Source organism: Pseudarthrobacter sp. TE3704 (assembly GCF_056279405.1).
Genome location: NZ_JBWCCJ010000007.1, coordinates 1 through 57,671 on the forward strand (window position 1 = coordinate 1; position 57,671 = coordinate 57,671).

Annotated in this window: 50 protein-coding genes (1 of these 50 running past the window's edge); 22 read left to right on the forward strand and 28 right to left on the reverse strand. The window is 61.4% G+C overall.

The genetic code is table 11. The features are described 5' to 3' along the window. From ACZ9BC_RS17680 to ACZ9BC_RS17730, 11 genes are all read right to left on the reverse strand, one after another. Positions 1 to 225 (reverse strand): DUF4913 domain-containing protein (locus ACZ9BC_RS17680; RefSeq protein WP_476247055.1); only part of this gene is annotated, 225 nt, incomplete at its 3' end. An 11-nt stretch (positions 226 to 236) separates the two neighbouring features. Continuing rightward, entirely contained in the window at positions 237 to 2,006 is a 1,770-nt protein-coding gene (locus ACZ9BC_RS17685; RefSeq protein WP_476247056.1) for a type IV secretory system conjugative DNA transfer family protein, read from the reverse strand. Then, the gene (locus ACZ9BC_RS17690) at positions 2,003 to 3,460 is read right to left on the reverse strand and encodes a helicase HerA domain-containing protein (RefSeq protein ID WP_476247057.1); all 1,458 of its coding nucleotides are present in this window, start codon (positions 3,458 to 3,460) and stop codon (positions 2,003 to 2,005) included. Before ACZ9BC_RS17690 ends, ACZ9BC_RS17685 begins: the two co-directional genes overlap by 4 nt. Positions 3,461 to 3,597: 137 nt before the next feature. Next, positions 3,598 to 5,106, reverse strand: coding sequence for an SCO6880 family protein (locus ACZ9BC_RS17695; protein WP_476247058.1), 1,509 nt, complete (start codon positions 5,104 to 5,106; stop codon positions 3,598 to 3,600). Next, positions 5,093 to 6,361: a TrbL/VirB6 family protein gene (locus ACZ9BC_RS17700; RefSeq protein ID WP_476247059.1), complete on the reverse strand. Its 1,269-nt coding sequence runs from the start codon at positions 6,359 to 6,361 to the stop codon at positions 5,093 to 5,095. Before ACZ9BC_RS17700 ends, ACZ9BC_RS17695 begins: the two co-directional genes overlap by 14 nt. Position 6,362: 1 nt before the next feature. After that, on the reverse strand, positions 6,363 to 7,118 hold the full coding sequence (locus ACZ9BC_RS17705; RefSeq protein ID WP_476247060.1) for a DUF8175 domain-containg protein: 756 nt from the start codon (positions 7,116 to 7,118) through the stop codon (positions 6,363 to 6,365). Positions 7,119 to 7,145: 27 nt separating this feature from the next. Further along, entirely contained in the window at positions 7,146 to 7,415 is a 270-nt protein-coding gene (locus ACZ9BC_RS17710; RefSeq protein ID WP_012623549.1) for a hypothetical protein, read from the reverse strand. A gap of 11 nt (positions 7,416 to 7,426) precedes the next feature. Beyond that, on the reverse strand, positions 7,427 to 8,026 hold the full coding sequence (locus tag ACZ9BC_RS17715; RefSeq protein WP_476247061.1) for a DUF6668 family protein: 600 nt from the start codon (positions 8,024 to 8,026) through the stop codon (positions 7,427 to 7,429). A 36-nt stretch (positions 8,027 to 8,062) separates the two neighbouring features. After that, positions 8,063 to 9,523 (reverse strand): MinD/ParA family ATP-binding protein, encoded by a 1,461-nt coding sequence (locus tag ACZ9BC_RS17720; protein ID WP_476247062.1) that lies wholly within the window; start codon positions 9,521 to 9,523, stop codon positions 8,063 to 8,065. Positions 9,524 to 9,564: 41 nt separating this feature from the next. Then, a complete protein-coding gene (locus ACZ9BC_RS17725; protein WP_476247063.1) occupies positions 9,565 to 10,074 on the reverse strand; it encodes a hypothetical protein in 510 nt (169 codons plus the stop codon). Beyond that, entirely contained in the window at positions 10,074 to 11,150 is a 1,077-nt protein-coding gene (locus ACZ9BC_RS17730; RefSeq protein ID WP_476247064.1) for a CHAP domain-containing protein, read from the reverse strand. Before ACZ9BC_RS17730 ends, ACZ9BC_RS17725 begins: the two co-directional genes overlap by 1 nt. 247 nt (positions 11,151 to 11,397) lie before the next feature. Between ACZ9BC_RS17730 and ACZ9BC_RS17735 the strand changes: the two genes are divergently transcribed. Beyond that, on the forward strand, positions 11,398 to 12,468 hold the full coding sequence (locus tag ACZ9BC_RS17735) for an alpha/beta hydrolase family protein (protein WP_476247065.1): 1,071 nt from the start codon (positions 11,398 to 11,400) through the stop codon (positions 12,466 to 12,468). On the opposite strand, the gene ACZ9BC_RS17740 is transcribed toward ACZ9BC_RS17735, so the two are convergent. The 3 genes from ACZ9BC_RS17740 to ACZ9BC_RS17750 are packed head-to-tail and all read right to left on the reverse strand — an operon-like array spanning position 12,465 to position 14,282. After that, positions 12,465 to 13,376 carry a hypothetical protein gene (locus ACZ9BC_RS17740; RefSeq protein WP_476247066.1) on the reverse strand — a complete coding sequence of 304 codons (912 nt, stop codon included), beginning with the start codon at positions 13,374 to 13,376 and terminating at the stop codon, positions 12,465 to 12,467. The genes ACZ9BC_RS17735 and ACZ9BC_RS17740 overlap by 4 nt on opposite strands. Positions 13,377 to 13,382: 6 nt before the next feature. After that, positions 13,383 to 13,829, reverse strand: coding sequence for a hypothetical protein (locus ACZ9BC_RS17745; protein ID WP_476247067.1), 447 nt, complete (start codon positions 13,827 to 13,829; stop codon positions 13,383 to 13,385). After that, positions 13,830 to 14,282: a hypothetical protein gene (locus ACZ9BC_RS17750; protein WP_476247068.1), complete on the reverse strand. Its 453-nt coding sequence runs from the start codon at positions 14,280 to 14,282 to the stop codon at positions 13,830 to 13,832. It lies immediately after the preceding gene. 722 nt (positions 14,283 to 15,004) lie between these two features. Here ACZ9BC_RS17750 and ACZ9BC_RS17755 point away from each other — a divergent pair. Both ACZ9BC_RS17755 and ACZ9BC_RS17760 read left to right on the forward strand, forming a co-directional pair. Beyond that, positions 15,005 to 15,241, forward strand: a complete 237-nt coding sequence (locus ACZ9BC_RS17755) for a hypothetical protein (RefSeq protein ID WP_138605593.1) — start codon at positions 15,005 to 15,007, stop codon at positions 15,239 to 15,241. A 300-nt stretch (positions 15,242 to 15,541) separates the two neighbouring features. Further along, on the forward strand, positions 15,542 to 17,284 hold the full coding sequence (locus ACZ9BC_RS17760; protein WP_476247069.1) for a MarR family transcriptional regulator: 1,743 nt from the start codon (positions 15,542 to 15,544) through the stop codon (positions 17,282 to 17,284). A 200-nt stretch (positions 17,285 to 17,484) separates the two neighbouring features. On the opposite strand, the gene ACZ9BC_RS17765 is transcribed toward ACZ9BC_RS17760, so the two are convergent. Together ACZ9BC_RS17765 and ACZ9BC_RS17770 are read right to left on the reverse strand one after the other, a co-directional pair. After that, entirely contained in the window at positions 17,485 to 18,105 is a 621-nt protein-coding gene (locus tag ACZ9BC_RS17765) for a hypothetical protein (protein WP_476247070.1), read from the reverse strand. Positions 18,106 to 18,233: 128 nt separating this feature from the next. After that, a complete protein-coding gene (locus ACZ9BC_RS17770) occupies positions 18,234 to 19,175 on the reverse strand; it encodes a ParA family protein (RefSeq protein WP_476247071.1) in 942 nt (313 codons plus the stop codon). Between the two features lie 1,215 nt (positions 19,176 to 20,390). Between ACZ9BC_RS17770 and ACZ9BC_RS17775 the strand changes: the two genes are divergently transcribed. Both ACZ9BC_RS17775 and ACZ9BC_RS17780 read left to right on the forward strand, forming a co-directional pair. Further along, positions 20,391 to 21,440 (forward strand): hypothetical protein, encoded by a 1,050-nt coding sequence (locus ACZ9BC_RS17775; protein WP_476247072.1) that lies wholly within the window; start codon positions 20,391 to 20,393, stop codon positions 21,438 to 21,440. 306 nt (positions 21,441 to 21,746) lie between these two features. Further along, complete coding sequence (locus tag ACZ9BC_RS17780; RefSeq protein ID WP_476247073.1) at positions 21,747 to 22,691, forward strand: 5'-nucleotidase; 945 nt, start codon at positions 21,747 to 21,749, stop codon at positions 22,689 to 22,691. 93 nt (positions 22,692 to 22,784) lie between these two features. On the opposite strand, the gene ACZ9BC_RS17785 is transcribed toward ACZ9BC_RS17780, so the two are convergent. The 4 genes from ACZ9BC_RS17785 to ACZ9BC_RS17800 all read right to left on the reverse strand — a co-directional run bounded on the left by ACZ9BC_RS17785 (position 22,785) and on the right by ACZ9BC_RS17800 (position 26,097). Continuing rightward, positions 22,785 to 23,819, reverse strand: coding sequence for an ATP-dependent DNA ligase (locus ACZ9BC_RS17785; protein ID WP_476247074.1), 1,035 nt, complete (start codon positions 23,817 to 23,819; stop codon positions 22,785 to 22,787). A gap of 187 nt (positions 23,820 to 24,006) precedes the next feature. Beyond that, positions 24,007 to 24,318, reverse strand: coding sequence for a hypothetical protein (locus ACZ9BC_RS17790; RefSeq protein WP_476247075.1), 312 nt, complete (start codon positions 24,316 to 24,318; stop codon positions 24,007 to 24,009). Positions 24,319 to 24,357: 39 nt separating this feature from the next. Continuing rightward, positions 24,358 to 25,656, reverse strand: a complete 1,299-nt coding sequence (locus tag ACZ9BC_RS17795; protein ID WP_476247076.1) for a Y-family DNA polymerase — start codon at positions 25,654 to 25,656, stop codon at positions 24,358 to 24,360. Between the two features lie 9 nt (positions 25,657 to 25,665). Continuing rightward, positions 25,666 to 26,097 carry a LexA family protein gene (locus tag ACZ9BC_RS17800; protein WP_476247077.1) on the reverse strand — a complete coding sequence of 144 codons (432 nt, stop codon included), beginning with the start codon at positions 26,095 to 26,097 and terminating at the stop codon, positions 25,666 to 25,668. A 443-nt stretch (positions 26,098 to 26,540) separates the two neighbouring features. Between ACZ9BC_RS17800 and ACZ9BC_RS17805 the strand changes: the two genes are divergently transcribed. Continuing rightward, positions 26,541 to 26,693: a hypothetical protein gene (locus ACZ9BC_RS17805; protein ID WP_476247078.1), complete on the forward strand. Its 153-nt coding sequence runs from the start codon at positions 26,541 to 26,543 to the stop codon at positions 26,691 to 26,693. Positions 26,694 to 26,934: 241 nt separating this feature from the next. Here the strand turns inward: ACZ9BC_RS17805 and ACZ9BC_RS17810 are convergent, their stop codons facing one another. Next, positions 26,935 to 27,141, reverse strand: coding sequence for a hypothetical protein (locus ACZ9BC_RS17810; protein ID WP_476247079.1), 207 nt, complete (start codon positions 27,139 to 27,141; stop codon positions 26,935 to 26,937). An 831-nt stretch (positions 27,142 to 27,972) separates the two neighbouring features. Between ACZ9BC_RS17810 and ACZ9BC_RS17815 the strand changes: the two genes are divergently transcribed. From ACZ9BC_RS17815 to ACZ9BC_RS17840, 6 genes are all read left to right on the forward strand, one after another. Next, a complete protein-coding gene (locus tag ACZ9BC_RS17815; protein WP_476247080.1) occupies positions 27,973 to 28,401 on the forward strand; it encodes a hypothetical protein in 429 nt (142 codons plus the stop codon). Between the two features lie 76 nt (positions 28,402 to 28,477). Further along, the gene (locus tag ACZ9BC_RS17820; protein ID WP_476247081.1) at positions 28,478 to 28,753 is read left to right on the forward strand and encodes a hypothetical protein; all 276 of its coding nucleotides are present in this window, start codon (positions 28,478 to 28,480) and stop codon (positions 28,751 to 28,753) included. 649 nt (positions 28,754 to 29,402) lie between these two features. Continuing rightward, entirely contained in the window at positions 29,403 to 30,416 is a 1,014-nt protein-coding gene (locus ACZ9BC_RS17825; protein ID WP_476247082.1) for a DUF4192 domain-containing protein, read from the forward strand. A gap of 195 nt (positions 30,417 to 30,611) precedes the next feature. Next, positions 30,612 to 30,764, forward strand: a complete 153-nt coding sequence (locus tag ACZ9BC_RS17830; protein ID WP_476247083.1) for a hypothetical protein — start codon at positions 30,612 to 30,614, stop codon at positions 30,762 to 30,764. A 772-nt stretch (positions 30,765 to 31,536) separates the two neighbouring features. Then, entirely contained in the window at positions 31,537 to 32,889 is a 1,353-nt protein-coding gene (locus tag ACZ9BC_RS17835; protein WP_476247084.1) for a ParB/RepB/Spo0J family partition protein, read from the forward strand. A 337-nt stretch (positions 32,890 to 33,226) separates the two neighbouring features. Next, on the forward strand, positions 33,227 to 34,975 hold the full coding sequence (locus ACZ9BC_RS17840) for a hypothetical protein (RefSeq protein WP_476247085.1): 1,749 nt from the start codon (positions 33,227 to 33,229) through the stop codon (positions 34,973 to 34,975). 11 nt (positions 34,976 to 34,986) lie between these two features. On the opposite strand, the gene ACZ9BC_RS17845 is transcribed toward ACZ9BC_RS17840, so the two are convergent. From ACZ9BC_RS17845 to ACZ9BC_RS17860, 4 genes are all read right to left on the reverse strand, one after another. Beyond that, a complete protein-coding gene (locus ACZ9BC_RS17845; protein ID WP_476247086.1) occupies positions 34,987 to 38,538 on the reverse strand; it encodes a tetratricopeptide repeat protein in 3,552 nt (1,183 codons plus the stop codon). A 267-nt stretch (positions 38,539 to 38,805) separates the two neighbouring features. Beyond that, positions 38,806 to 41,880 carry a type I restriction endonuclease subunit R gene (locus tag ACZ9BC_RS17850; protein WP_476247087.1) on the reverse strand — a complete coding sequence of 1,025 codons (3,075 nt, stop codon included), beginning with the start codon at positions 41,878 to 41,880 and terminating at the stop codon, positions 38,806 to 38,808. Further along, on the reverse strand, positions 41,864 to 43,225 hold the full coding sequence (locus ACZ9BC_RS17855; RefSeq protein WP_476247088.1) for a restriction endonuclease subunit S: 1,362 nt from the start codon (positions 43,223 to 43,225) through the stop codon (positions 41,864 to 41,866). Before ACZ9BC_RS17855 ends, ACZ9BC_RS17850 begins: the two co-directional genes overlap by 17 nt. After that, positions 43,222 to 45,201, reverse strand: a complete 1,980-nt coding sequence (locus ACZ9BC_RS17860; RefSeq protein ID WP_476247089.1) for a type I restriction-modification system subunit M — start codon at positions 45,199 to 45,201, stop codon at positions 43,222 to 43,224. The genes ACZ9BC_RS17855 and ACZ9BC_RS17860 overlap by 4 nt, the downstream gene beginning before the upstream one ends. 687 nt (positions 45,202 to 45,888) lie before the next feature. Between ACZ9BC_RS17860 and ACZ9BC_RS17865 the strand changes: the two genes are divergently transcribed. The 3 genes from ACZ9BC_RS17865 (at position 45,889) to ACZ9BC_RS17875 (ending at position 52,008) form a co-directional block, all read left to right on the forward strand. Further along, positions 45,889 to 46,461 carry a recombinase family protein gene (locus tag ACZ9BC_RS17865; RefSeq protein WP_476247263.1) on the forward strand — a complete coding sequence of 191 codons (573 nt, stop codon included), beginning with the start codon at positions 45,889 to 45,891 and terminating at the stop codon, positions 46,459 to 46,461. A gap of 181 nt (positions 46,462 to 46,642) precedes the next feature. Further along, entirely contained in the window at positions 46,643 to 46,918 is a 276-nt protein-coding gene (locus ACZ9BC_RS17870; protein ID WP_476247090.1) for a hypothetical protein, read from the forward strand. Between the two features lie 134 nt (positions 46,919 to 47,052). Next, positions 47,053 to 52,008 (forward strand): helicase, encoded by a 4,956-nt coding sequence (locus ACZ9BC_RS17875; RefSeq protein WP_476247091.1) that lies wholly within the window; start codon positions 47,053 to 47,055, stop codon positions 52,006 to 52,008. 116 nt (positions 52,009 to 52,124) lie between these two features. Here ACZ9BC_RS17875 and ACZ9BC_RS17880 read toward each other — a convergent pair whose 3' ends face one another. Next, positions 52,125 to 52,352 carry a DUF2188 domain-containing protein gene (locus ACZ9BC_RS17880; protein WP_476247092.1) on the reverse strand — a complete coding sequence of 76 codons (228 nt, stop codon included), beginning with the start codon at positions 52,350 to 52,352 and terminating at the stop codon, positions 52,125 to 52,127. 229 nt (positions 52,353 to 52,581) lie between these two features. Here ACZ9BC_RS17880 and ACZ9BC_RS17885 point away from each other — a divergent pair, with 229 nt between their 5' ends. The 7 genes from ACZ9BC_RS17885 to ACZ9BC_RS17915 all read left to right on the forward strand — a co-directional run bounded on the left by ACZ9BC_RS17885 (position 52,582) and on the right by ACZ9BC_RS17915 (position 56,256). Beyond that, positions 52,582 to 52,971, forward strand: coding sequence for a hypothetical protein (locus ACZ9BC_RS17885; protein WP_476247093.1), 390 nt, complete (start codon positions 52,582 to 52,584; stop codon positions 52,969 to 52,971). 400 nt (positions 52,972 to 53,371) lie between these two features. Continuing rightward, positions 53,372 to 53,638 (forward strand): glutaredoxin family protein, encoded by a 267-nt coding sequence (locus ACZ9BC_RS17890; protein ID WP_476247094.1) that lies wholly within the window; start codon positions 53,372 to 53,374, stop codon positions 53,636 to 53,638. A 5-nt stretch (positions 53,639 to 53,643) separates the two neighbouring features. Further along, positions 53,644 to 54,546, forward strand: a complete 903-nt coding sequence (locus tag ACZ9BC_RS17895; protein WP_476247264.1) for a single-stranded DNA-binding protein — start codon at positions 53,644 to 53,646, stop codon at positions 54,544 to 54,546. Between the two features lie 77 nt (positions 54,547 to 54,623). Continuing rightward, positions 54,624 to 55,193, forward strand: a complete 570-nt coding sequence (locus ACZ9BC_RS17900) for a hypothetical protein (RefSeq protein ID WP_476247095.1) — start codon at positions 54,624 to 54,626, stop codon at positions 55,191 to 55,193. Between the two features lie 29 nt (positions 55,194 to 55,222). Beyond that, on the forward strand, positions 55,223 to 55,681 hold the full coding sequence (locus ACZ9BC_RS17905) for a hypothetical protein (RefSeq protein WP_476247096.1): 459 nt from the start codon (positions 55,223 to 55,225) through the stop codon (positions 55,679 to 55,681). A gap of 15 nt (positions 55,682 to 55,696) precedes the next feature. Further along, positions 55,697 to 55,966: a ParB family protein gene (locus tag ACZ9BC_RS17910; RefSeq protein ID WP_476247097.1), complete on the forward strand. Its 270-nt coding sequence runs from the start codon at positions 55,697 to 55,699 to the stop codon at positions 55,964 to 55,966. A 2-nt stretch (positions 55,967 to 55,968) separates the two neighbouring features. Beyond that, positions 55,969 to 56,256 (forward strand): helix-turn-helix domain-containing protein, encoded by a 288-nt coding sequence (locus tag ACZ9BC_RS17915; RefSeq protein ID WP_476247098.1) that lies wholly within the window; start codon positions 55,969 to 55,971, stop codon positions 56,254 to 56,256. Positions 56,257 to 56,777: 521 nt separating this feature from the next. Here the strand turns inward: ACZ9BC_RS17915 and ACZ9BC_RS17920 are convergent. Next, a complete protein-coding gene (locus tag ACZ9BC_RS17920) occupies positions 56,778 to 57,101 on the reverse strand; it encodes a hypothetical protein (protein ID WP_476247099.1) in 324 nt (107 codons plus the stop codon). Between the two features lie 27 nt (positions 57,102 to 57,128). Further along, positions 57,129 to 57,671 carry the 3' portion of a hypothetical protein gene (locus ACZ9BC_RS17925; protein ID WP_476247100.1) on the reverse strand. The gene runs 1,233 nt beyond the window's last position, so only the last 543 of its 1,776 coding nucleotides appear in the window; the start codon falls outside the window, past its right edge; it ends in the stop codon at positions 57,129 to 57,131.

Genomic DNA, 57,671 nt, shown 5'->3' on the forward strand with positions numbered 1-57,671 from the left:
TTCTACACGGGAGACAGCTTCCGGGTGGAAGTACCATTCGATGCACCATTTTGCAGCGCGCCCGTCAACATCGCGGACGTATGTGGGGAGCAGCTGCTCGTGCAGGAACTCTTCGGCTGAGCCGTAGACCAGCTGCGGGGGCTTTTGCTGTTCCCCGGCCTGAGCGCCAGTGTCCTCGACGTCCGAGCTGGGAGCTGCACTGAACCGGCCAATCTCGATAGTCATGCCCTACTCCCCTACCCGGTCACCCATGGATTTACGGCCGGCGCCGCTGCTACCGGTACTGGTTCTTCCTCTGGCTGCGGGCTGTACTTCTTGATGGACGCCTCCACGGCTTCCTTATGTGGGCCGATGTACCAGGGCATGGTCCGGACCAGGGTGGCGGGTGCACCGGAGGCGAGGATGACGGCACGGCCGCGGTCCAGCTCGGCCAGGTTGGAGACATCGAAGATGCGTTCCTTGCTCTCCTGCCGGGAGCGGCTGGACCCGGACTTCCCTGATGATACGGAGACGTTGATGTAGCTGTAGTCCCCGATCAGGTCTGAGAGTGCGCGGAGGAACCCTTCTTCGGCGACGCCGCCGCCGTAGACCTTGACGTTCGCGGCTGACCAGATTTTCCTCATGTTCGCTTCGCCCCAGAGTTCGACGCCCTGGGACCAGGACTGCAGGATGCCCATGACGATCAGGCCTTTGGAGCCGTAGTGGCTGAACTGGTCCGGGAGGCCGGCCCAGCGGACCACGTTGGCCAGCTCGTCGAGGGCGAACAAGGCCGGTTTGGGCAGTCGGCCGCCGCTGCGCTCGGCGCGTTCTTCCATCGCCTCGGCGATGGCCACGGTCAGTGCCGTGGTGAGCGGGGCGGCTGAGCCGGCCCCTTCCTTGGAGAGGATGTAGATCGTCTCCTGAGAGGTGGCGAAGGCGTGCGGGTCGAACTGCCGGCGTGCATCACTGGCCACGCTTGCGCCGCCGATCGGGGCGACCCAGCGGAGTGTGTTCCTGCTCTTGAGGCACTGGATCATCTTCTCGGCGGTGCCGAAGATACCGTCGCGCTGCTTGTCAGCCAGCTTCAGCGTGGATTCCAGGCCCTTGTACTGCAGCTCGTAGTCATGCTCCCGGAGGATTTCGATGGGTTCCTGGCTGACCTGCTCGGTCACCCACAGGTAGACCTGCGTGATCGGCAAATCGCCCAGAGCGGCCGCGAGGAAGTACGAAGAGAGAATATCTTCGGCTTTCGGGTCGAAGTAGGCGTCCGGCTTTGACCCCGGCACCCTGGAACCGACCGAGAAGTGCTGGGTGAGCTTGTAGGCCTTCTCTTCGTCGGTGACATAGGACAGGGGGTTCCACCACCAGTCCGGTTCTTCCTGTGCGATCTTCTGCGGGTCGAAGACCCACACCGGGGCCACGTCCTCACGAACGCCGCGGGTTCCGTCCACGACGTCGCGCTTGTTCGAGGTCGAGACCACGGCGCCTGGTGCGTCCAGGATCGCGGGCATCACACGCGAGGTGGACTTACCCGTTCGGGGTCCCCAGATATCGAGGCTGAGGTCTTCCCAGGACTGGACGAACTTCTGGCCGGTGGAGACGACCTTGCCGACGACGATCCCGGGATTGTCCTTGATACCGAGACGTTCGGCCTTGGCCTGTGCGCCCTTCTCGGAGAACGCGGCAAGGGACTGGCCACGACCCAGGTAGCGGGCGGCCTTATCGACACGGGCACGCTTGGACGCTCCTTTCCGCCACGCCACCAGAACGACAATAGCCAGAACCAGGATCAGGCCGGCCATGACACAGACGACGACGGTGGACTGTGTTGGCCACGGCACCCGGCCTTTGATGAGCCCGGCGATGAGGTCGATGGGGTGAGCAGGCGGTGCGGCGATCCCGGCCATCCAGGAACCGAGGTGCGCAGCGGCGTAGGTGCCACCGCCGAAGATGACGATGGCGCCGATGGCCAGCCAGACCAGCAGGGCATCTTCGAGGCCCATTCCTTTGCGGTTCGGTGCACTCACAGCGCGCCTCCTTCTGTCGGCAGCGCTGGCGCTGCCGGGTCCATGAGCGTTTCCGCCGGTGCGTGCCAGCGGGTGTCGGTGTCGTTCAGGCCGTCGTTCTTCTCAATCGAGGTCAGGCCGATCTGGACGGGGATACCGGGACGGCCGCCGACCTTGATGAGGAACTTGCCCCGGCCCGGGGGTTCGACGTCGAGGCCGCGTGAGTCCCAGGCGGGCGGGTCCTGCCAGGAGATGAGCTTCTGCTGCTCCTGCCGGGACAAGGGGATCGCGGAGGTCAGCAGCGGCATTTCTGAGGCCGGCAGGCCGCCGCAGATCACCATGCCGGACCGTTCGACGAAGCCGCGGGCTTTCATCCGGTCCTCTTCTGCCGGCAGTGCCAGCAGGTCGGACATGGTGTGGGAAATCATGATCTGCCCGACGCCGACGGAGCGGTTCAGGCGGGTTAGGGCGTCCACCCGGTCGACCATGCCCTTGCCGGAGCGCAGCGCCCGCCACAGCTCGTCCAGGACCACGAAGTAGTTCCGCCGCGGTTCCAGACCGGCGTCGGCCAGGGCGTTGGCGACGTTCACGGTTCCGAATCCGTAGGACCAGCAGGCCAGCAGCACGGCGGCCTGGAGGTCGGTTTCGGTCTCGTCGATGCTGGAGACGTCGAAGACCACGGCGCGGTCCCGCTTCATCGGGTTGGTGGTTTGCTGGGAGAAGATTTCTCCCAGCTTCCCTCCCCCGGTCAGGCCCAGCAGGGTCGCTTCCAGCGCCCGGGTCTCCTGCAGGTAGACGTTCATGTCGCCACGGTCCAGCGCGACTTGCCGCAGCTCATCAGGGGCGGAGACGACCACGTCCAGGAGGTCTTTCAGGACCGGGATGCCATCGAACCGGTCATCGAGGACCCGCAGGGCCCGGTCCAGGATGGTTTGTTCCTGGTCGGTGGGCGGGTTGTTCCGGCTGATGGTGATGAGGGAGACGACCATGTTCAGCCGGCGGCCGTGCGCGTCGGCGCGGACCCGGGTGGCTGCTTCGTGGTGGCCGTGGTCCTCGAGGAGCTGGGCGACCTCGACGGCTTGGCCCGGATCGAGAATGTTCAGGTACCCGACGCCGCGGCCGAGCTTGATGACCTGCCCGCCGAGAGCTTCGACGGCCTTGACGTGCTCGCCCTTTAGGTCACCGAGAACCAGCGGGTTGACGCCCTGCGCAGCGAGGCCTAGAAACATGCGACGAACCAAGGTGGACTTACCCAGCCCAGGTTTGCCGAGAATGAAAGCCGAAGGATTGGAGAGGAGGCGTGCGCGCTGGAACCAGCTGATCGGGTCACAGCAGACCGTGGCCTGGGTTTCCTCGTGGCGGCCGAGCGGGACGCCGATCATGGGCGAGGACGCGCCGGATGAAAACGGCCACAGGCCGCAGACCTGGACAGTGGTTCCCCGGTACTCCTTCACGGACGGGATGAGCTGGGCCATGCCACCGCCACGTCCAGACCATCCACGGGCACCCGGCCCAACTTCGCGCGGCTGCTTCGCAGTCTTTTTCTTTGGCGCGCCCGTTGCTGGCATTACTGGCTTTACTGTCATTGACGTTAAAAGGTCCTTGAGGGCCATTAGAGCGCGTCCTTGATTTCGGAGGGAACCATGCTGTGCTTGGGCAGGACGAGTCCCAGCGGCAGTGAGGCGGCGAAGGCGGTGTCCTGGGAGCCGTAGGCGCGGCGCAGGAGTACCCGTGCGGTGCCAGAAGTCTGTTCAATGGCGGCCACGGCATCAGGCAGCCGTTCCCTGTCGGTTACTGTGGCGGTGACGACCATGCCGAAGTTCACCAGGCCGGCGCCGCGAGCTTCTTCCTGGGCGGTCTGCACGGCCGAACGGGCATCGACTAAGGCCCGGGCGCTGGGCCGGGTCCCGGAGGTGATGCGGACATTGGCGTTATTCTGGTCCCGCTCGACCACGGCAGCTGCCCGCGCCGAATCCATCGGACGGTAGAGCAGGGATACGCGTTTGCGGTCAATGTCCCCGTGCGGGGCTAGCAGCCGGGACAGGACCGAGGAGTTCACCGAACCCCGGGGGGCACCCGTCATGGTCCAGGAGACCGAGAACGCGGAATCGTGGCGGTAGTCATCCCAGTTCGCCTGCGTCGCGGTGGGGCCGACCTCACCCCACGTCAGGGCAACGGGGGAACCGGCAGCGTGGGCCTCATCAATGATCAGCGCTGCAGGCGGGTCGTAGGCGATACGGACGACCTCGCAGAGCTCCTGCGCCGACATCGGCCGGGCGATACCGGCACCGGTGGACTGCAGCCGGGCCGACAGCCCGGGGATCCGGGAGGCGAGGTCCCGGGCAACATCTTCAGGTGTGCGTTTCTTCGACCCGGACCGCAGGGAGGCGTTGAAGGTCAGGGACACCCAGGCGCGGACCGTGGCCGATCCCTCCGGGTACGTGTCAACGACCTCGCGCAGTATGGCCTGGGCAAATTCCGGTGCGTTCGGGTCAATATTCATCTCGACTTCGTTCCGGAGCCGGTACCCGGAATCGGGTGCGGTCTCGACGGTGACGGCCGCAGCGTCCAGGCCGGCTTCGTCGGCAAGGCCGGCGAGCCAGCCACCCCAGTTGGCGACCCATGCGTCGACCTGCTCAGGGTCCACCAGGGAGGCTCCATCGGGTTCGGTGGAGAAGATCACGGTGAAGTGGCTGGTGGCCGGCACGTGCAGCATGGCGAATGGGCGCTTGTAGGAATCGGCGAACTCGTACAAGGTCGACTTCGCGGCCAGACCGGGCAGCTGGTACATCCCCCACTCCGTCACACCCAGTGGACCCGAGCGGTAGAGGTTCGTCCCGGAAGACCCCGCCATCCGGAAGGTCATTTTGGTAGCGAACCGGTCGATAGTGGACTGACCGTGTTTGTCCTTGAAGGAAAGCGTGAAGGCCAGCGACTCGATCACCACAAAAACAGCCAGGCCAACCCAGAGGCCCCAGATCATGAAACTGATAATGGTCAGCAGCAGACCGCTGAAGGCAATGCCAGTGCTGATGGCACTGAAATTTGCTACACCCGCTGACTTCGGCACCCGCCAGTTGCCGTAGGACGGTTCCTTGTATTCGGTGTTAATTGCTGCCACTGGGGCCCTCCCCGGTTGAATCCTGCGCGGTCTTCTCGATTGCCTGCGACGTCTTGGTAGCCACCTGTGCCCCGGCGGCTAGAGCCATGCCAGCCGGGCCAGCTGCTGCTGCCCCGCCGCTTGCCCCTGCCGCTGCTCCCGCGGAGCCTGCTTTGCCCGCGGTTGCAGCGCCGGCCGCTCCGCCGGGACCCGTAACACCGGGAGTGGGCTGACCTCCCCCGCCCCGAGGACCAGGCGCGCCATCACTGCCCTTGGGAGAGGTCCCGGTGTGCGTGCTTTGCGTGTTGTTTGTGGTCGGAGGTGTTGGCGCGGCGTTGCCTCTTCCGCTGCCGCCACGGCCCAGGGAGACGGCACCGGTTGCTAAGGCACCTACGGCGGCCCCGGCCGCTGCTCCGCTGCCCGAGGCGACGGCTCCGACCATCGGCGTGACGAAGCGCATCAACGCCGGCAAAGCGAACAAAGCAACGATCATCAGCGTGAAGCCCGTGATCGAGCCCACCAAACCGTCCTGGCCCGTGGTGTTTCCCATCAAGAGGAACGCTACGGAGTACACGATGGCTGCCGCGGGCTTGTAAAGAATGAAAGCGATGGTCCAGCCCACCGCTTTCTGGAACCACTGCCTGCCCATCTCCGTGTTTGTGAACGCGGCAGTGGTGGGCAGAATGCCGGCCAGGATAACGAGCATGCCGCTGCGCACCACCATCAGCACGATCTGGACCAGTGAAGCAATCAGCCCGATGAGGCCCAGGATGATAAGGATGAACACGCCGACATCGGTTTGCAGGGGCGTAAGGAAGATGCTCATGGATTCTGCGAATCCCTTGCCGTCCGTGGAACGCTCGATGATCGCGACAGAGAATTCGTCGGCCGCAATCACCAAGATGGAAATGACGCCCAGGCCAAGACCTGAGACTAGGGTGAGCGTGAGCAGCGAGCGGAGCAGGTCTTTTAGCGGTGCCCCGCGCTGTTCCCAGATCATCCGGATTCCGCCGAGGATGACGGCGAGAACCGCCAAGGTCAGGGTCCACGGCATCAATTCACTGTTCACTGCAGCGACCACGGGACTTGGTGTGCTGCCGTCCTGGCTGGCCAGGTTCACCGTGGGCATCGAAATCCAGAAGGTAGACAGAGTCGTCACCATCTGGCTCATGCCCTCCATGATGGCCTTTGCTAAGTTCCCAATAGCGTCGTCAGCAATGCCAGAAATTACATTGCCCAGGCCACATCCGAAGTCCCCAAAGTCGCACTCGGCCATATCAGATCCCAGACCAGAGGATCAGGCCGCTGAGGTCGCTGATCTGGGTTGCTCCCGTGAAGGTGACACCGTCATCTGCTGGCTTCACTCTCCAATCCCCGTCCATCCAGCGCATTGACACTGTGAGTCGGCCTAGTGCGCCTTTATCGGTTTCGAAGGCAAGATCGATATTCGCCTCGCTAGCCGAATAGGACCTCATGAGGAATCCACGCACCTGAATAGGTGTACTTGGGGCCGTCGTCTTGGTATCGGCGGCTACTTCACGCATTGCTGCGTCCCTACCAGTGCCAGGGACAAGCAGTTTGTCAGCGAGCTTCTGCTGCAACTCTGTGGAGCCGGATGAGCCAAGCGCTGCGACATTCATTGCTGCGTACAAGGCGCCGGTGGGGGAATGCGCAAAGCATGACCGAAAACCACTTTCATCGGTCGTCCCCGGTCCGAATGTTTTTGGATCGGAGGGCGTGGCTATGCGTCCTACAAGCTCCCAGTTTGATTTTGGCGCAGTTCCCAGCGTTGTTTCCGAAGAAGCGGGCAGCCCGCAGACGCTCTCGCCAGCTGCAGGTGAAGGGCTGGGGCTGGCTGAAGCTGCAGCGGACTCCACAGGCCCGGGGGCGGGCTGTGCGTTGCCTTGTCCTTTGGGGAGCAGGAAGATCACGATGGTTGCTGCGATCAGCGCGACCACCAGCGCGGCGGCAATGATGAACCCGGGCTTGGTGAACGGATTGCTTTCGGTGGTGCTCTCTGTTGACTGGCTCATGGTGAACCTCCCGTTGTTGGTGGTGGCTTAGACGAAGGCGCGGACGATGCCGGCGGCACCGGTGATGATGATGCAGCCCAGGAGGACCCAGCCGAGTTTGCCGATGGCTTGTGCGCCTTCGCCTCGCTGGAGTTGGATGACCATGCCGATGCCGACGATGATCACGCCAAGGACGCCGAGGACCAGGCCGATGCCGGAGGCCCAGTTCAGGACCAGGAGCAGCCCGTCTGCCTCTGCAGGGATGGTCGGAGTGGGGTTGGGGATGACGCCAGTTGCAAGTGCGGAGAAGTAGTTCATGGTGAGACCTTTCAGTGAGCGGTGTTTGATGTGTCGGCAGCCAGGGTGGCTATGTCAGTAATGAAGCGTTGTAATTCGCGGGTCGGTGCCGTGTCGTTTCCGAGCCGCCATGCCTCGACCCAGGGCAGGGTCCAGAGCCGGGGCGCTCCCCCACCGACGATGGCGGCGAAGTCGCGCAGCGCTTTGGGGGTCTTTCCCGGTGCGTCCGCCAGGATCGCGAGGCCGAGCAGGTCAGCTTTCGGTGTGGCTCCTGATACCCATTGGGTCAGTGTGCTCCTTGCGGCTGTGAGGCCGCGCATGTCGGCGCGGCAGACCAGCAGCACCCGCGGCTCGCTTTCGTCCTGGAGGACGGGCCAGCAGTGATCGGTGGCCCGTGCCCCAAGGAGGTCCGCGACTCTGCTTTCGCCCGCTCCCCCGTGAGCGCCGATGATCCACAATGCGGCGGAACCGCTCATGGTGCGGCGGGCCAGCCGGTCCGCTGCGTCGGGTTCGACCATCCCCTTCAGAGGAGCACTGATGACTGCCGTCGGCGGCATATACGTATTTAGTGTTTCCTCTTCCGAGATGTCCGTAGTGGGGCTGGTGATCCAGGGGTTCAGGGACTGTTGCATGGTTCCTCCTTTCGAAAGTCCGAATGATGGGTGGGTTTAGAAGCCTTTGGCGACGGCGGCCGCGGCCGCAAGCCACGCCCGCTGGGTTGCGGGCTGCAGGGCTTCATAGCGGATGGGGCCATTGACCAGCGCCGGATCGTAGGGAATCCGGACGACAGCCCGGACGAACGGTTCAAAGCCGTCGGCTATCCGCTGGGCCTCGTCTTTGGCCCGCTTCAAGGCATCCCCTGACATGGTCCGCTTGGCATCGGTGGATTCAGAGACGATCACGACGGCGTTGCGGGCCAGCTCGGCGTCATGTCCGCCACGGGATTCGAGGGTCTGCAGCGTCAGCCGTGCGGCTTCTGCGCGGTCCTCGATGGCCGTCACAGGAACGACGAGCTGGTTGGTGTGGTGGATCATCCGTCGCCAGTTCGCCGCCCGGGCGGTGTTGCCCGAGTCCATGACCACCAGCCGGTAGTAGCGGGTGAGGACCTGATGGGCGATGTCGACTTCCTCATCGGTGACTTCGTGGTCGCCTTCTTCGTTCTCGTCCGAGCGCAGGACGTCGAACTTGTCTGCGGTCTGGTGGTGGACGAACTTGGCGATTTCGGCAGCGTTTGTTGATGGTGAGAGCAGTTCGGTCGAGGAATCGATCAGGTCCAGGACGCTGCGGTCATGGGCGCCCTTTTCGGTCCGCCACCCCAGCGTGCCTTGGGACTCGTTGTTGTCCCACGCGACGGTCGCGGCCCCGCTGTAGCGGGCGAGGATGGCCGAGAGCATCACGACCGTGGGGGTCTTGTTCGCACCGCCCTTGCGGTTGACCACGGCGATGGTCCGGGGACCGGGCCAGTGCTGGCTGACCGTGCGGATATCCTCCCGCTCGGAGAGTTCTTCGGCGGATGGGTCCATCCGGAAGCCAAGGCGCGTGAGCGCACCCCGCCAGCCCTGTGTAGCCGGTTCCAGGACCGGGGCGCTGACCAGGAATGAGGTTTCCTTCAAGCTGCGCCGGGTCGGCGGGGCTTCCTCCGTTGCCACTGCCGTCTCCGGCACCGAGGTGGCCGGCATGTCCGTCGTCTCTGACGACACGGGATTGGGCGGCCACGGCTGGCGGTCCACGGCAGCGACGGCGGCAGCAGTGGGCTCTGCCGGAGCGTCCATAGGCTCAGGCGCAGGGGCTTGGACGGTGTCAATGACTGTGGGAGTCGCGGGCGCGGGTTCCGGTGCCCGGCGCCGGGTGGGGCGTGCCTCGTAGGAGACGGATTCAATCCTGTTGTCGGGGTGCACGATGAGTTCACCGTGCCCTTCGGGATCCTCGATCTGAACTCTGACGGGACGGTTCAGCGTCTGTGCTTCGCCCACGACGAGGGCCAGGGCGTTGTTGCGGAGATCCTGCAGGGACTCCCCGGCAGGGACGATGCGGGAGTTACCGGCGACGACGACCTCAGCGGTTCCGTTGTCACGGACGATGGCCCTGATGTTGGGAAAGGCCAGGACCTCGGTTGATGTGGTGCTCATGGGCTTCTTCCTTACGTATGTGAGATGGAGGATTCCGGCGCTTAGGACGAGGGAGGTGTGAAGCGGTTGACCTTCCACGGGGCTTCCTTGCCCGTGCGGAGCAGCTGCACCGTGTAGGTCCCGGCGTCGGTGGGTACCGCTGCCATGACCCCGTAGCCGTTGGCTTCATCGACGTTCAACGTGGCCGGGCCGGTGACACGGTCTGCAGGGATGTTGGCCGGGTCAACGGCCGAGTAGTCGGCGGTGGCCTGTGGCGTCAGCCAGCGGGCAAGATCGTTGGCCCATTGCTTCTCCTCCACGCCGGGGCGGGCAAAGTCCGCCATGGCCTTCTCGGCGACGTCCGCGGCCGCGTCCTTGCTGGCCTGATCCCAGGTGATGCCGATCGTGGCCGGGACCGTGCCCCCGGGAGCCTGTGGACCGCTGCTGGCGCTCAGCGAAACGGGCGCGGACGGCGTGGCGGTCGATTCTGCCGACGCAGGCGTGGTGTTCGCTGCCGGTGCGCACGCGGCGCAAAGCAGGGCTACTGCGATGAGGGTTAGGGGCTTCTTCATTACTTCTCCTCTTGGGTGGGCAGGTACAGAAACGCTGAAGGGACATCGCTGCTGACGGTCCGGGTGTAGTAGTTGTGATCATCCGGAGGCGGGTTTCCGTTGTAGCCCTCTTCGACATAGGTCCCGTCGTCCTTGACCTCCTTGACCACGGCGACGTGACCGTAGGTCGGGTCCGCTCCCCCGGCACCGGGCGCGTACCAGACCACCGCACCAACACGGGGAACGGAACCAGTGGGCCAGCCTTTGGCGTCCCAGCCGACCTTCCACGTCAGGGCCGAGCCCAAGGCCTGCCCGTCCGGGCGGAACGTGCCGTTGAGGAACTTGAACGGCTCATCGGTGGACCCCATCTGCTGGTTCACCCGCCACAGGGCGAAGTCCACGCACTCGCGGTAGAACATGCCCAACGGTGATGCGGCTGCAGCTCCTGCCCCTACCTGCATCCACGTGGGAGAGTCTTTCCACGGATAGTCATCCCCGGCACCGGACTTCCCCGGAATGGCGCAGTCGCTGCCTTCCAGCGAGAACTTTCCGTCCGAGAGTCCCTGGACGAGCTTGACGGCCTCGGGCCAGTACTTCTGGTAGTGGTACGGGTCGGCGTTGCGTTGGACCTTGTTGCCGGCGATCGTCGGCTCCAGCAGCTCCCAGCCTTCGACCTTCTGCAGGGCCTTAATGAAGTTCGTGGCGCTGATGGTCGGGTCCATGCGGTCTGCGTAGGAGCCCCACGCGCCGTTGTCGCGCTGCTGGAACAGCCCCCGGGAGTCCGGCCCGCCGGCGTCGCCGTAGTCCAATGCACGCAGCCCCGATTCGCCCAAGGCGACCATGACGCTAATCATCTGGCCCTTCACAGGAAGGTTCAGCGCCTTGCCCGCTCCCAGGATCGCCGCAGCGTTCTTCAATTGCTCTTGAGAGTAGCCATCGACTTTCGTGTCGCCGTTGATAACCACTGACACGGCCGGGCCGCAGTCGGCAGCAGCAGGCTTTGCTGGGGCGAGGAGTAAGAGGATGGAAAAGACCAGCCCTATCAAGATGCCGGGGACCACGATCAGCGCCACGAGACCAAGCGACTTCCGCTGCATGCAAATCCCCCTTTGAGCCCCCAACTGGCCCCTACCAAGGGTACCTGCCTGTAGTGGACATGTGCAACGCCTGTAGTGGGTGTGCTTCATACATATACAAGGTTAGAGGAGCGTTTACGATGATTGGGCTTCGATACTTTTCCCGGATCGGCGCTGGAGGGCGGGACATATGCTGACGACAAGGCGTGGCCTCGCCTGCCTGGCGTTCCTCGTACCCGTGGGCTCACTATTCGGATTCGCGGTCATCATGGCCCGCAAGATCGTTAAACGGGGACCAAAGGATTACCGTCGCGCCGAGCTGACAGCTGATGGCCGCAGAGTCCGCATCGACTTGGATGACTACACCAAAGCCCACGGCGACTTCGCCGTGTTCGACCCTGCGGCCGAGCGTTACACCAGGGTCGGCGAGGTCACCCTGATCGACGAGGATCAAAAGTTCGTGGAGCGTCGAATTCATCCGACGGGGTCCGGGCCGGTGACTTTGGGACCCCTAGTCGACTGGACGCCCGATGTGTTCTTCGAACCCTCCGCCGTGGGCGGGCGTTTTGAAGAGGTACACATCCCCACCGCCTACGGTGCGGCGCCGGCATGGCTATTCGAAGGTAGGAACGCGGACACATGGGTGATCCACATCCATGGCAGCTGGACCGACCGCTCGATCATGTTCCGTGACGTCCACGCCTTCAGCCCCTTGGGATTCACCTCCTTGGTGCCCTCATTCCGCAGCGACTTGGAGGTCAGCCCGCCACAGGCCGAGTCGAGCCACCTTGGTCAAACAGAATGGCGGGACGTGGAAAGCGCTGTGGCTTACGCCGTGGCTCACGGCGCGCAGCGAATCATCCTCTCGGGCTGGTCAATGGGTGGGACGATCGCCCTGCTCACAGCGGAGCGCAGCGCCTACCAGGACCGGATCGCCGGGATCGTCCTGGTAGGACCGGTTACGAGCTGGCGTAAAACCATCACGGCAGGAGCGGAAGCCGCAGGCGTGCCTGCGGTAGGTGCCGACCTTGTCATGTCCTTGCTGCAGGCTCCCCCATTCGCGAAGATGATCGGGCTGGACGAACCGATCAATTTCGATGCCCTTGAATGGGTCGACGTACCTAACCGGGTGTCAATCCCGACCTTGGTTCTGCACTCGAGCGCGGATCAGGAGGTTCCCTGGGAAATTTCGGCGGCGTTCCAACGTGCGAACCCCGACACCGTTACCCTGATTCCTTTACCTGAGGCGCACCACACTCAGGAGTGGAATGTGTCACCTCACACCTTCACCAACGAACTCACGAGTTGGATCAACAAAACGATCCTGACCGACGGCTAGACCCGCGCGTCCAGCTTTGCCTCGATCTGGCTGATCCTGCCCTGAAGAGACTCCGGGAACGGGCACATGTTCCCCCGCTGGTAGTTGTGCAGAACAATGAGGCTTTTGTAGACCCCATTTTCCAGCGTTTCATTGAACAGATCCAATGCCGGACTAACCCGAGACTGATCTGCATTTACCCGGATCCTCAGCGCAGTAAGCCAAAGCGCATCGATCATCCAAAGCCGCAACCTCGGCAGCTGCTTGGACAGGAAAAGAATCAGCCACCCCGCAGCCGTCACCGAAAGGCCGGCATAGAAAAGACGGTCAAACCAGGCTCCGACCGACTCTGCGAAGTCATCCCAGGGCGTGAAGTGGAACAGCAGCACATATGCAATGTGGCACGCGACGGCCGCCGCAACCACGACTAGGCCCGCTGAGAATGTTGCGTACAGGCCCCTGGCCTTGTGCCGAAGCATGTAGATGATCCTAAGCACGGTGAATAGCAACGCGAACATGTACGTGCCGCTGTACGTGACGGTCGCGAGTTGGTCCATTCGGTAAGCGATGAAGTCTGCAGAGGTTGGACCTTTGTCATCAATGAGGGCGAAGCTGACAATCATGATGGGAATGCTCAGCAACGGAGCATAGTAAGTCCACCTGACTGGTACGTTTGCTAACCGCCGCACACTGTCGTTGAAGAAGAAGATCGCCAACAGCGCGAAGATGGCTTGAAGAAGGTTCGTCACGTTGACGCCACCGAGGTAGCTGTCGATGGACACCAGCGGCGTAACCGTTCCCAGGAAATAAAGCGCCGCCAGGCCGAACATCGATGCCACCCACGATGCCCGGGCCTCCGCCACCTTGACTACCGAGGGGATCCGAAGGAGACATAGGGCACTGAGCAGCGTAAAGAGCAACTGTTTCATGGTCTATCAGAGGAAAGGATCAGTCTCGGAGGAGCTGCGCGCGCGGGTCTTCTTTGACATCTCGAATGCAAAATCCTCCACCCAGCGTTCTACGGGATGATTCTGAATAGAACAGCAGCTCATGCTTTTCGCGCCGGCAGCCTCCTTCAGCATCTCTTCAGAGAAATTGGGCAGAACCAAGTGGCCTTGGAAGCTCTCCAGATATATGTGTCCGAGCTCGTGATAGATGCAGTGAAGCTTGTACTGCGTCGAGTTTTGCGGCGGGACATAGATTTTGAAGTGATCTTCAAAGTCCAATTTGAAGGCTGTCAGAGTTCCCCAAGACCCCTCCTGCTCGATCAGCTTGATCGGCTTTTCGCAGATGACGGCCAGACGTTCGAGGACTTCCGCCATCGACGTCGTGCCGTCTCCGCATAACTCTCGGACCTTTTCTGCGACCGGCGGGAGGCCCATTCAGTCTTCCTCTTCGCCGTTCATCGACGCATCGATGATCCTGGTAATCGTCCGCAGCATTTCGGGCGAGGTGGCCCCCAGGTTTCTCGCCGCAAAGTTCTTCACCTTGAGCTTACGCATCTGCACAAGGAACTCCATGCGCGCTTCCACCTCCGGGGGAGTCTCACTATTGAGGTCACACAGATAACTGGCGGGTACCGCAAAAACGTACTCTGCTATGCCCTTTAGCAGTTCCTGATCGGTCACCAGGCTGCCGGTGCCGTTGATCAAGTAGGACCACCGCGTCCGTGACAGGTGGATTCCGCGGGCCGAAAGTGCCTCTTCCACATGAGGGTAAGTCAGGGCAGTGTTGTTATCTGCCTCCCAGATATCCACCAGGATGCCCATGCGATCCGCCAGCCGTTCTTTCTTCTGCTGCTGCGTAAGAAACACGCTGCGGCCCCCATTTGCCATCTATACAGCTCCTTAGCCAAGCTCCGCGACTTGTGTAGACCGCCGCAAAGTAGGCGGGCAGCTGACAAAAATGTTACCCGATGCCTACCAGAGGGTACAGGCAGTGAGTTGTGCATGTGCGGAGCATGTATGTAGTCTGTCGCTTGCGTGGTCTTTTTGAAGGAGCAACCGCGACAGGACCTGTAGATCTACCGGTTCTCTTCAACCGAAGTGAGGGTGATGACATGGAGGAATACCGCCCACCCAAGCCGATCGGTAAGAAGGCGCCACTGAACTGCCTTGTGCTCCCAGATCAGCATTACACCGCCTGGAAGGCGACGCAGCGGTACAACATGTCCTTCGGTGAGTACGTCGGCGCTCTAATCGACCGCGCGGAAGGACGTCCCAACAAGCTTGACGGGATGCAACCGCGGGCATCGCCTATCGAAGCGTCCTAAGACGTCAAGAGGCCACGCATGCTGAAAAGAAGTGAAAGGCAGGTTGCATTTCGACTCGTACTATCCGATATGGGCCCAACACGAGCTCACCCCTTTCATGCTTGCCCACTACGTCACATACGCGACACGCTTTCGTTTTCTGAAAACAAATCCCATGGGGTTCAGTTGCCCGGTGATAGCTTCGGAGCAGTCGCAGGGGCTTTCAGGTAGTCCTGGCGACAGGCAGTACAACGATGAAGCTGTAACCGACCGTTTAGGCGGCTACAAAATCAAAGGACACAGCAAATGACGGCAGTAGCAGTAAATCGAGGCGGCGGGCGCCCCAGCAAAGGCCTGCGTAAGTTCATTGGTTTTCGCTCACCCGAACCCACCGCTGACGGTATCGCCAAAGTGGCAGCTCACAAGGGACTGACCGTCACTGAGTACCTTCTGTCCGTTGTCGAGCCCCAACTGAAGGAAGACCTGGCCGCACTCGACCAGGACGATTACCAGCAGGAGCTGCCCATTCGCATCGCCTCATAACAAAAGAAGGCCCGCACTAGGCGGGCCTTCGAAGCTTGAGACTTACCCTCTGGATTGCTTGCCGGCGGATCAGATTGTAAGTCGTGGAGAGCCTTAACAGGCAATCCTTTGTGTTGCTATGAAACCGATCTGGCAGGATCGGCCCTTTTTCATACCTCAATCCCCGAAAGGATTACTCACATCGTACATCAGCACATCTCCGTGCTTCCAGCATGCCCAGCTCTAGGCGTGTCAAACCAACGGGACAGCCCGGCTACTGTTTGGGCAGCTCTGGCACCCCTGCTAGCAGGTCAGCCTAGAATGCGCCTTTCCCGCGATGCAGGTAAAACGTATCCGCAGAAGCACGAACGGAACCTAACGGAAGCACTTCCGTCGCTACCCGCGGCCGTGAGGATCTTCGGCAAGGACGGCACATGCGCGGCGATCTTCCTCGACTTTGACTCCTCCGTAGCAGGTACGGACTGGGTCCAGGCCGACGTCCGCGCCGTCCAGACCTGGCTGCACTCAGTCGGGGCCCGCTGGATCGAGGACTCCTCACCGAACGGCGGCCGCCACGTCTATGTCCCACTGGCACGGCGGGCAACCTTTTCTGAAGCGCGTGATCTTGTCGAGGCGCTCGGCACCCGGTACCGCAGCCTGGACAAGACCCCGCACCAGAACCTGCTCCACGGCTGCATGCGAACTCCCGGCTCACCGCACAAGCGCGGCGGCCACCAGGAACTGGCCATGAGCCTGTCCAGGGCCTACGACATCGCCCGCCGGCCCAATAGCGCCGCCGTCTGGGCGGCCATGACCAACGACCTGGCCGCCGAGATCAAGGCCGTCAGGGCACTGCGACTGGAGGAGACTTTCACTCCCGCAACCTCGGATGCATCCGTGGTTGAACAGCCCGTGGGGCGCATGTCCCGGGCCATGCAAGTGCTCGCTCAGACCGGCATGTACGACACCAGCCGCTACGCCTCTGACTCCGAAGCCCGCCAGGCGGTCATCCTCAGTGCCGCGGCTGCTGGCTTGGAGCTGGTGGATGTGGAGCGGCGGATTCTGCAAGGAACCTGGCCTGGGCTGGCCTCCTTCTACGCCCGCTATGCAGCCCGCCACCGCTTCCCGTCACTGCGTCGCGACTGGATGAGCGCCATCAGCTACCTGAGCAAAAAGACTGCCCAAACCGCCCGGAATGACAATGTCCGCAGATCCCCCACAAGCCAGCCAAATACACAGGCGGCAGAGGTAAAGGGGCTTCACTCAATTTCAAATCCCGATGCGGAGCATCGGTTCATCCGGACATGGCGAAACGCCTTGCGCATCAAGGAGGTGAACTACCAACAATCAAGGACTGGAATGGCGCGGCGGATGGTTCTTAGGGCATTAGGGGAGGCTGCCCACATGACGGGATCTCGGTTCATTGAATTCGGAGTTCGTTCCATTGCCGTGGCCACGGGTCTCGACCACACCACTGTTGGCTTGCATCTGAGGCAGCTGCGTGAGGAGAAGGACCCCCTGGTCACCCTCGTTGAAGAAGCCAGGGGAACCAAAGGCGACCTTTACATGCTGACCGTCCCCGAAGAGCTAAAAAATGTCGCCGAGGACGCTACCTGGCAGAAAGGGAAAATCCACGCGCTGCGGCCGGTCTTCCGGGAACTGGGGCTGCCGGCCGCGTTCGTTTACGAAGCGCTGGAGCACTCCCCCGGGATGCCGATCACCGAGATTGTGCGGATCACCCGGCTGTCTCGTTCCGCCGTCCATGAAGCCCTGCAAGTCCTCGCTGCATGGAACTTGGTTGTCCGCAGTCTCAGCCGGGCTTGGTCAATTGTGGCCGGGACATCACTGAAACAGCTGGCCGAACAATTCGGGGTCCTCGAAGCGGTGGCAGCGCAGTTACAGCGCTATCGCAACGACCGGATCGTCTGGCGGGAATGGCTCGCCAAGAACGTCAATACCGTCCCGGAGCTGCTCTCCCCCGACGAAGACTATCCCTGGGAGATGTTCGAGGGGCCACCCGATGAATGGCTACTGTCCGACATGGCCTTTAGCAGAGCCGGATGAATGTCAGCGCCAAAGGCGTGTCAGTCGTGGGGCATTCCCCCGGCATGTCCACCTTTCGAGTGTCGATGCGGCAGGCGGCCGCATCGACACTCCCCCGGTGTAAATTTCGAACTCTCGTTCTCGCGCCATAAGTCATGCCATAACGCATGCCATAAGCACTACTGGAAGACAAGCCATGCTTGTCCCAAGGAGTTCCTGAATCACTCTCCCGCAGTTGGCTCCGCCTGAATATGAAGCTTGAGAACGGCCGAGACGAGCGCGCTACGCGACGGTGCGTCGAACTCCGTGACCTTCTCATCCAGCCAAGCGACCTGCAGCCCGTCGAGGCGCAGCTGGATTTGAATGCCGGCCTCACCCCGTTTTCGCGGTACACGGCGGGGCATGCCGGAATTGGTTACCGTGGTTTCAGGAGCGAACTCCTTGGCAATCTGAACGTCGTCGACGGCTTCGAAAGCGTCAATCAATAGGTCCGCGTACGTGGTCCGCTCCTGGTAGACGGCATCCTTGACCTGGGCCAGGAGCGCCGGCGGCAGGTACACCCCGATGTTGCGCAGCGCCCCGGGGACCAGCTCGGAGGCTTTGGTTGCGCTAGCTGCCTTCTTGGCAGGAGGTTGATGCCTTGAGGTGGCCTTTGGGGTCTTGACGGCTGCAGGCGGGGGCTCCTCCTGCTCTCCTGCCGCCGTAAGACGCGTCTCCTCAACAGGTACCTGCTCAGCTCGCCGCTTATCCTCCTGTGGCTGCTCATTAGGCGCCTGGGTGTCAGCGGGTTCGGGTGCTGCTGCTGGCTGCACCTGGATAAGTTCCTGGACCGTGGCCTCCACGGGCTCTCCGGTTTCGGGTTCCGGTGCAGGAGCGCCTCTCCCCCGCTTTGGAGCTAGTAACCCTTGGAGAGCTGCACCGCGGGTAGGCGCTACAGGTGCGAATGCCCCCGCAAGGCTCTGGCGGCCGCTCATGCTTCGTTCCCGCTTTCGATCTCGTTCAGTCGGGCGAGAATCTCGCCGGTCAGCTGCTCGTACTCTTCAGCAAGTCCCCCGGCGTTTCGCGAGAAGAAGCCGTCCGCCGGCTTCTCCCCCGCCCGCAGCGCCTTCAGGCGGTTCTTCTGATCGTCGGTAACGGCACCTTCAAGTTCGTGGAAGAGCAGGCCCTTGCGGCGGGCGTCGGCGCTAGCGCTCTCGAGGTTCCTGATGCGGGTTGTGAAGACCGGGGCGACGGTGCCGAGCATTTCTTCCAAGGTGTCTCGGACGCTGCGTTCCAGGCGCATGGAGCGCGGTCCGACACCGAACAGGACGATGCCTGCCAACTGCAGGGACGGGTTCCGGTCACGTACAGCCATGAAGCGGCGTGCAATGCGTTCGACACCGTCGATGCTCGCATCATCGGACCGGGTAGGAATGACGACTGCACTGGAGATGGCAAAGGCGCCCTCTACGAGGATCCGCTCCCCCGGCGGGGTGTCGATCAGGATCAGATCGTACTCCTCTGCCAACGGGGCCAGGACGGCGTAGAGCATGTCTCCGAAGTCGCCGGCGCCGGAGCGGCTGGAGCGGGACACCATGAGGCCCTGAATGTCTTCGAGGTCTTGGCCGCCCGGGATTACGTCAAGGTTTTCCCGAACGTCGCGCAGGATCATCGGCGGCGTACCGGCGATTAGGGCCTGGAAGAATTCCCTCCCTGTCTGCCGCTCGTATCCGAGGTCGCGGGCCAGATCGCCCTGCGGATCAAGGTCGATCAGCAGCACACGTGAGCCAGCCAGCGCCACGTAACCGCCAACGTTGGCTGCAGTGGTCGTCTTACCGACTCCGCCTTTGCCGTTGGCCAGAGAAACGACACGGTCAATGGCCCGTGTTGCTTGGGGTTTGGGGGGTGCGGGGGTTTCCAGTGATCGTGCCATTGGTCGGCGACTCTCCTACTTGCTGGGCTGCATGTTGTCCTGCTGCCAACGCTATGTGCGCTCCTCTAGGAATGTTGGCAGCGACACGCATAAGAGGAATAACAGTGCGTAGAGCAGCGCCCCACATTGCACGCCACGTTGGAGGTAGGGATGTATGTGATGCCCGGGTGCACATTTTTGTCCAAGCATGAAGTCTCATTGCTTTGTCAATGTTCGGTCATACGGGAGTTACCGTGGCTTTTCCCATATCAGTTGCCATTACTTCGCCCATTGTTATTCCTGTTTGGTTCCCTGCCTGATGACGCGCTCGTCGTCAACCGGGAGGCCAAACCTGATGTCGGATTGGGTTACTTATCTGACGTACGGCATGTCGCTAGGCTTGGCGTTTTATAGGGTAAATGGCTGGAATTCCCAGCCTCCTACTAGCAATACGTCTAGCGGCTTATCTAATGGGACTTATGGCATGAGTTATGGCATGAACAGTTGTTGGTCGGGTAATGGACTTCATAGCCTGGGGTGCAACAAGGATTCGGCCTGCGCGTACGGCCTGCAATGATGGTAACTGGGGCTATTGCGTAAGGGCCGTCGTCGCCGCGGCAAATCAACACAGTTGCGCAGTTAACCGGTGGGCCGGGGTTTCGGCTGGCCGCTAGGGGAGAAGGCGGGAAGGCTAACCTCCCTGCCCAAAGGCCCGGCCTGCCGTTCGGTCTGGGGTTGCCTAAGATCTAGCTGGTTCTGTTCTACAGGGGAGGGTCTACCTGGTGGTGTTCCAGTTTCAGGGTTCTGCAACATCCCCTAGGTGGGTCGGATTAGGTCTACGTCGGCGGCATCGAGCAGACCGGCCGTGTCTTTGTTCCTAACCAGGCCCGTGGGGGGCGATGTATCGCGGTGCGCCAGGGCATCAAAGGTCGCTTTCCCTTTTATTGAGAAAGCCCAAGTGAGACACGTTGTTGAGATGGTCCATCGTTTTCTTCAACCGCTGCGAAACAAGGGGCTCCCAAACGGCTGACAGGTCGATTGTTCCGACTCGATAAAGGATCCATAGATGAGACACCGATACAAAAAAGTGTTTGCCACCACTAATCAGTTTCCATGGACATAAACGTCGTTGAGGTTGCTCTGCACCGGCAGCCACATCCTGAGCTAACCAGATGCACCGCAGATCGACCGGGGTAGGCTGTCCTGACGTAAGAAGATCGACAGGACTGGAGCTCGATGGCCGGGAATGACCCCGCACTTCAGGAAATCCGCATGCTTGCAGCTAAGGTCGCTGCCCTGGCGAGCGAACTTTCAGATTTACGCCACCTTGGACGACGCAGCGAAGTGGACTTCGACTTCTTGGAGTTCACTCTGGACACATGGGCCCGGCTGCTGTCAGACACCCACGTTCAAGAGCTATACGCGGACGAGAAGCCCCCGGAGTTTTCATCGAAGGGAACCGTTCAAAACATCTCCCCAGCAGTGTTGTTTGGCGTCGAAAGCTATGTAAACCTTCTCCGCCGCGGCCTGACTGATGGTGAATCTCAGGACGTGATGGGAGTTGCCGTGCAGCTCTTTGACCTGTTCGCTGAAGTAGCCCGTCGCTTGCGGAAACAGGCTAAAGTGCCGGTCTCCGCCAGTCTAGAGCAGCTGTTGGCCCGCTATGACTTCATGGCCGAAATGAGGGCCACCCGAATTCTGCGACAGCAGGCAGAAGAGCTGGTGGCCAGCACCGAGAAGTCGGCTTCCAAGGCCTCAGAAGCTGCCACGTCAGCTTCTGAGGCAGCCGGTACTGCAGGCGAAAGCACCTTGGCCTCATACTTCGAGGCTTTCGCTAAAGATGAGTGGGATTCGGCAACCAAGTATCGCGTGTGGACCATCCGCCTTCTTGCGATCGGTGGTGGCCTCGCCGCATTCTTCCTTTTGCTACCGGCTTTTGGAGTCGAGGCACTCGCCTTGGATGCGGGGGACTACGTCCATCTCGCACAGAGGATCATAGTCACGGCCGCGGTCTTCGCCTTGGCTGCCTACCTGGCTCGGCAATCCCACCAGCACCGAACGTTGGCCAACTGGGCGAAGACGCTTTCCGTCCAGTTGAAGACCTTCGACGCCTTCATGGCCCCGCTCGACTCGAACGACGCAAAGGAGGCACTGCGTGCCCAGTTTGCCGCGCGTGTCTTCGGGGAGCCCCCTGTTCTGCGTGGTGACGCTTCGTCTGATGACTCCTCCTCCGTCCACGAGAAAATGTTCGACATCGTGTCCCGCAACATGGGGAAGCCACAGTAAAGTGTGAGGCCCGAGCAGCAAGGTACTGCTCGGGCCTTTCTTTCATCTCGTATAAAGGGGAATCCCCGACCCTCCAATTCACAGCAAAGCCGCCACGGCCCCCGAATGCCGGGGAGCTGACGGAACCAGGATCCTTTCGACGCGGGTGTTTGTTCGCCGAATGCGTTCTGGCCCAGGCAAGCGTTCGAATCTTTGCGAGCCCGTTGACCGACCGACTTACGGGCAAGCGAAAGGCGGTCAAACCCGTCTATGCCGTTCGCATCCGATAGCGTGACCGGAGGGAATTCAGCGGAAATCGGGAGCAGCGTGGCATACGATCTGGAAAACATGCTCGTCGTAGGAGTGGCCTCGAGTGCGCTCTTCGATTTGTCGGATGCTCATGCTGTGTTTCTTGAGCATGGCGAAGAGCGCTATCGCGAGTACCAGGAAACACATATTGCGAACGCGCTAAAGCCCGGGGTGGCGTTTCCGTTTATCAAGCGTCTCTTATCGCTAAATGACCTTTCCCAGGACGGGGCGCCGCTGGTTGAGGTCATCGTTCTCTCACGCAACGACCCGGAGACGGGCCTTCGAGTCATGCGGTCCATAGCCCACCACGAGCTGGCCATTTCGCGCGCCATTTTCATGCAAGGCCGGTCACCCTTCAAGTTTATGGGCGCTCTTAATATGTCCTTGTTCTTGTCTCAGAATGAGAAGGACGTCCGCATTGCACTTTCCATGGGCTTTGCCGCCGGGCAGGTGCTTGGGCTGCCCGCAGCTGATCCGAAGGGCACCGACCTTCGAATTGCATTCGACTTCGACGGCGTCCTTGCTGACGACTCGTCCGAACGTGTGATGCAGGCTGAAGGCTTGCCGGCCTTTCACGCACACGAAACTGAACACCTCGAAGAGCCGCTACCTGAAGGCAGATTGTTTGAGTTCCTCCGCGGCATCAACCGGATTCAGGACATTGAGGAGAAGCTCGTTGAAGCCGAGCCGGACTACAACCGTCGGGTACACGTGGCCATTGTTACTGCTCGCAACGCCCCGTCCCACGAGCGGGTGGTCAGAACCCTCAAGTCATGGGGTGTCCGTGTGAATGACGCGTTCTTCCTTGGCGGGGTAGAGAAGGCGAAAGTGCTACGCGTGCTCAAGCCGCACGTATTCTTCGACGACCAACTCGGCCATCTTGAAGGTGCGGCCGATGAGATCCCGAGCGTACATGTTCCGTTCGGAGTAGTGAATGAGGCGAGGGGCACGAAGCACGACTGACTGACAATCGGGCACCCAGTAGCTGTCAATGTGATCGGTTCATTACGCGCTGCTGGAAGAGGGCCAAAACCTTATAACCATCCGCACGGATCGCTAACCGGCCTGAAGCCGGTCCGGAAGGACGACATCGGCAGGGGATAGCTCCAGCCGAGCCCTGAGTACCCGTAACGGGTGCCGGAAAGATTTCCCTGACCAGGCAGTGTCGGCGGAGACCTCCACAACCACGGGTTCCACGAGCGTCAGGGCCACGGGTTCCTTATCCCGGTTGAACCTGTCCAGAGCCGTACCTTTCACGATGGCCGGCCAGGGATGCTCACCCACGGGCGGGTGCAGCCATCGCGCCAGTTCCCGGCTTTCCCTCGTCTTCAGTGGCGTGGAGCGCCCGACGATCCACAGCTCGCCGTCCAGGAGAAGACCGGCGACGACCTCCGAGGGTTGAGTGATCGGCCCGATCACAGCGCCGCAGATGATGTCCAGGGTTTCCCTGTGCTTAAGCTTCCACCAGGAACGGACGCCGGGCGTGTATGGCTGGTTCAGGCTTTTAATGACCAGCCCTTCGATCCCGGTATGGGGCAACTCTTCGAGCCACTGTTCGGCTACGCCGCGGTCAGTGGTGGTGGGGGAGAGGGACAGCGGCGGTTCCCAGCCCGTGGCGAGTTCTTCCAGGAGCGCACGCCGGTCGCTCAGCGGCAGGTCCCTTGCGTCGTGACCGGCCACAGCAAGGACATCGAAAGCTACGTAGTTGGCAGGAGCTGCCGCGACCAGCCCTGGCAGGGTCTTTGGTCCTGCGCCCAGGCGCTGCTGCAGGGCGTCGAAGTTCAGCCGGCCCTGGCTCCAGATCACGGCTTCGCCGTCGATCACACATCCCGGGGGAACGGCCGAAGCGACCGCTGAACAAAGTTCAGGGAAGTACCCAGTCAGTTCCTTCCCTTGCCGGCTCCAGAGCCTGGCTGCGTGCTTATCCCTGACCGCAACACACCTATACCCATCCCACTTAGGTTCAAACATTAAAGTTCCGTGCGATGCGTCACCGCGCGGCATCTTGGCGATTGGCCGTGCCAGGGCGACTTTTACTGGAGGTTCAAGGCCTGTCGGTAGTCCTGCCCCCGACCGGATTGTGGGTCCCATAGCCTCACACTACGTACAACGACCGGTGGACATCTGTGATCTGGAAGGTCGGATCCGGTTGTTGGTAGTGTGGTGTTACACCCCCAGTTGGCTTCGGCTGCTGGTTAGAAGGCCCCGGGAGATCGGGGCCTTCGGTATTTAAGACCCGTCCCCTCCCACAGCCGTTGCCCGCTTCGCAGGATGTGCATCAATCTTCGGTGACGGATTCCAGCAACCATTGCTCCGAGAGAGGATCACGGCGCAGTTCAAAGGTCCGCAGCGGCGAGTCTGATGTGCGACGCACTTGGACGCGCCAGTGTTCGATGTCCACGACGTTTCCGACGCCGACGGGGACGCTGCGGCGGGTTTCCCACCAAGAGTCCCTGGTAAACCAGTGCAGCGGCTCGGCTGCCACCGCCCAAATCTTGCCGTCGTAGCGGACGGCCAGGGGAGTCCCGGCAGTGGTGAACCGGACGTCCACAGGGGTGTTGAGGGTAGGGGCTTCAGGGGTGATGGTCATGTGCTTGTTTTCTTCCTGGGTGGTGCAGAGAGCGGCCGTTTAGGCGGCTTTGACGAGGGGGAGTTCGTCCCAGTGGGTGGTGTATCTGGGGGAGAGCATGTCGCGTTTCATGGTCCAGTCCGGCCCGCCCCGGATCCCTCCGTGGCCCAGGCCGATCGAGCCGCGCCCGTACCGGCGCGTGACGTCTTCGAGCAGGGTTCCGATCTGGCGTTCCTCGTGCGGATTCTCGAACAATGACAGCGGTGCCTGGTTGCCGGAGGGGCGCAGGTCAGTGACCATGATCCCTGCCCGGGCGTACCGGACGCCCTCGACAATCCGGGGCAGGAGCGCGTGGCCGGCTTTGGTCAGGATCACCGGGTCCGCCGTGGGCATCGGCAACGGCACACACACCGAAGGGTAGGAGGCGTCGTTTGCGTTGAAGTGCGAGGTTCCGGCGAACGCGGTCAGGACCTTGGCCTGCAGCCCGTGTTTGGCCAGCCGCGCCGATGCCTGCTGCCCGTACACGCTCATGACCTGCCGGATCCCCGCGGCGGTGGTGATGGGTTTGGCGAACGAACGGGAGAAGATCAGCTGGTCCCGCCCGATCCGTTCCTCTTCCATGGGGATGCAGGGGGTGCCCTGCAGTTCCAGGACGGTGCGCATCATGACTACGTTGAACTTGTCCCGGATCGCGACGGGATCTGCCCGGAGCAGGTCGGCGATGGTGAAGATGCCCATCACGTTCAGCCGCCTGGTTAGCCGCCCGGCGATGCCCCACACTTCCTCGACGGACAGTCGGCCCAGCAGGGCCTCCCGCTCCGCGGTGGGGACGGAGTCCCAGTGGCACACCCCCGCGAAGGCCTTGTTGTTCTTCGCCCACTTGTTGGCCAGCTTCGCCAGCGTTTTTGTCGGCGCGATCCCGACACAGACCGGCACACCGACGTTCCGCCGGACCGCCGCCTTCATCGAGCGTCCCATTGCGGCCAGCTCGGCGGGGGTGCCTTTGACGCCGAGGAAGGCCTCGTCGATGCTGTAGACCTCCAGCCAGGCCGAGTACCGGCCCAGCAGCTCCATCACCCGGGCGCTGATGTCCCCGTACAGCTCGTAGTTGCTCGACAGCGCGACGAGGTCCCATTCCTTCGCCCGCGGGGCGAGCTTGAACCAGGGATCACCCATGGCGATGCCGAGGGCTTTGGCCTCGGGGGAGCGGGTAACCGCGCAGCCGTCATTGTTGGACAGCACGATCACGGGCTTGCCTTCCAGGGAAGGGTCGAACGCCCGCTCCGCGGAAGCGTAGAAACAGTTCACGTCCACGTGCGCGATCTGCGGCATATGCCGCATCAACGCCGGCTTAGACATCGCCGCACCCTAAACGTGATGCAAACATCGGACAGCGACGCCCCAAATAGTCAGGTCGGACAGGGCCGGCACTTCAATGTCCGGGTACGCCGGATTCTCCGCCTGCAGCACCACCCCTTCCGGGGTGATGCGCAGACGCTTGATTGTCAGCTCCCCGTCCAGGACCGCGACGACCACGGACCCGTCGTGCGGCTCCAGCGCCCGGTTCACGATCAGCTCATCCCCGTCACTGATCCCGGCGCCTGTCATCGACTCCCCGGACACCCGCACCACATAGGTGCTGGTGACGTCCTTGATCAGGTGCGCGTTCAGGTCAATCCGACCATCGAAATAGTCCTGCGCCGGCGACGGAAACCCCGCCGCCACCGGCACCGGAGAGACCAGCACCGACAACAAAGACACCCCCGCCTCTATCACACGAGGACCGACAATAACGCCCACAACACACCCTTATTCGAATATATGTTCGATCAGGTAATCCTACCCTGGAGCTCTGACACGGGCACCAAAAGGAACGGGTTATACCCAATGGGGACAGCTTTGAGCTGTGCGGAGGGCTCCACCTGCCCGCCAGTGGGCATAACCCGTACCCTCAAGCCCTGGACTCCGCTGCGCTCCATCCAGGAACCGGTCCTGCGCTGCGCTCCGGCCTGTAAGAGCCTGTTTTTGCCTTACATGTGGCTGGGTTGTTCTCCGTACAAGGCCACTGATCGTAGCCGTCCGGGGGCCCGACCCGTCAACCCACGCTCCCGTCCAGGCCCACGCGGTCGCTTCGCTCCCTTACTTCGCGGACCTGCCCGTGCGCTCTTCGGGGTTGACGGCCCACCCTCGACCGGCTGGACCAGTGGGGGCCTCGCACGGCGGGGCAGGAAGGAGGTGGCTACATGAGCATCGACGAACTGATCAAGCTCGCGACTTCGGTCGTGAGCCTGGCGACAGCTGTCATCGCTCTGCTTTCCACGCGGAACGCGCTCCTAACGAGCAAACGCTCCCGAGCGGCAACTCGGAAGCGTAAGCGTAAAGCAAGGAAGGCGTAGCTACTGAAAATCCGGTGGTCGTGACCGCAAGGGTTGCGGCCACCGGGCTCCTTCTTAGCCTAGGTTCAACTCACCGATAAGGAAACCCTCATGGAAGCACTGACGATCGTGAACTTCATGCTCTCGCTGGCAGCGCTTGGCGCTTCCATCACCGCCTACCGCACCATCTCCAAGGTCCGGAAGGACCAGGAAACCTAAACCAGGGCGCAGGCCGGGCCGCCCGACCAGGGTCGACCCGGCCCTACCCGGCCGGTTCGCTGCCGGGTGTTGTGTCCTCATCCCGTACGCGGCGCAGCAAGGCCGCCATGCTGCGCACGGCCGCGGGGTCTTTTTGCCAGGGCTTGCCGTTACGCGTACAGGCGTGAACCCTGTTCACCCCTGATCCTTTAGCCGCTTCGGCGAATTCCGCCCAGGCCTCCTGGAGCTCCGCCAGCTCTTCAGGCGTCAACGGTTCCTCCGCCTGCGGCTCAACGACGGCTGTTGAACCATCCGTCGCGCCCGCCGCTGTCCGGCCTCTCCTGAAAAAACTTCGTATTCCCATACCCGGCCCCCTGAATAGATGTCCCGCCAGGAGGAAAACTCCCCCGAGTTCCGCTGCGACTGGCGAGACAATCCCTACGCTATCAACGCCGAGGAATGCGTGAGGAAGCGGCAGCGGGTCCGCACGCTTGGAACGCGCACCCGCTGCCTGTAAACATCCTGCTGCTTACGCCTTCGAGCATGCCATACCGACTGCCGCCAGACATGTCCGGGCGTCAGTACGGCCTTATCAAGAGGCTAGATAGTAAGTAGCCTTACTAGTGAACGTGGTGTCTAGCAGCGGGCACCGCGTTCCCTTCGTCGACCACCCTTCGCCGGGACTGCATGCTCGGTGGGCTCGCACTGGTTTTCGCTGCGCTTCAACCAGTTGATGGGCGTCCGCTGGCGCGGCCGGCTGTTGGGTCCAGGGCGCGCCGTCGCAGAGCTCCGGGCGCCCTGGCCCTGTTCTGTCTACGACGTTTTTTGGCTGCTGTCCTACGGATCGTACGTGCCCGCTCCACCCCGTCTAGCCCCTCCTTCGTCGGGGCCTGCGTCCCGAAAATTCTTCAGCCAGGGATCAACGCTCCGCGCCGATCCCGCAAGATTTTTCGGCCCTTGCCCCGCGGGTAGACGGGCCTCCGTCGGGCACAGCTCCGCAAGCTCCGCCAGCAGCCAAAAAACAACGGGGGGAGAGGGGAAGCTGGCCGGTCACCACGAACCGCCCCACCCACCACATTCCTCTGCAAAAGGAGCAAAAACCATGAACGCAGTAACCAAGAAGACGGTGATCCTTGCGGACACCGGGGAAACCATCGACGACGTGACGGTGCTGGGCGATTACCACCTGAACGGCGGCTACGAGTGGATGGAACTCATCGAAGAGCACGGCTGGGCCGTGCTCTCCAGCTGGGGCCATGAGGGCTGGGACCTGGGCCAGTGGCCCTACGTCATGGTCGCGGCCACGCGCACCGCTGACAGTATCGGGAACCTGTTCGGCGTCGCCACCTACTGCGAGGGTGACGTTACCTGCACCTTCTACCGGACCAAGGCCCGGCAGTGGGACGCGATCAGCGAGCACGCCTTCACTTACTGGAAGAACGGGCAGGCGCACGGCCCGGATGACCTGCCCGAAGCCGCCGCCGAGCTTCCCAGCCGGTACCGGATGCCCTACGCCGTCCACGCCGCATAACCACCAATCCTTGCCGGGCGGGAAACCCGCCCGGCAGGGATCCCGGCCTCCAGCACTCTGACATAGGACAAGAACCATGACGGAAACCAACCGCATCACGGAAAACACGGCACAGACCGTTGTTTTCCTCGAAGCCCTCGCCAAGCTCGTGGAAAAGTCCCCCGAGTCCTACAGCGCGGCCGCAGCCAAAGACCTCGCCGCCCACATCCGGGGCATGGCAGAGGCCGTGACCACTGACGCCGCCGTTGACCCCGGGCTCCTGCACACGACCCGTCAGTACGCCGCGCTGGACTGGCACAACGAACTCGTGGCCGTACTGTTCGCCCCGGAGCACCGGCCGACAATGGCCTAGCACCGGACGGGGCTCACTTACTCAAATACTCAAATGAGTAAGTGAGTCCTCGCCACGGCTGCCCAGCCTGCCGGAAGTGCGCGGGCGGTCCGCCGTCCGTGGCTGGCCTGGGCCGTTGGTCGCCAACGGCGGACCGCCGTTCCCGCCCATGACATGCACATGAGGCAGTGGTGCCGGCGGCAAGCCTGGCAGAGGGGCTGGCCCGTGCGGATCCCGGTAGAGCCGGAGGAAATGCATGCTCGCTGGGCTCGCACTGGTTTTCGCTGTGCTTCAACCAGTTGATGGGCGTCCGCTGGCGCGGCCGGCTGTTGGTCCAGGGCGCGCCGTCGCAGAGCTCCGGGCCCCCTGGCCCTGTTGTGTCTACGACGTTTTTTGGCTGCTGTCCTACGGATCGTACGTGCCCGCTCCACCCCGTCTAGCCCCTCCTTCGTCGGGGCCTGCGTCCCGAAAATTCTTCAGCCAGGGATCAACGCTCCGCGCCGATCCCGCAAGATTTTTCGGCCCTTGCCCCGCGGGTAGACGGGCCTCCGTCGGGCACAGCTCCGCAAGCTCCGCCAGCAGCCAAAAAACAACGGGGGGAGAGGGGAAGCTGGCCGGTCACCACGAACCGCCCCACCCACCACATTCCTCTGCAAAAGGAGCAAAAACCATGAACGACCCCATCAAATTCACCGACCCCGCCGACATCCTGGCCTTCATCCCGCACACCCTGGGACAGGAACCCACGGAGTCCTTCGTCGCCCTGACCGTGCAGGGCAAAAAGCTGGGCGCGACCCTCCGCGTCGATGCCCCGTTCGGTCAGGATCCGGTCGGCTACGCCCAGACCATCGTCAGCTACCTCACCGCCGACGAAGCCGCCACTGGCTGCCTGCTGGTCCTCTACACCGACGAGAACACCACCGAAAACCCCCGCCCGTACTCCGAACACGTGCAGGCACTGCGCACCGAACTGCAGACTGCAGGGATGCCCCTGCAGGACGCATGGCTGGTGACCTCCGAACTGTGGCGGAACTACCTATGCGAAGACACCCGCTGCTGCCCCGACAAGCCGCTGGATGCCATCACCACCAGCAACGGCAACGCCACCCTGATCTACCGGGGGAGCAACGTCACCGGCTTCACTCCACCGGCGCCGTTCACCGGCGACCAGGCAGCACGCGAGGCCATCGCCGCCCACAAGCCCGACGGCTGGCCCGAGGACATGGAAGCGTGCCGTGCTAAATGGGCCGAGGTGCTGGAAAACCCCAAGAGCCTGACGACGCAGACCGCGCACCAGTTGGCAGGAGCGCTGCAGCACCCCACCATCCGGGACTACATGATGGGGGACATCATCACCCACACCCCCGACCAGTTCACCTCCGTCATGCTCGGTGTATTCGTCACCCGCCCCGACTGGGCACGCGTGGACACCGCCCAGGAAGTCGCCTTCGAACTGATGAAAGCAACACCGGAAGGACAGCGCGCCCCGATGCTGTGCCTGATCGGCTGGCTGGAATGGCTCAAAGGAAAATCCAGCTTCGCCGCCCGGTACTTCAAACTCGCACTGGACGACGTCGCCGAATACCGGCTGGCCGAACTGCTGGCCGAACTGGTCAACCGCGGCCTGCTGGCAGACTGCACGCGGGACCCTCGAAAAGCCTATGACCGCCAGCTGAACCGCTAACGGACAGGCCGGACCCCACCGAAAGGGGTCCGGCCTTCCCCATCGGGATCTTGCCCAGGTGCGCGGCGGCCTCCCCCGCCAGGGCTCCTCCGGCCGCATTGGACGCTGCGCGGGCGCTGCCACTTCCAGCCAGCCCGCAGGAACAGACGATACTGTGAAAGGACACTGCCGTCCCACACAGTCAAGGAGCCCAGCGTGGCCGACCCCTTCCGCATGACCGAAGACGACACCGTCGCCCCGGACGCGAGCCCCCTTGAAGACATCCTCGAATTAAGCCTCCTGACCGCAGGCCCGGCCACCGGCCCCGTAGATTTCCCCGTCGAAGACCACCGGCTCGACGAGCCGTGACACCCGCAGCATTGACGCTGCACCAAAAGATTTCCTTTGCAGAGGGAAAACCCAGGAAGGGCCGGCACTCAGTGTCGGCCCTTCCTTCATGCACGTCGGCTGGCAGACGCCATCCACCAAAACGCAGCTGCCGCCACGCTGTTGAGCACGGCAATGAAAACGTCGCCGCCAGCAGGCCGGCCAATGACCAAGTCCACGACCACCAAGACCCAGCAACAGATGGCGGCCGCACCGAAAATGAAACCCAGGATCCGCTGAACCCGCGAAGAACCCAGCCCGATACCCGGGCCGGGACCGGTACGTCCGTGATGTTGCTCAGCTGGGTTGCCCATGCGCCCCACCCTACTCAGAAGCAGCACACCGGGCGCGCTGCAGCTGGGTTTCGCTGCGCTTCAACCAGTTGATGGGCGTCCGCTGGCGCGGCCGGCTGTTGGGTCCAGGGCGCGCCGTCGCAGAGCTCCGGGCGCCCTGGCCCTGTTCTGTCTACGACGTTTTTTGGCTGCTGTCCTACGGATCGTACGTGCCCGCTCCACCCCGTCTAGCCCCTCCTTCGTCGGGGCCTGCGTCCCGAAAATTCTTCAGCCAGGGATCAACGCTCCGCGCCGATCCCGCAAGATTTTTCGGCCCTTGCCCCGCGGGTAGACGGGCCTCCGTCGGGCACAGCTCCGCAAGCTCCGCCAGCAGCCAAAAAACAACGGGGGGAGAGGGGAAGCTGGCCGGTCACCACGAACCGCCCCACCCACCACATTCCTCTGCAAAAGGAGCAAAAACCATGAACACCACGCCCACGCTGGAAATGCTCGACCCCAAAACCCTCACCATCGACGTCAACGTCCGCAAAGACGCCGCGCTCACCCCCGTCTTCGTAGCCAGCATCAAAGAACACGGCGTCCTCGAACCCGTCATTGCCCACCGCAAGGAAGACGGCACCGTGCACGTCCTGATGGGACAGCGCCGCACCCGCGCCGCCGTCGAAGCCGAACGCCCCCTCATCCCGGTCATGGTGACCGAAAGCCCCGAGGAAGCAGAACGTATCGTCACCCAGGTGGTCGAGAACATCCAGCGTTCCGCGCTGACCGAAGCGGACGAAGCCGACGCATACCACCAGCTCTCCCTGATCGGTGTCTCAGCGGCCCAGATCGCCAAGAAAACCGGACGGACCAAGATCAATGTCGAGGACGCACTGAAGGCCAAATCCACCACTGCCGGGGACGCCGCCCTGGGCAGGGGATGCACCATCGAAGAAGCGCTGATTCTGGCCGAATTTGAAGACGACCCCGACGCGACCGAGGAACTTGAATCAGTCCTCGCCGATGAACCCGACATGCTCCTGCACGTCACCCAGCGACTGCGGGACAAGCGGGACATCGCCGCCGCGCGTGCCGCGCTGGTCGCCGAACTCGAAGGGCAGGGCAAGACCATCGTGGAGGATGCGGGCCACTACGCCGACGAGGAAGCCCTGTACGTCTCGGCCGCGAACCGGGCCGACGGTGAACCGGCCACCGAGGACGACGCCAACGCCTACGTCATCCAGCGCGATTGGCAAGGCAACCACTCCGCCAAACCCGTCATCAATGGTTGGAAAGAACTCGGCTTCACCCCGCGCCACGAACGCTATGACGGCGGCCGACAGGCACAGTCCGGCCCGATGACCGAGGAACAGAAAGCCGAACGGAAGACTTTGATAGCCAACAACAAGGCCATGGAATCGGCCGGTATCGTCCGCCGCGAGTTCGTCAAAAACCTGCTGGCCAGGAAGCAGGCACCCAAGGGATGGCAGTACTTCACCATTCACGCCATCACCCACCACCCCGAAACCGCCAGCGGCTACCAAGGCGAAGTCGCCGCAGAAATGATCGGAGCCAAAACCGAAGACAAGAACGGACGCTGGGGCTGGAACCCCCTCCGCGACCACGTCACCAACACCACCGCCAGGCCAGAGTTCTCCCTGATCGCACTGATCTGCGCAGGGTACGAAAAGACCATCGCCAAAGACTCATGGCGATCACCACACCAAAGCCACCGCGACTACCTCAACCAGCTCGTCACATGGGGATACACCGCATCTGAGACCGAGCAGATCATCATCGACAGCGGCAAGCAAACCACCACCGAAGCCGCCTAAGACAGCCCCTTGCCGGGCGGCAGACAAAAACCGCCCGGCAAGGCACCAACCACCACAGGCGGCACGGAAGCTCCCAAAAGTGGGGCGGTCCGCCGCCCAGGGACAAGACGCAATTGCCACTCACCAGCGGCGGACCGCCGCTCAACGCGACATAACCCCAAAAACCATTCCCCCGCGGTGCCAGGAACAATGACGTTCCCCAGCCCCGTGGCAGCACCACCAACAATTCAGCTACGCTGAAACACAGATTTCCTTTGCAGAGGGAAACCAGGCAGGGCCGGCAAACGCCGGCCCTGCCTTTTTACCTCAGTGCCCGGTGGCAGGAGAGTATGTGGGGATGCACGACAGCAATATCGACTGGGAGCACATTAGTAGAGATGCTTTTGACCGTTTGGTCGAAACGTTGCTGTTGCGCATGTACCACCAGCCCCCCGTCACAACAGCCGTAGCCCTGGATGGCAGAGGCGGTGATGGAGGCATCGACGTCGGCGTCTACGACCAAGACGGGAAAATTCGCCATATCTTCCAACTCAAACACTTCCCTCAAGGCTTTTCCGGCGGCTACAAAGATGTACGGCGCAGACAGATCAAGAAGTCGTTTGAAACCGCTTGGACGAAACATCAGCCACCTTCGTGGACGTTGGTTGTACCCTGCAAACCCACAGATACTGAGGGCAAATATGTCAGCGGCTTGGCTCATGGCAAAGAGGTGAAGGTAAGTACTTGGGGCTGTAGGCACTTAGATATTGAGCTTTCCAAGCCTGAAAACCGTGACATTCTGGACGTGGCTACCCGCAGCCCTCTGCTTAACGCGCTGAAAATCATAGGGCAGGAAAGCGCCGCCCTCGCCGGGCCCGAAGACCTCGCGAAAAGGGCGTCGGACCTTCACGGTTTGGCCGCCGGACGTAGCTTGTACTGGGATGCAGATTTCCAGGTATCCAAGGCGGGGGTGACCCAGACATTCCGGGCTAAACACCCTCGTGCTAACGAACTCGAGCCCTTAGGATTCCAGTTCACCGTGAACAAGAACGCTTTCGGTGTCGTAGATGTTCAACGGCTAGTTGACTACGGGACACGGCGACGAGTGACGATCCCCGGAGCGGCTCTCGACGGCTTCCAGTCCCTGGGGCCGGATTGGTTTCACCATCAGGGTGAAATTGAGCGGATCGAGATAGGGCCAGCTGAAGTTCTCCCCGCCTATCAGCGGACAGTAGTAACGCTGGAGTTCTTGGACGAGGATGGCTTCACTCGCGCAAGTCACCAAGGTCTGATGCACGCCAAGAGCGACGGGGAAGCGGGCGTTGCTTTTCTAGCCCGCTTTTACGGCCTTCTCGATATTGATGTGGAGATACCGTACGCCCAAGCTGAACCGGGAAACTTCGACTTAAGCATGACGTTCGCCAATGCCCGCGTGAGCGAAGCCGAGGGCACCCTGCGCCTTCTGCGGGACTTCGACTCGGATGCCGTTGTGCAGGTGCTTTTTGACGGGAAGAAGTTCCTTAAGGGCCTAGCCAAAGGCGAGGCGCAGGTAGTAGATGAAGCTGCAGAACTTCTAATAGATGACCTCTCTGTCCTCCAGCGGAAACTGAATGCAACCTTCAGAGCCCCCGCCGAACTCAGTAATCGCGACCGTGTCATGCTTCGGGTTGCCCGCATACTAGCCGAAGGAAAAGCTACATGGATGCCTCCAGAGACCTCGTTGACAGGCACCCTTTCCGGAGAGTCAGACGAGGGCATGGACACCCTGCTTTCCGGTGCTTGTGCTGTCACCATGCCGATTCCCGCCTTTCCGATAGAAATTCAGGGCAGCCGGTTCAGCTTGGGCCCCGCACTCTTCTACCACCCCCATACCGCTGTTCGTGATGCAACAGAACTCAGGAAAGCGTTCGAGGAGGGGACAGCAGCAGGCCGAAAGGTCGTATTCGCCCCCCAAGAAGGGAAGCTGATCTGGGTCATGCCAGGAGGACATGAAGGAGGACGTGTTGTACCGCCGGAAACCGTTGCATGGAATCTTCCAGGGATCCCAATGCCCGTCAATGAGGGCAAATTGTCCCTAGAAGACCCTGCAACATTGGAAGGATGTTAGGCGTATTTTGCCTAAAGAGTGATGATGCGCTGGAGGACTCCGGACCGGTCTTCAGCTGGGGCAAGACGCATCAACTCACGGACATATTCCGCGGCTATCGCATGGTTCGTTTGTGTCGCAACGGTAGCGTACAACTCGCCAAGGACTTCGGGTACAAGGGTCGCAAGATCGGTTTTCCTAGACGCGTCTGATCGGAGCCCTGCGAGGACGTGGGGCAACGAGCTTGAGTCAACCCATTTTTGTTTCAACAGAGTCGAAAACCAGAAGCGGAGGTTGGCTTCAGCCGTTGGAATATCTGGCGAAACCAATTCCAACCAGGATGCGACAGATGAGACCCACATCTGCACGGCTTCCGGATCTTCTGCACAGTGCTGCAATGCCTGGAGCACGAAGTGGATTTGTTGTTCCGGAGTAGCCGTGGGCCCAGACTCCGAAATGGCTGCTGCTGTTCCTAACGGTTTCCACGAGTCCATCTCGGCCGCTAGTTTCATCACGGAAGAGTCAAAGCGGATGCCCGTGTAATAGTGGTGGATGAGTGTCGCTTCGTATGCGTCCACGCCGCTCACACTCACAAAGCCATTCCTTCGGAAAGATTCCAGCAAAGCAGGAGTTCCGAAGGACGGAACGCCGGCAGCCGCAGCCACCTGACGTAGCGCTCGGTCGTCGCACCAAAACGGCAAACCAAGCTTCTTGGCAAGGTCCAGTGACAGCAGCCACTGAAACTCTTTGTCCGTGGACTTGAAACGGGGTAGTTCTGCAATTTGTGGGTGTGGCACTGAAATGAGTTCCCTGCCAATGGCCAACAGGATAGTGGCCCGGTTCAGCCGGGTCTCTGCCTCTTCGTCCGAGATCTCGTAAATTCTGGGACCGCCCGAGATTGCGTCTATACCGATTGAGGCCGTGCTCTTGGGGGAAAGACTAAGGACCGCGCTCTGCGCATCGTGGATCGCTTCGGTTGGTGTGACTCCGGAGGAGAACAATCCCAGCCACTCTCTAGCTATATCTGCTCCGAGAAGGGCGAACGTATTAAGTACGGTCGTGTCGATGACCACCCGTTTATTCAGGTTTTTCGTAACAACTTCAATCTCGTTATCGACATTTGAGGGATCACCTGCGAAGACTTTGCCAGCACCTCGGATGAGACAAACTTCTGCATAGCTCTTACCAGACAAATGAGTTGCGAGCCCTACTGGTAGTTCTCCTTTGAGGATGGGCTGCATTGCCTCGTACCGGCCGGTCGGATCGGGCAGCATCGCCTTGATTGATTCAAAGGGGCTGTCTTCATTTACACTGACGGCTCGTATTAGTGAGCTATCCGGAAAGTCGGTAATGAACTTCGTAAGGAGTTCCTGGTATTGCCGGACTTGGTCGTCAGTTTCCGGTTTTGCATTCGAATGCATCATGGAGAGGACTATCCCGGCACGCAACTGTTCGTTTTCCGGCCACTGCTGAGCCAGGACTTCTGCCTGGCTGATATACCCCAAGTCAGGAGCATAGCGGGAGTGCAACTGCAGCCAAATTTTGGCATCGCCAGGTGTTCGAGGACTGGGTGCTCCGAGTCGCACGAAGCTCTCCCAAGCCCCCTGATAATCGGACGTCATGAACTGGCATGTTATGAATGCCCATTTGGCGGCGTCTGCGTCAGGGTCGACTTCCAGAAGCCTTGTTGCCTCGATAAGTGCCTTGTCCCACTGGCTTTCCGCGCTGCGACTTTCAATAAGAATCATCCGGGCATTTTTCGCGCGTAACCAGGTCGTTCCTCCGACCCGAATAGCTTGCTCGGCAGCCTCAATTGCACTGCCTCGCTGTTCGGCCTTCACCCAGATCTCTGCAGCCTTCAACCAGGCTTCCGGATCGTTCCACCGTCCTCCGCCCATCTCGGCCACGTCTGCAGCCGCAGCGTATTCCTTCCGAGAGATGTAGTAGAACATGAGCCCGTGAAAGACTTGCCGCGACGTCGCCGCTCGTGTCCTTGCCTTTTGTAAGGCACCGGGAACCTCGCGGACGAGTGCGGAGATCAGGTCGATGTCGGCAACGTCGGAGCCATAGTCCGCGGTTATCCAAGCCGGCCATTCAGGGGCGTGCCCGTGATGAGCAAGTCGCAATCCGACGTTCAGGGCGTCCGCAGGGTCCGACGTGGACGCCAGAACTCTTGTCCAAAGGGGGATAGCCGATTCAAAGCCGGACTCGTCCTCAGTGAGAATTGCCTTTATATGGTCCCTGCTCGGGCCTGCCTGAAGACGGGAAGACAGGTCGCGGGCCCGCTGAGTCATACCCAGCTCCGCTGCTGTCCGCGCTGTCTCCGTAAGCACCTGGACGTCTGACGACTCGCTTAGGGTTGCGGAGCCCTCCGGCGCTACAGTTCCGGTCCGCCAAGCTTGCTCTGGGGACCCAAGTAACCTGTAGGCGCTAATCATCGTAAGTACAGCCTCTGAGCTATCACCTCCCCAAGTGCGCCTTGAAGTGCGCACGGCCGTGGCAAGCTCAAGACCCCTAGCGAGGTCTCTCATGAAGTTCGGGTGTTGTCGAGATGACCCTCTTCGGACAAGCAATTTCGCAGCGTAAAGCGCGCACCCTGAGCTCCCGTGCTCAGAGTACCCTTCGACGGCTACGGTGATAGCGCGATCCTCATCATCAATTGCAGCAAGCGACTGCGCGAGGATAAGTTTCTTCGTCGCCTGATCTTCTTGCGATGCAGGGTCCCAAGTCTGGATTTCCTCGATGGCTGCATGATGCGATCCGTTCAGCTCGGCCCACAGGGCGGCACCGAGAGGATGATCTCTTGCTTGCCCTAGCTGTTCCTTGGCTTCCTCGAGGGAAAGCGGCGCGGCGAGGGCCGCCTTGGCCACCCAATACGAACGTGGCGAAGCGCCGGCCGCGATTGCCTCATAGACAAACTTTTGTGCCGCCTCTGCCGCGCCATAATCCTTAGCCGCAGAGGACAGCCAACAAAGAACGGAAACGGGGGTATCGATTAGCCAAGACGGCCTGTTGGCCGCCCAATCTTGGAAAAGCTGTTTGCGATCGTCAGCCGCAACAACCGCCGCCAACGCATGCGAAAGGGCCGGCCACTGTTTAAGAACCTGTCGCGCTTCTTCTGCCCGATATGAATTCAGCAGATCACAGTTAGCTTCGATGTCCAACGCCTTGAGGCTGCTCTCATGGAGCCTCGACACTTCGCTGGTCACATGTTTACGCGTGGCTTCACCCTCGAAACGGGATGCTTCAGAAGGCGGAAGACTGTGAACATAGGCATCCGCAATAATGGCGAGTAGTTCGGGAACAACGTCGGAACGACTTTGGGCATCTGCCTTGATGCAGTCTCGAAGCGCAGGTGCTACCTCATTCATACGATCCGTTGTAGGTGAGTGGAAGAGCTCAAAGATTCGCCATTCATCGATGAAGCTGCGAAGGGCAAAGTACCGGATTCGGATGCCGGATTTCTTTGCTCTTCTTCTAGTTTCAAAAGCAACACGCCACGATCTAATGAGCCCTGGCACGGCGGCCCCCGCGGCACGCCCGGCAAGCGAACCCAGTGCCTTAAAAACGATTGCCCAATCCATGCCACGCCCCTCCATAGCCTTACGACTGTGCGAATCCGAATCACTTCGCCAATCAAACTGAATCACAAGGCTATCGCTCGTCGTTTCGACAGCCCGGGCCTCTGGCAGATACCCCTTGGCGTATTGCCGTCAGATGGAATCGTCGGCACCAGGTCCGGGGTCAACGCCGATCACCGAGACCTACACCCGGTCAAAAACGACCGTTTCTGCCCCACCAGCCGGTCACGGACGGTAGAAAACTAGTGCTGCACAAGAATGGATATCTGCTCAGTCCTGCAGTTCCTCGTAGACCAGTTCGCTCAACATCTTGAGCAAGGCATGCATCTTTGTCTTGTCCCCCAAAGCTTGAAGGCTCAGGTTGTAGTGGCTGTCCATGGAATTGGTAACTGCGTCGCTGACTGCCTTTTCGAGATGCGGGCTGCTTCCAAAGTGGCTCCGGGAGTTGTTCTTGGCTTGTTTCTGCAGCGTCTCGTTTTTCACCAACTCTCGACGGACGCCTTCCACGAAGTGGGCCACGGCGTCCAGTTCCTCTCCCTCGAAGGGCAGGTTGGCCTGCTGGATCACTTCCTCCCAAGTGACCAGCAAGGGATCCTTGGCCTGGCCAGTTCCCGGATCAGTAAGGGGTTTTAGTAGCTCACCTTCCCCGGAGAGCTGCAACTGTGCCTCACCTTTGTCCTTGAGCGCGTATTTGGCGAGCACGACGCCGGAGAGATCCAGTGCCACTCTGGCGTCATTCACCCGCAGCACGGGCAGGAGGTGCTTGTAGTAGATTGCGCGCTTCTCCAGATCGGTGTCCGCGTAGTCGTAGATCTGGGAGAGGAAGTCGTAGGCGCGGACGAACGAGCCTAGGTCTTTCCGGAATAGGTCCAATTCGTCCTGGTCGGCTTTGTTAGTGTCGGCCACGGCTTTGTTGTACCGGGTGTTGAAACGGGACTTGGCCGGTGCTACCCAGCTGGACAAGGCGTTGTTGCCTTCTTCAAGCACGTAAGACTTCACCAGTCCGTCCACCTCGGATTCAAGGTAGATTTGGGCGGCGTCGAGCTTGGCCTGTAGGTCGTGAACGACATTGGGATTGGACACATCCTCCAGCGCAGCTTCGCGGAAGTAAGGCTGGAACGAGGCAAGGATCTCAGCGGGTTCGTTGACGAAGTCCAGCACGAAGGTCTGGTCTTTGCCGACCGCGGTCCTATTCAGCCGGGAGAGAGTCTGAACTGCGGAGACGCCTGAGAGTTTCTTGTCCACGTACATGGCAACGAGCAGCGGCTGGTCGAAGCCGGTCTGGAACTTGTTGGCTACGAGCATGATCTTGTATTCGTTGGTGGCGAAAGCTTCCGGAAGCGTACGTCCCTTCAAGCCTGGATTCATATTGAGTTCGGTGAACGCCTCAGGACCTGACTCAGCATCGGTTACCTCGCCCGAAAAGGCGACCATTGTGCCCAACTCGGTGTAGCCGGCATCGCTGATGTACTTGTCGATCGCGAGCTTGTACCGCACGGCTTCCTTCCGGGAACCCGTAACCACCATGGCTTTGGCTTTGCCGCCTAGGCGCCAGGCGACATTCTCGCGAAAGTGCTCCACGATCACCTGGACCTTCTGGCTGATGTTGTAGGGGTGTAGCTTCACCCACTTCATGAGGGACTTCAGTGCCTCAGACTTCTCGACCTGGGTATCGTCCGAATCGTAGTCCCGGCCTTCATGGGTCAGCCGGTATGCCACTTTGTAGCTGGTGTAGTTCTGCAGCACGTCCAGAATGAAGCGTTCCTCGATGGCCTGCTGCATCGAGTACAGGTGGAACGGCTGGGGCAACCCGTCAGGACCTTTGCGGCCGAACAGTTCCAGTGTCTTGGCCTTCGGCGTCGCGGTGAAAGCGAAGTAGCTGATGTTCTTCGCATCCGCCCGCTCCGCCATTTCCGCCGCCAGGAAGGACTCGATGTCGAACTCGCCGCCGTCGTTGACGCCTGCCAGTTCCTCGGCGGACAGCACCTTCTTCAGCTTGTTCGCGGTTGATCCGGTCTGCGAGGAGTGTGCCTCATCCGCGATGATGGCAAAGTTCCTCCCCTTTAGCGCCTGGGATTCGGCTATGGCTTTCAGCGCGAACGGGAAGGTCTGGATCGTGACGATAATGATCGGTGTCCGGGCAGCTAGTGCCGCCGTGAGCTCGCCGGACTTGGAGCCAGCGTTGCCGCGTATTGGAACCACCACGCCGGATTTGTGCTCGATTTGGTAGATCGCGTCCTGCAGTTGGGCGTCCAGGACAGTCCGGTCCGTCACCACAATGACGGAGTCGAAGATCTTCTGGTCATGGGCATCGTGCAGCGCACTGAGCTGGTGCGCAGTCCATGCTATCGAATTCGTTTTTCCGGATCCGGCTGAATGCTGAACGAGGTAGCGATTCCCTGGTCCCTCGGCGCGGGCCGTCTCGATCAGCTGATTGACAACGTCCCACTGGTGATAGCGCGGAAAGAGCAGGGATTTGCGAACCTCCCGTTCCCCGGTGACAGGGTTAGTCTTGTCGCTGATCTGCAGGTGCAGAAATTTGCCGAGGATGTTCAGCCACGAGTCACGTTGCAGAACCCGCTCCCAGAGGTAGCTGGTAGCTGAGCCCTCGGGGTTAGGAGGGTTGCCGGCCCTGCTGTTGTCACCGAGGTTAAACGGCAAAAAGTATGTGTCCTTGCCTTTGAGTTCGGTGGTCATCTGGATCTCGTCGTTGCTGACGGCAAAATGCACCAGGGCGCGGCGTCCGAAGGACAGCAACGGCTCATCCTTATTACCGGTTCGCGGCATCCGGTCTTTGCGATACTGCTCGACCGCGTCGTTGATGTTCTGCGTGAAGTCCGTCTTCAGCTCGATGGTCGCGACCGGCAGGCCGTTCACGAACAGGACCAGGTCGATGCTCTTCTTGGTGTCGACGGTTGAGTAGTGCACTTGTCGGAGGACGCGGAGGCGCACCTTGCCGTACCGCTCCAAGGTCTGAGGGTTTAGATCCATGGCTGGCTTGAACTGGCACATCTCGAACTTAGCTGCGACGTCCTTAAAACCTGTTCGCAGGACAGAGAGCATGCCCGCTTCCTTGGTAGCAGGCTTGTCCAGAACCTTGCAGAGACGGTCAAGTAAGAGCCGCTTCCCACTCTCCCGCTCGGCGTCGGAGTCCGTCGGTCTTAGAACTTTTGTGAGTTGCTCTGGCTGGCTATCGGCCAGCCAGGCGAAGACGTCTTCAGGGACGAGCGCCAGTGCGGCGTCGTACAGGTCGCTTGCCTTGCGGTGCGGTTCGTAAAGCCACCCTTCAGCGGCGAGGGCCTGGCAGATCTCTTCCTCGAAGGTCACTTCACGATGCTGCGCCATGCTGTTTCCCCCAGAAACCTTCTCGAACGTCGATCTTTCCGGTCACCGCGTCCGAAATTAGAGCAGATCGGCGTTCCCGAAGAAGGCTCACCGATTCCTTAGCTTTAGCGACGAGGACATCCAGCTCGGATAGCCGAACCCGAAGCAACTCCATAATCTCGCGCTGTTCAGCCAGTGGTGGAACAGGTACGGCAAGATTGGCTAACTTGTCAGCACCGATGTTCTGAATTGTTGCGACTGTAAGGGTCGCGTCCTTCCACTCAGCAAAAACGGACGACTTAGTGTAGGCCACAAAAAACGATGGCAGAAGCTTGTTGGGGTTGCACGAAGCCTTAATAAGATAGCCAGCAAAGCAACTGCTTGCTGAGCCCTCCGGCACGATGAATGTCTTCCCGACCGTGGCCCCGCTTCGCGCAAAAAGCACGTCGCCCGGCTTAACTAAATAGCCTGCTGCAAGCTCTGGCGGCAAAGAGCGGAAGGTATGAGGCTTCAACGTTCCATCGGAGTCGAAGTCCGTTATCCGCAGATAGCGGGGCCAACTGGGGTCGTCGAACTCGGCCGGCTCATTTGCTCCGTATTTGAGGGCCTCCGAGAGCAAATACTTTAGGGGTATTACGTCCCAGTTGACAGGTATGTCGCCTAGCCAAAGTACGTCGGAAGATTTCATCGCGCAGGCGGGGTCGATGCCTTTGGTCACGGCGTGGGTGACGATGGCCTGGCGCCTCTCGGCGAGCATCTCGATGAGCCGCTCCTGCTTGCCGATCAGATCGTCGATCTGAGCGGTCTCACGGTCTAGAAACGCCGCAATTTTCTCTTGTTCTTCATGACCAGGAAATGCCAACTTCCACTCCCCGACTGCTCCTTCGCTGGTGGAAGGGACGGCTCCTGGATTCACCAAGAGGTCAAATCGAATGAGCCCCAGGGCGTAGTAGAGAAATCTGGGGTCTGTTCCTTGATCTGCCTGGACCGACATCATGTTGTTGTCGATACAGGCGTCAAACCGGAGGATTCGAATTCGGCCTAGTAATAGTGCGGCACCAATCTTGGCTAGCACAGCAGACCCCGCCGGGTAAATCTTCGCTCGCAGACTGGCCGCTGTGTCTCTCGAAATCGCTTCATCGACAAAATCGATGAGGCCATCTTTGTTGGCTTTCGCAAGAGAGTTCACCTTGTAGAACGGAATCTCACCACCTGAAACTCCTTGGAACTCGTGCGGAAAACCGGCACCAGCGCCAGTCGTGGCGCGACGCTTGAGAGGAACGACCTCCCAATGGCTCGGGACGCGGCCCAGCCACTCGACGCCTGTGTCCTTGTATTCGGCGTACGCCCCCCCGCGCCTCGTCACTTCTCAACCTCGGCCAAAAGCTCTATGATCTCCGAAATGAGCTTGTTGAGATCGGCATCGATCTCGTCGAGTGATCTGGGTGTGGCGTATTTGTAGAAGTGCCGCGTGAAAGGAATGTCATACCCGACCTTGGTCTTGGACTCTTCGATCCACGCGTGGGGGACATGGGGAAGCACTTCGCGTTCGAAGTAGGCTCGGATGTCCTCGCCAAGGGGAACATTCTCGCTGTCACGGAGATCCGGGTCAGGCTCGGGAGAACCCTTGGGTCCCTTGCACAGGTCGGCAGTTTCGTCCCGTTCGGAAAGCCCCGCGAGGACAGCTTTCAGCACCGGGACGCCCAGCTTGAGGCCGGCGCCTGCAAGTGCCGGTTTGAGGACCTTCAGGAAGGTTTCTCGGTTCTTCCATAGTTTCGTTTCACCTTCACCTATCCGGATTAGGGTCTTCTCCAGCAGCTGACGGTCGTCGTCGGTCAGTTTTTCGACCGGCTTCTGCCCCAAAACGGCGGCGATCCGCATAGAGGTGCAAGCAAAGTTGAGCCTAAGTGGGCGTTCCACAGTGATGGTGGAGTAGCCGAAGTCCTGGTTGTTGAATATTTTAGACATTTCGCCGTCGTCCTCGAAAGCGCCATAGAGCTGAACGATGCGCTCGATGTCCTTTGGCCCGAGTTCTTTGCGCTTGGAGCCCAAGCTCTTGCGCATCTTATGGAAGAAGTCGACACCGTTGATGAGTTGGACCTTGCCAACGCGCTCCGGGTGCTTCTGCTTCTTGCTGTTGGACAGGATCCAGATATAGGTGGAGATGCCTGTGTTGTAGAACATTTCCGTCGGTAGCGCAATGATGGCTTCCACGAGGTCGTTTTCGATAATGTACTTGCGGATCTCCGACTCTCCCGAGCCGGCCCCGCCGGTGAAAAGCGGCGAGCCGTTCAGGACAATGCCGATGCGGGATCCGCCGTCATGGGCAGGTCGCATTTTTCGGATCAAGTGCAGAAGGAACAATAGTGAGCCGTCGCTCACGCGGGGGAGGCCGGGGCCGAAACGACCTTCAAAGCCATGGAGTTCGTGCTCTTTCTGGATCTGGGGTTGGATTTTTTTCCATTCCACGCCGAAAGGCGGGTTGGAGAGCATGAAGTCGAACTGTTGCCCGATGTTCTTGTCATTGGCAAGAGTGTCGCCAACGGAGATCTTTGTGATGTCCTGGCCCTTTATAAGTAGGTCCGATTTGCAGATGGCGTAGGACTCGTCGTTGATTTCTTGGCCGTAGGCGACGAGAGACGCGCTGGGGTTCAGAGAGTGCAGGTGTTCCTGTGCGACGGTGAGCATTCCGCCGGTTCCGGCAGTGGGATCGTAGATGGACCGGACGATACCTTCTTTGGTGAGGACGTCGTCGTCGTAGTTCAGCAGAAGCTGAACCATGAGCTGGATGACTTCGCGTGGGGTGAAGTGCTCCCCGGCGGTTTCATTGGAGGCTTCCGCGAATCGACGGATGAGCTCCTCGAACATTAGCCCCATCTCGATGTTGCTGATCGTCTCCGGATGAAGGTCGATGGCGTCGAAGTCCTTCGTAACGTGGTACAGCAGGTCGGCGTTGTCCAGCTTTTCGACGGTCTTGTAAAAATCAAAGCGCTCGAAGATGTCCCTAGTGTTATCAGAAAAGCCTTGGACATAGTTGAGGATGTTGGCCTTGATGTTGGTCGGGTCATTCAGGAGCTTGGCGAAGTTGAAGTTGGAGGTGTTGAAGAAGTTATGACCCGAGGCTTTCTGCAGGAACGTGTCCAGCGGAATGTTCAGGTCCTTCTTGGCCTCTTGTTCCGCCATGACGGCTTCTTTGGTTGGCTCGAGCACACAGTCGAGCCGGCGAAGGATAGTGAACGGCAGGATTACTGAGCCATACTGCGCCGGTTTGTAGGTCCCCCGCAAAATGTTCGCGATGCTCCAGACCAAGTTGGCGTTGTTGTTGTTGTTGTTGCCAGCCATTTTTCCCACTTCCGAGCCGCGGCAACGATCCTTCATGCGCGGCGGCTGTTAGACGCAGGCCCTACGATTCCATTGCCGTGCAGCGTTTATTGTTCTCGCACGTACTTGCCTTGAATTGTATGGGGAGGCCGGACATTCTCAGGCAAGGGCACATGGACCCCATGGACGAGCGGCTCACCTAACGCTTTGCTACCTTCGATCCACCGAGCCAGTAGAGTGCGACGTCTACATCTCTCGCTGACCAGGTGTGGCCACGTGAGTCAGCAGCTGACCGCAAGCGTTCCACTATTTCCATGTAGCACACGTTCCTGCTCGCGCTAAGACAGATGGCCCGTTCGCCCGTCCTCCACCCCCGAGGGGCCGGCGATACAGAATATGCCTGACGGCCGCGCGGCCGCACTCCATTCCCGCAGCTGCCCGCAAAACTGTCCGGTGAAGGCGTCCATCTTTGACCGCCAAAAACGACCGTTTCTGACGGCGCCGATGAACGATGTCCCCGGCGTCCCTTTTTTGGCGTTTCAGGCCTGCTAGGCTGTTTCATAACTCGACTGCGTTATCTAATGTTAGGCAGGTCGTCAAAACGTACTGGATGACCGTTTTTGACGGTCGATGTGGGGGGTCGTGGAACTTGGATCAGCGGGTAAAGCTCCTTGATGGCCGAGGAAGGGCACTGAAATGCCGACATTGATGGGTTATGCCCGGGTGAGCACCACGGAGCAGTCCGCCGATTTGCAGCATGATGCGTTGAACGCGGTCGGATGCTTTCGCATCTGGACCGACCATGCCTCTGGCGCGACTGCGGATCGTCCCCAGTGGCAGGACTGTCTGGACCATCTGCAGCCTGGGAACATCCTGGTGGTGAATGACCTGTCCAGGCTCGGGAGGAACACAACAGACCTCGCTGGCATCGTAAAGACACTGGCGGACCGCCACGTTGGGCTGCGGTCACTGACTGAGACCTGGCTGGACACCACGACTTCCCAGGGCGTGCTGATGTTCCACTTCTTCGCTGCCATCGCCGAGTACGAGCGGAACCGGCTGCGCGAGCGGACCATGGCCGGCCTCGCCGCTGCCAAAGCCAGGGGACGTGTTGGTGGCCGGCCGACGAAGATGACAGCCGACAAGGCAGCCACGGCTCATCGGATGCGGCGCGAAAAGCGGACCATTCGGGACATCGCTAAGACCATCGATGTCAGCGAAGCGACCGTTGTTCGTGAGCTTGCCCGCCAACGAAAGAGCTTGCGGGTCCCCGAGGAGTAAGGGTGTGGCTGTTAATCCATCGGTGCCTTCGCTAGCGTGGAGGCAAACGGAGGGGGAGCGGCGCGCATGGCACCGAGGAAATCGAAAAACCACATTGAGGGTCAGCTGAGCCTGGAGTCCTTGTGGGCCGAACCGGAAGAGGTAATCAATGAACGAGCACGGCAGACACGCCATGGAAACCATGAAGAATCACGACCCGGAGAGCTTCGCGCAGATAGCGGACCCCGAGACACACTTTTCGACTTTGGGCCGGGAGATACAGGACCAGATCTGGGCGTTGAGCGAGGACCTGATCCCGCCCCGCGGGCAGGAGACCCCGCTGGAGTACGTCGGCCTGGTGAACATGGCCAAGCTGCGGGCGCGGGAGATCGTGTACCAGGAGATGATCTACGACGGGCTTCCTCAGGAACCGGAGGAAATGGAGCCGGTCCCGAGCCAGCAGGACGAGGAGAGCTAGAACCTGCCCTGCAGCCGGAACAGCCGGCGGCCGCGGCCGCCCGGTTCCGCCCCGCGTCCCAGACAGACCTCGCCCCGTCGGGGCAGAAGGCCCGTTTCGCGGCGAACCTTGAAGCGATCCGTATCGTCCGGGAGTTGGAGGACCAGCAACGCCCGGCCACCGAAGCCGAGCAGCGCGCCCTGGCGCAGTGGTCCAGTTGGGGAGCGGTGCCGCAGCTGTTCGACAAGGACGACTGGGCAGTCGAACGCGCGCAGCTCCGTGAGGTCCTGAGCGAGCGGGAGTACGCCGCGGCTTCGCGGACCACGACTAACGCGTACTACACGGACGCGGCCTTGGTGAAGGAAATCTGGTCGGCCGTGGAGCGTCTCGGTTTTGCTGGGGGAGAGGTGCTGGAGCCCGGTTCCGGGGCCGGCACGTTTATCGGCTTCGCGCCGGAGTCTGCGCGCATGACCGGGGTCGAGCTGGACCCGCTGACTGCATCCATTTCCCGCGGCCTGTACCCGGACGCGACGATCCGCAGCGAATCTTTTGCCGACACCCCGGTCAAGCCGAACTCCTTTGACCTTGCTGTAGGGAACGTCCCGTTCAGCAAGAACGCGCTGTACGACAAGACGCACAATCCCGATTCCCGTCACTCGATGCACAACCACTTCATCCTCAAGAGTCTGGCGGCGGTGAAACCGGGCGGATATGTCGCGGTCCTGACGTCGAGCTTCACCATGGACGCGGCCAACCCCACCTCGAGGCGGGAGATGAGTGCGATGGCCGACCTGGTGGGCGCGGTGCGCCTGCCCACGGGCGCCCACCGCCGCGCCGCCGGCACAGAAGCCCTCACCGACTTGTTGCTGCTGCGCAAGCGCGGGCCCGGCCGCGAACCGATGAACACCGAATGGGAACGCGTCACTCCCGCGATCGTTGGGGACCGCAACATCAAGATCAACGCCTACTTCGACATGAACCCCCAGAACGTCCTGGGGCAGATCGTCGTCGGCAACGGCATGTACGGCGAAGAGACGGTCAGCGTCAAAGCCGATGACCTCTCTGCCGTACCCCAGCTGCTGGCCGACCGGCTGAACATCATCATCACCGACGCCTTGGACCGCGACCTGGGCCATGCCCCGGCAGAACGTGCCCCCGGGAAGACCGCGGCCGCGCTGCTGCCAGCCGCCGGGCCGGAGTGGGACGGCACCATCAACGCCCAGCCTGATGGGTCCTTCACCATAGTCCGGGCGGGAGAGGCAGAAGAACTGCCGGTGCCAAAGGCACACGCAGTCGAGCTGCGGGACCTGCTGGCACTGCGTGACGGCGCACGGTCGCTGCTGGAGATGGAGGCCTCCGACAGCGAGGACAGCCCGGAACTGGACGCCCTGCGCTCCGAGCTGGCCGCCCGTTACGCCGCGTTCGTCCAGAAACACGGTCCGGTGAACCGGTACACCGAATCCGTGCGGACCGATAAGGAAACCGGCGAGGACATCGTCAGCCGCCGCCTATCGCCGGCGTTCCGCCTCCTGAGCTCAAGGGACCCATTCGGGTCCCTGCCCGGCGCCCTGGAAAACTTCAACGACGAAACGCAGACCGCGACCCCGGCCGCTCTGCTTCAACACCGCCAGGTCGTTGCCCGTAAACCGGCCATGGGCGCCGAGAACGTCGACGAAGCCCTTGCCATCACGCTCGACACCTACGGGTCCCCGGACCTGGAACAGATCGCAGACCTGCTGGGCGTGACCGAAGACGAAGCCCGGGACCAGCTCGGAACCCTCGTCTTCGATGACCCCGAGACGGGCAGGCTGGTCACCGCCCCGGAATACCTTTCCGGGAACGTCCGGACCAAGCTCGACGCCGCCCGCGCGGCCGCGGCCGAGGACGAACGGTGGAACGTCAACGTCCAGGCCCTGGAAGAAGTCCAGCCGCCCAAGGTCGGCATGGAGGACGTCGAGGCCCGGCTGGGTGCCGTCTGGATTTCGCCCGAGGAACACGAGCGCTTCGTCCAGGAGATTCTGGCCGACCCCATGGCCAGCGTCACCAGCGTTGGTGGCGGCATCTGGCGAGTGAAAGCCAACCGTGCCACCGTCCGCTCCACCAACGAATGGGGGACAGGCCGCCGGCCTGCCCCGGACCTGCTGCAAAGCATCCTGGAGCAGAAAAGCATCCAGGTCGAGGACAAGAACGAGGACGGCAAACTCGTCGCCAACCTCGAAGAAACCGAAGCGGCACAGGAGAAAGCAGAGGCCCTGCAGGAACGCTTCGCCGAGTGGGTCTGGGAAGACCCCGAGCGCGCCAGCCGCCTGATCGAGGAGTACAACCGCCGCTTCAACTCCCTCGCCCTGCGCGACTACACCAAGGAAGGCGGCCGCCTGACCCTGCCCGGGCTGGCCAAGACGTTCACGCCCCACCCCCACCAGCGCACCGCCGTCGCCCGGATCATCTCAGAACCGGCCGTTGGCCTGTTCCATGAAGTCGGGGCCGGCAAAACGGCCGAGATGGTCATGGGCGCAATGGAACTCAAACGCCTCGGCATGGCGTCCAAACCGATGATCGTCGTGCCCAACCACATGCTCGAACAGTTCACCCGCGAATGGCTGGAACTGTACCCGCAGGCGAGGCTGCTCTCGGCAGGCTCCGACGACATCAAAACCAAGAGCGGAGACCCCGCCGCCCGCCGCCAGTTCGTCGCGCGTGCAGCGGCCAACGACTGGGACGGCATCATCATGACCCAGCAGGCCTTCAAGAGCATCGGCGTCAAAGCCGAAACCATCGAGGCATACCAGGAATCGATCATCGCCGACGTCCGGCAGACCATCGTCAACGCCCAGGCCGAGGGCGAGGACCGCACGACGGTAAAGAAACTTGAAACCAAGCTCCAGGCCGAAGAAGAACGCATGAAGCGGCTCATGGACACCGCCCCGGATCCCGGCTTGACCTTCGAAGACACCGGCGTGGACTACCTGTTTGTCGACGAAGCCCACGACTACAAAAACCTGCGCACGGTCACCAACATCAAGGGCGCCGAAATCGCCGGTTCCATGCGGGCCACCGACATGCACCTGAAGCTGGAGTACCTGCGGCGCGTCCACGGTGAGCGGGTTGTCACCATGGCCACCGGAACCCCCATCGCCAACTCCATCACCGAAGCCCACGTCATGCAGCGCTACCTCCGCCCGGACCTGCTGCAGGCCGCCGGAGTGGAGAACTTCGACGTGTGGGGAGCGACGTTCGGCGAAACCGTCACCGCCATCGAAATGGACGCCGGCGGACGGCTGAAGAACAAACCACGCTTCGCGAAGTTCAAAAATGTCCCCGAAATGCTGCGCAGCTTCCACGTCTTCGCCGACGTGAAGCTCTCCGAAGACCTGAACCTGAAAACCCCCGACCTGGCCCGCCGGCCAGGCGACGGCGAACGCCAGCCGGAACTGGTACTCATCCCACAACCGCCCGAACTGGCCGACTACATGAAAGGCCTGGCGGACCGGCTCGACTCCCTCTCCGGCTGGGCGGAAAAGGGCGCGGACAACGCCCTGAACGTTTACAACGACGGACGCAAAGCGGCCCTGGACCTGCGCATGGTCGGCATCGAACCAGACTCCGGGACGAAGATCGACCACGTGGTCGCCAAGACCCTGAAAGTCTGGGAAGAGAACAGGGACAACGAGTACGAGACCAGCTTCGATTCAGGAGTCCCCTCAACAACCAGGGGCGCGCTGCAGATCATTTTCTGCGACCTTGGAACCCCCTCAAAAGACACCGGCCCGGACGGCAAACCGGCCTGGACCGCCTACCAGCAGATCAAAGACCAGCTGGTTGCCGGCGGGATCCAGCCCGAACAGATTCGCTTTATTCAGGAAGCGCCCAAACCTGACCAGAAGGCCCAGCTTTTTGCCCAGTGCCGCAGCGGCGAGGTCGCCGTCCTCATCGGCTCCACTGCCATGATGGGCACCGGCACCAACGTGCAGCTGCGCGCCAAAGCAATCCACCATGTCACCTGCCCCTGGCGACCGGCTGACCTGACCCAGCGGGACGGGCGCATCATCCGGCAGGGCAACGCCAACGCCGAGGTCCACAACTTCCAGTACGCCACCGTCGGAAGCTACGACAGCGCGGCTTGGGACGGCATCCAACGCAAAGCCACCATGATCCAGCAGGTCCTCCGCGGCCGCCTGGACATCCGCGAAATCGAGGACGTCGGAGACTTGGCACTGAACGCTGCCCAAATCAAGGCAGCGACCAGCGGCAACCCCCTCGTCATGGAAAAGATCGAAGCAGACGCCGAGCGGACCAAACTCGAACGCCTTAAACGCGCCCATGAAAAGGGCCAAAGCACCCTCGGCTGGACCAAAGCTTCGGCCCAGGCCAGCATCACCAGGGCAGAGACGGCGCTGCCCGCGGTCCAGGCAGCACTGCCCCTGATCACCTCCACATCGGGAGAGAACTTCAGCGCAGCCATCGACGGCCGCACCTACACCAAACGCACCGAAGCGGTCGCAGCCATCTCCGAGTGGGTACGCACCCACACACCCGAGTACGGCAATTACTACCGGCAGGAGCGGGACTACGGAACCGTGGCCGCCCTCGGCGGACACCAACTGCAAGTCCGCAACGCAGGAGAGCACTCCCGGCTCGGTTCCTACCAGGACCTGGCCATCACCATCAAGGATGTCCCCGCCCCGCCGCTGGTCCTGACCCGGATGGAATTGCTCGAAGGCAGCACCGGCATCATCACCAAACTCGAAAACAAGGTCGCAGGGCTGCCGGACTACGAAACCCAGCTGCGCCAAACCATTCAAGAGAAGAACGCCGTCCTCGCCGACGTAGAAAAGCAAGCCGGAAAACCCTTCAAATACGAAGACAAACTCACCCAGGCGAAAGCAAAATGCGCAGAGCTGGACGAACGACTGAAGGCCTCCATCGAGCCGCCGCCCCCACCGCAAGAGGTCGCCACGACAGACGGCACCGACCCAATGATGGAAAAACACAGGCGCCTGCTTGCCGTCAGCTTCCCCTCCAGACCCAGCACCACAGGTCCTTCTGTCAGCCCCGGACACACGCGAAGCGTCCAGCCGCTGCGCGACAGGAGCCCGGGATGGGAACGATGACTATGTCAAGGAACCCGTAGAGCTACTAGGCAGAGAGAACGCAGGAGGGCCGGCTCATATTGAGCCGGCCCTCCGTTGTTCCACCGGCACTGTGACGCCCTGGCATGAACTGTGGGTCAGCCCGGGACATTCCGAGGGTCGTTGCCGTAGCTGTTCTTGGAGCCGATCTGGCCGTCCTGGTTCTTGATCACGTGTTCGACCTTGCCGGCCTGGGCCGCTTCCCGGCCTGCAGCTTCTGCTTCGTGCTTGGTGCTGTAGCCGGCGCCGAACGCGCGGTCAGTGCCCTCGCGCTTGTTCTTCCACTGGCCGCCCTCGTAGTACGTCTCAATGTCGCCCTGAGCCACTGCACACTCCCTCTTCCGTTCGGATCTGACACCCGCTGCATAGTGCGGGTAGCGAAATGCCCCGCCACACGAGCAGTGGCGGGGCTTCCCTGGCAACCACTCCGCCTGATGGGGGACAGGCGGAGAAGCTGACACCAAACTAATAGCAAGCATGCTTACCTTTCAAGTTGGCGCGCCGCTGCCCACCGTAGACTGTGCCCAGAAGGGCAGGAATTCATTGGGGGAGAGCATGGCGCAGACGATAGACGCTGACCAGAAACAACAGCTGGCCGACTGGAACAAACGATGCGGGAAACTTTGGCTCAAATATTTCGCCATCCTGATTGTTCCCGCCACCCTGCTGATGTTCGCGTTCTTCCAGACGCTCTACTACTTCCTGAACGTGGCTGGCCTCCTGGTTTCCGGGGAGCTCGCCTACGGTCAGCCTGGATACTACGAGTACCAGGCCGCAAAGGATCAGTCCCTGATCATCCTGGCCATCCTCCTCGTCCTCATCGCCGCCAGCTATTACCTCTGCAACCGCTGGTACAAGAAAGCAATCCGCACCCTCGGCCCGCCGCCGGTCGGAGACACCAGCAGGTGGAACCGCTGGGTGCTCGGGAAGACTCAGAAATCCTAGAAACACACGCGCGGGCAGGTTCCCCATGGTTCACAACATGCGCTGCCGACGAACCGTCTGCTGTGGCCGATCTTCCTTCAGCAGGGACGACACCTATTCAGCAATGCCACTCCAGACAGGTGCGCACATCACCCCGCCCGGTGGGGGACTTCTCAGGCGCATGGGGGCGGAGGCTTTGGCGAACCTGCGGGGGTGACCACAGGAGCCGGCGGCGGGACACACCGTCTGTAGCCGTGGTTCAGAAGGTCAGGAATCGCACGTTTGTGCAGAGAGCTCCGTGTCAAAATCTCTAGAATAAGCGCCAAAACCCCTATTCATTCAGTTGAATGATTGCTAGAATTGAAGTAGCAAGTCAGCCAGACGAACGAAACTAATGTTGATACGAAACCAGGTGCTGAAAATGACTGCTTCACCCACCGCTTACACGGTCTACACCAAGCCGGACTGCCGCAACTGCGAGAAGACGAAGGACTACTTCGACTCCAAGGGCATCACGTACACGGCCGTGGACATCACCGAAGTGCCGGCAGCGCTGGAGTACATCACCGCCGAACTCGGCTACTCCCAGGCGCCCGTTGTCGTGAACAACACCGATGATCAGGACCACTGGTCCGGCCTGCGCCGCGACAAGCTCGTCCAGGCGGCCATGACTCACAAGGCGGCGTGAGGACTGTGGTCAGCCTGCGCCCGGTCGTCGGGTTCAAGCTCAGCCCACGGATCCCGTTGGAGGACCTCTTCCGGCAGGTCAACCCCAGCGGCAGGATTCCGCACAACGCTGTGGACCCCTACGTTGTGGAACCCGCCATTGTGGAACCCCTCGTTGAGGACCTGTACGACGGCTACCCCGTCCCGGACAAGGGAGGGGATGACCGGTACTTTGAGGCGATCAACCGCGTCCCGCTCGGGGACGGCGGGCTCTGGGACGCACACACTGCGAACCAGTACCAACCCAACGACCTCACCCACGACAAACCGGGTGGGACCGAACCACAGAACGAACCCACAACAAACACCGAGAACATCACCAGCACACAAGGAAAAGGAGCCATCATGGCCGGCGAAACCACGCTTACTGTCATTGGAAACCTGACATCAGATCCCGAGCTGCGCTTCACTCCGAGTGGGTCGGCCGTAGCGAACTTCACCATCGCGTCAACGCCCAGGACCTTCGACCGTCAGTCCAACGAGTGGAAGGACGGGGAGACGCTTTTCCTCCGGGCCAGTGTCTGGCGGGAAGCGGCTGAGAACGTGGCCGAATCCCTGACCAAGGGCATGCGCGTGATTGTCACCGGACGCCTGAAGTCCCGTTCCTACGAAACCAAGGAAGGCGAGAAGCGCACCGTCATCGAGCTCGAAGTCGACGAGATCGGCCCGTCCCTGCGGTACGCGAACGCCAAGGTCAGCCGCTCCCAGCGCAGCAACCAGGGCGGGCAGTCCGGCGGTGGATTCGGCGGCCAGGGAAACAGCAACCAGGGCACCCAGTCAGCCCCGCAGGACGATCCCTGGGCGGTGCCGGCCAACAGCAACGCCGGCGGCGGCTGGGGCAACGGACCCGACTCCGAACCGCCGTTCTAAAGGGCTCCGTGTCGGGGCCAGTAGCTACGCTGGTCCCGACACACGCTCCGCATGCAACCAAGCTGAGAGAGAAGTAAATGAAGAAGCAGCAATCCGCGGCGGGGCCACTCCGGGAGACCTTGGATTCTGAATCGCAGCTCCTTTTTGACGAGGTGACTACCAAGTACCTTCGTGACTCGTGGCGGGGGAGACCCGCGCAGATCGCGGCAATTGAGCGGTGGGTGGACCAGAAGTATGCGGAGGACAGATTTCGCGCATTCGTAAACGGCCTGGGGGCGGATAAGCAGGCCCCTATCCGCGATGTCCTGGCTGATCCGCAGTTTCGGCTTCGTGCTTGGCAGCAAGTGCGGCAATGGGATCTTGATCGGGATAGCGGAGCCTGGGCATTGCGGGAGAAAGAAGTGCGCGATCGCTACAGGCCGCGGGTAGCGTCTGTCAGGGTGCTCTATGTGTTGGCCGCAGTGCTCATGGTCATGGGCCTGGTCATCGATGCAGGTGGTCCCGTTTGGGCCGGTCTGGTGGTCGTGGTGTTGGCCTTTTGTGTGCAGCATTTTGCGTTGCCACCGGGCGGACTGAACTACCCGGTCTGGCGGGCTCATACGGACCGGCTGGTGAATGGTGACCGCCCGGACACGGTCGGACGCTGAGTGAAATATCTATCGAAGGAGACACCACAATGACGCATGCAGACGACCTCCGAGCCTGGGCAAAGGGCTCCTACACCACCGAGGCGGCCACGGAGCTGCTGCTTCGCGCCTTCGGCGGACGCTACGCAACCGTTGGCAATCCATGGGTTCATGCAGCCACCACCACTGTGGAGGGCTACCAGGAACATGCTTGGGTCGATTTCGCTGCTTTGGGTGAGCATGCAGAGAATGGGGCGTACTCGGGTGGGGAGCGTCGTTTCCTGCTGCTGGCTGCATCGTTGGCCGAGGATGTGCCGGTGGTTTTGGGTGATGTTGTGCCGGGGCTTGACCGGGAAAACCTTGACCTTGTGCTGGCTGCCATTGCGCACGCCGGCGGTAGCCATCAGCACTCAGACATCCGCTTCGGGGCGGACGGTTCGATGACGCGGCACCCGGGTTACCTGGACAGCCTGCACCCGTGGCCGCCGGTGCTGCGGGCGGTCAAGTAGGCCCGGGGTGTGGTGATGGCGAAGGCCAAGAAGATTGCGGCGTTCACGCCTTACTACACGGAGGAGCAGGCCGAGGAGGTCCGTGCCGCCTTCGTGAATGCCGGTAAGACTGAAGAGGGTGACGCGAGCGTTTCGGACTTCATTGTCCGGGCCAGCATGCGTGAGGCGAAGCGGCTGCAGCGTAAGTACAACGGCGGCAAGCCGTGGCCTGGAGTGAAGGCCGGGGAGCTACGGCGCGGGCAGAGAACGATGGATGAGATGCAGCACCGGAACGAGGACGCGTAGCAGTGGCGAAGAGGACCGACGACGTGAACAAGACGACTGGGGCAAGTGGCTTGCCCTTCCCCAAGATGCTCACCCTCGACGAGGTTCAGGAGGTCTTGAATCTTGGTAAACCGCTGGTCTATGCGCTGGTCAAAAGCGGGGATTTGAGGGCAGCCCAGTTCGGGGGTCGGGGTATTTGGAGGGTTCGGCAAGACGACCTGGTGGCTTTCATTGATGCCGCTTATGAGAAGACCGCGGAGCGCATCGCGTCCGGGCAGATCCCGGAGGGCGACGTCCCCGGTGACAGCTAGGTAATAAGTTTCCCAAGCAGCATGAAGGCCGGCACCCATTCGGGTGCCGGTCTTCGTCGTCCTGGAATGTTTGTGACGCCTGGGATGTGCGGTTGGTGCCGTTGCTTGATCACGCGGGCCTGCGGTACCGGGTGGTGATGAGCGCCGCCCTGCAGCTTGTGGTTGTCACCGCCCGTTACCGGGCTGGAAGCCCCCCGAGTGCCTTGGAAGACTCTCACTGCTTAGGGTTCCGTCGCTGCCCAACCCTGCCCCGTCTGGACGGTGTGTGTCGTCCCGGCTGAAAAAAGCCTGACCTCTGCGGCGGGTGGGCCGGCGGCGTTGGTCTTGGTCCATGGGGAAGGGTTCCGTTGGTGACTTCAGTGTTCCGAGGCTGCGCACATTCGCCGGTCCCGGCGGTGAGGTTCCCACCTTGGTGACCTGGCGTTTGTGTGCAGCCGGTCAGGTGGGTCCCGTCGTCCACCTGGGTGCGGGAAAAGCCCGAAGGTAGATTGCTTTTGCCGTGCCCCTGTGGGCGAGGGGCTTTAGTGATTTTGCGCGGTTTCGTCGTCGGCTGAGTCGGTGTCTGTTGCGGTGTCGTTGGGGGTGCCGGCGGTTTTGGATCGTGCTTTGCGGCGGCGGCCTGCTGCGGCGGGTTCGAGGCCGAGTTTTTTGAGTTCTTCGGGGCTCCAGCCGTCGCGGGTGGCTTTGACGTAGGCGCGTTTGTCGTCGCGTTCTGCGGCGGCGAGCTGGTCTTTGAGGTCGGTCACGCGCTGGCGTGCCTGGACGAGTTCTTCGACGGATTTGATGCGGGAGTCCAGGAGGGCTCGTGCCTGGTTTTTTGTCGCTTCGAGGCTGATGGGTGCCATGGTGGGGTTTTCCTTTCGGTTGGTGGTTTAGCGGTCGTAGCTGTGGTCGGCGTGGGCGCCGGATGCGGCCCGCGTCGGCGTTGCAGCGCTGGCGGGTGTGGTTGTTGTGAGTGCTTCGGAGGCAGGGTGCGGGAATGACAGCCGCGTGGCCGTTGTCAGTTGCTGAAGTTCCGCGGCGAGCTTTGCTGTTATGCCGCCGCTGTCGTGTTCGGCGAGGACTTCGGGAAGGCTGGTGCGTTGGTAGGCGCGCAGCAGGTCAGCTTGTGCTGGGATCTCCTGCACGACCAGTCGGGCGAGGTCGTCTGCATGGGGGTGGAGTGCGGGCGGGACGACCGTGCGGATTGTCGTGGCGATGTCGGGCAGCAGGGCTTCCTGGGCGGGGGTCAGTGTCCTGAGCTTCGAGGTCTCTAGGTAGGGAGGTGTTTCCCCGTACATTGGCGGACGTTGAGAGAGCGGCGTGGGCGGGTAGATTCTCGCCTCGATTCGCTGCGCATGGCTCGTGATGCGGGTACCGGCGCCCGTGTCGTTGTGGAGGTGGCAGGTGGCTACGCTGTCGACGTCGTACTCGAG

What these genes read in the sequence shown, in the direction of transcription:
- ACZ9BC_RS17690 (WP_476247057.1), bottom strand. Translation starts at nt 3,460, where the DNA reads ATGGCCCAGCTCATCCCGTCCGTGAAGGAGTACCGGGGAACCACTGTC.
- ACZ9BC_RS17700 (WP_476247059.1), bottom strand. Translation starts at nt 6,361, where the DNA reads ATGGCCGAGTGCGACTTTGGGGACTTCGGATGTGGCCTGGGCAATGTA.
- ACZ9BC_RS17705 (WP_476247060.1), bottom strand. Translation starts at nt 7,118, where the DNA reads ATGAGCCAGTCAACAGAGAGCACCACCGAAAGCAATCCGTTCACCAAG.
- ACZ9BC_RS17710 (WP_012623549.1), bottom strand. Translation starts at nt 7,415, where the DNA reads ATGAACTACTTCTCCGCACTTGCAACTGGCGTCATCCCCAACCCCACT.
- ACZ9BC_RS17715 (WP_476247061.1), bottom strand. Translation starts at nt 8,026, where the DNA reads ATGCAACAGTCCCTGAACCCCTGGATCACCAGCCCCACTACGGACATC.
- ACZ9BC_RS17720 (WP_476247062.1), bottom strand. Translation starts at nt 9,523, where the DNA reads ATGAGCACCACATCAACCGAGGTCCTGGCCTTTCCCAACATCAGGGCC.
- ACZ9BC_RS17725 (WP_476247063.1), bottom strand. Translation starts at nt 10,074, where the DNA reads ATGAAGAAGCCCCTAACCCTCATCGCAGTAGCCCTGCTTTGCGCCGCG.
- ACZ9BC_RS17730 (WP_476247064.1), bottom strand. Translation starts at nt 11,150, where the DNA reads ATGCAGCGGAAGTCGCTTGGTCTCGTGGCGCTGATCGTGGTCCCCGGC.
- ACZ9BC_RS17735 (WP_476247065.1), top strand. Translation starts at nt 11,398, where the DNA reads ATGGCCCGCAAGATCGTTAAACGGGGACCAAAGGATTACCGTCGCGCC.
- ACZ9BC_RS17740 (WP_476247066.1), bottom strand. Translation starts at nt 13,376, where the DNA reads ATGAAACAGTTGCTCTTTACGCTGCTCAGTGCCCTATGTCTCCTTCGG.
- ACZ9BC_RS17745 (WP_476247067.1), bottom strand. Translation starts at nt 13,829, where the DNA reads ATGGGCCTCCCGCCGGTCGCAGAAAAGGTCCGAGAGTTATGCGGAGAC.
- ACZ9BC_RS17750 (WP_476247068.1), bottom strand. Translation starts at nt 14,282, where the DNA reads ATGGCAAATGGGGGCCGCAGCGTGTTTCTTACGCAGCAGCAGAAGAAA.
- ACZ9BC_RS17755 (WP_138605593.1), top strand. Translation starts at nt 15,005, where the DNA reads ATGACGGCAGTAGCAGTAAATCGAGGCGGCGGGCGCCCCAGCAAAGGC.
- ACZ9BC_RS17760 (WP_476247069.1), top strand. Translation starts at nt 15,542, where the DNA reads ATGCGCCTTTCCCGCGATGCAGGTAAAACGTATCCGCAGAAGCACGAA.
- ACZ9BC_RS17770 (WP_476247071.1), bottom strand. Translation starts at nt 19,175, where the DNA reads ATGGCACGATCACTGGAAACCCCCGCACCCCCCAAACCCCAAGCAACA.
- ACZ9BC_RS17775 (WP_476247072.1), top strand. Translation starts at nt 20,391, where the DNA reads ATGGCCGGGAATGACCCCGCACTTCAGGAAATCCGCATGCTTGCAGCT.
- ACZ9BC_RS17785 (WP_476247074.1), bottom strand. Translation starts at nt 23,819, where the DNA reads ATGGGACCCACAATCCGGTCGGGGGCAGGACTACCGACAGGCCTTGAA.
- ACZ9BC_RS17790 (WP_476247075.1), bottom strand. Translation starts at nt 24,318, where the DNA reads ATGACCATCACCCCTGAAGCCCCTACCCTCAACACCCCTGTGGACGTC.
- ACZ9BC_RS17795 (WP_476247076.1), bottom strand. Translation starts at nt 25,656, where the DNA reads ATGTCTAAGCCGGCGTTGATGCGGCATATGCCGCAGATCGCGCACGTG.
- ACZ9BC_RS17805 (WP_476247078.1), top strand. Translation starts at nt 26,541, where the DNA reads ATGAGCATCGACGAACTGATCAAGCTCGCGACTTCGGTCGTGAGCCTG.
- ACZ9BC_RS17815 (WP_476247080.1), top strand. Translation starts at nt 27,973, where the DNA reads ATGAACGCAGTAACCAAGAAGACGGTGATCCTTGCGGACACCGGGGAA.
- ACZ9BC_RS17820 (WP_476247081.1), top strand. Translation starts at nt 28,478, where the DNA reads ATGACGGAAACCAACCGCATCACGGAAAACACGGCACAGACCGTTGTT.
- ACZ9BC_RS17825 (WP_476247082.1), top strand. Translation starts at nt 29,403, where the DNA reads ATGAACGACCCCATCAAATTCACCGACCCCGCCGACATCCTGGCCTTC.
- ACZ9BC_RS17835 (WP_476247084.1), top strand. Translation starts at nt 31,537, where the DNA reads ATGAACACCACGCCCACGCTGGAAATGCTCGACCCCAAAACCCTCACC.
- ACZ9BC_RS17840 (WP_476247085.1), top strand. Translation starts at nt 33,227, where the DNA reads ATGCACGACAGCAATATCGACTGGGAGCACATTAGTAGAGATGCTTTT.
- ACZ9BC_RS17845 (WP_476247086.1), bottom strand. Translation starts at nt 38,538, where the DNA reads ATGGATTGGGCAATCGTTTTTAAGGCACTGGGTTCGCTTGCCGGGCGT.
- ACZ9BC_RS17850 (WP_476247087.1), bottom strand. Translation starts at nt 41,880, where the DNA reads ATGGCGCAGCATCGTGAAGTGACCTTCGAGGAAGAGATCTGCCAGGCC.
- ACZ9BC_RS17860 (WP_476247089.1), bottom strand. Translation starts at nt 45,201, where the DNA reads ATGGCTGGCAACAACAACAACAACAACGCCAACTTGGTCTGGAGCATC.
- ACZ9BC_RS17865 (WP_476247263.1), top strand. Translation starts at nt 45,889, where the DNA reads ATGGGTTATGCCCGGGTGAGCACCACGGAGCAGTCCGCCGATTTGCAG.
- ACZ9BC_RS17870 (WP_476247090.1), top strand. Translation starts at nt 46,643, where the DNA reads ATGAAGAATCACGACCCGGAGAGCTTCGCGCAGATAGCGGACCCCGAG.
- ACZ9BC_RS17885 (WP_476247093.1), top strand. Translation starts at nt 52,582, where the DNA reads ATGGCGCAGACGATAGACGCTGACCAGAAACAACAGCTGGCCGACTGG.
- ACZ9BC_RS17890 (WP_476247094.1), top strand. Translation starts at nt 53,372, where the DNA reads ATGACTGCTTCACCCACCGCTTACACGGTCTACACCAAGCCGGACTGC.
- ACZ9BC_RS17900 (WP_476247095.1), top strand. Translation starts at nt 54,624, where the DNA reads ATGAAGAAGCAGCAATCCGCGGCGGGGCCACTCCGGGAGACCTTGGAT.
- ACZ9BC_RS17905 (WP_476247096.1), top strand. Translation starts at nt 55,223, where the DNA reads ATGACGCATGCAGACGACCTCCGAGCCTGGGCAAAGGGCTCCTACACC.
- ACZ9BC_RS17910 (WP_476247097.1), top strand. Translation starts at nt 55,697, where the DNA reads ATGGCGAAGGCCAAGAAGATTGCGGCGTTCACGCCTTACTACACGGAG.
- ACZ9BC_RS17920 (WP_476247099.1), bottom strand. Translation starts at nt 57,101, where the DNA reads ATGGCACCCATCAGCCTCGAAGCGACAAAAAACCAGGCACGAGCCCTC.